Origin of the sequence: Hymenobacter ginkgonis (assembly GCF_009755225.1) — a bacterium.
GTDB lineage: Bacteria > Bacteroidota > Bacteroidia > Cytophagales > Hymenobacteraceae > Hymenobacter > Hymenobacter ginkgonis.
This window is the reverse complement of record NZ_WQKZ01000002.1, coordinates 399,380-455,061: the sequence shown is the minus strand read 5'-3', so window position 1 is coordinate 455,061 and position 55,682 is coordinate 399,380. Positions and strand designations below refer to the sequence as shown.

Annotated in this window: 55 protein-coding genes (2 of these 55 running past the window's edge); 23 read left to right on the top strand and 32 right to left on the bottom strand. The window is 60.6% G+C overall.

The annotated features are described in order from the left end of the window. The 9 genes from GO988_RS07770 to GO988_RS07730 all read right to left on the bottom strand — a co-directional run. A protein-coding gene (locus GO988_RS07770; protein WP_157563893.1) for a DUF6056 family protein crosses the window boundary here: on the bottom strand, positions 1-844 show its 5' portion. 590 nt of this gene lie to the left of the window's left edge; the window shows 844 of its 1,434 coding nt (coding positions 1-844); it begins with the start codon at positions 842-844; its stop codon lies beyond the left edge, outside the window. A 111-nt stretch (positions 845-955) separates the two neighbouring features. Continuing rightward, complete coding sequence (locus GO988_RS07765) at positions 956-1,573, bottom strand: tetratricopeptide repeat protein (RefSeq protein WP_157563890.1); 618 nt, start codon at positions 1,571-1,573, stop codon at positions 956-958. Beyond that, positions 1,561-2,775, bottom strand: coding sequence for a hypothetical protein (locus tag GO988_RS07760; protein ID WP_157563888.1), 1,215 nt, complete (start codon positions 2,773-2,775; stop codon positions 1,561-1,563). The genes GO988_RS07765 and GO988_RS07760 overlap by 13 nt, the downstream gene beginning before the upstream one ends. Continuing rightward, positions 2,772-5,027: an urea transporter gene (locus tag GO988_RS07755; protein ID WP_157563885.1), complete on the bottom strand. Its 2,256-nt coding sequence runs from the start codon at positions 5,025-5,027 to the stop codon at positions 2,772-2,774. Before GO988_RS07755 ends, GO988_RS07760 begins: the two co-directional genes overlap by 4 nt. 158 nt (positions 5,028-5,185) lie before the next feature. Continuing rightward, positions 5,186-6,538, bottom strand: coding sequence for an alanine racemase (locus GO988_RS07750; protein ID WP_157563883.1), 1,353 nt, complete (start codon positions 6,536-6,538; stop codon positions 5,186-5,188). Between the two features lie 58 nt (positions 6,539-6,596). Beyond that, positions 6,597-7,643 (bottom strand): ATP-grasp domain-containing protein, encoded by a 1,047-nt coding sequence (locus GO988_RS07745; RefSeq protein ID WP_157563881.1) that lies wholly within the window; start codon positions 7,641-7,643, stop codon positions 6,597-6,599. 71 nt (positions 7,644-7,714) lie between these two features. After that, positions 7,715-7,957, bottom strand: a complete 243-nt coding sequence (locus tag GO988_RS07740; protein WP_157563878.1) for a PqqD family protein — start codon at positions 7,955-7,957, stop codon at positions 7,715-7,717. A 51-nt stretch (positions 7,958-8,008) separates the two neighbouring features. Beyond that, complete coding sequence (locus tag GO988_RS07735; RefSeq protein WP_157563876.1) at positions 8,009-9,910, bottom strand: T9SS type B sorting domain-containing protein; 1,902 nt, start codon at positions 9,908-9,910, stop codon at positions 8,009-8,011. A gap of 145 nt (positions 9,911-10,055) precedes the next feature. Beyond that, positions 10,056-10,226 carry a hypothetical protein gene (locus GO988_RS07730; protein ID WP_157563874.1) on the bottom strand — a complete coding sequence of 57 codons (171 nt, stop codon included), beginning with the start codon at positions 10,224-10,226 and terminating at the stop codon, positions 10,056-10,058. A gap of 285 nt (positions 10,227-10,511) precedes the next feature. Here GO988_RS07730 and GO988_RS07725 point away from each other — a divergent pair, with 285 nt between their 5' ends. Together GO988_RS07725 and GO988_RS07720 are read left to right on the top strand one after the other, a co-directional pair. Continuing rightward, positions 10,512-11,633 carry a sensor histidine kinase gene (locus tag GO988_RS07725; RefSeq protein WP_317164814.1) on the top strand — a complete coding sequence of 374 codons (1,122 nt, stop codon included), beginning with the start codon at positions 10,512-10,514 and terminating at the stop codon, positions 11,631-11,633. Beyond that, a complete protein-coding gene (locus GO988_RS07720; protein ID WP_157563872.1) occupies positions 11,606-12,382 on the top strand; it encodes a LytR/AlgR family response regulator transcription factor in 777 nt (258 codons plus the stop codon). The genes GO988_RS07725 and GO988_RS07720 overlap by 28 nt, the downstream gene beginning before the upstream one ends. An 83-nt stretch (positions 12,383-12,465) precedes the next feature. On the opposite strand, the gene GO988_RS07715 is transcribed toward GO988_RS07720, so the two are convergent. From GO988_RS07715 to galK, 3 genes are all read right to left on the bottom strand, one after another. Continuing rightward, positions 12,466-13,515, bottom strand: coding sequence for a UDP-glucose--hexose-1-phosphate uridylyltransferase (locus tag GO988_RS07715; RefSeq protein ID WP_157563870.1), 1,050 nt, complete (start codon positions 13,513-13,515; stop codon positions 12,466-12,468). A 20-nt stretch (positions 13,516-13,535) separates the two neighbouring features. Beyond that, the gene (locus GO988_RS24105) at positions 13,536-13,685 is read right to left on the bottom strand and encodes a hypothetical protein (RefSeq protein ID WP_317164846.1); all 150 of its coding nucleotides are present in this window, start codon (positions 13,683-13,685) and stop codon (positions 13,536-13,538) included. A gap of 241 nt (positions 13,686-13,926) precedes the next feature. Continuing rightward, positions 13,927-15,093: a galactokinase gene (gene galK / locus GO988_RS07705; protein ID WP_157563868.1), complete on the bottom strand. Its 1,167-nt coding sequence runs from the start codon at positions 15,091-15,093 to the stop codon at positions 13,927-13,929. A gap of 175 nt (positions 15,094-15,268) precedes the next feature. On the opposite strand from galK, the gene GO988_RS07700 reads away from it, so the two are divergent. Next, the gene (locus tag GO988_RS07700) at positions 15,269-15,466 is read left to right on the top strand and encodes a hypothetical protein (RefSeq protein ID WP_157563866.1); all 198 of its coding nucleotides are present in this window, start codon (positions 15,269-15,271) and stop codon (positions 15,464-15,466) included. A gap of 74 nt (positions 15,467-15,540) precedes the next feature. Here GO988_RS07700 and GO988_RS07695 read toward each other — a convergent pair whose 3' ends face one another. The 3 genes from GO988_RS07695 to GO988_RS07685 form a co-directional block, all read right to left on the bottom strand. Next, positions 15,541-16,188, bottom strand: a complete 648-nt coding sequence (locus tag GO988_RS07695) for a sterol desaturase family protein (RefSeq protein WP_157563864.1) — start codon at positions 16,186-16,188, stop codon at positions 15,541-15,543. A gap of 97 nt (positions 16,189-16,285) precedes the next feature. Further along, positions 16,286-16,840: a shikimate kinase gene (locus GO988_RS07690; RefSeq protein ID WP_157563862.1), complete on the bottom strand. Its 555-nt coding sequence runs from the start codon at positions 16,838-16,840 to the stop codon at positions 16,286-16,288. 100 nt (positions 16,841-16,940) lie between these two features. Continuing rightward, complete coding sequence (locus tag GO988_RS07685; RefSeq protein ID WP_157563860.1) at positions 16,941-18,002, bottom strand: ABC transporter permease; 1,062 nt, start codon at positions 18,000-18,002, stop codon at positions 16,941-16,943. A 293-nt stretch (positions 18,003-18,295) separates the two neighbouring features. On the opposite strand from GO988_RS07685, the gene GO988_RS07680 reads away from it, so the two are divergent. Both GO988_RS07680 and GO988_RS07675 read left to right on the top strand, forming a co-directional pair. Beyond that, on the top strand, positions 18,296-18,910 hold the full coding sequence (locus GO988_RS07680; protein WP_157563858.1) for a hypothetical protein: 615 nt from the start codon (positions 18,296-18,298) through the stop codon (positions 18,908-18,910). A 62-nt stretch (positions 18,911-18,972) separates the two neighbouring features. Beyond that, positions 18,973-21,168, top strand: coding sequence for an ATP-binding protein (locus tag GO988_RS07675; protein WP_157563856.1), 2,196 nt, complete (start codon positions 18,973-18,975; stop codon positions 21,166-21,168). Positions 21,169-21,188: 20 nt separating this feature from the next. Here GO988_RS07675 and GO988_RS07670 read toward each other — a convergent pair whose 3' ends face one another. Together GO988_RS07670 and GO988_RS07665 are read right to left on the bottom strand one after the other, a co-directional pair. Then, positions 21,189-22,352, bottom strand: coding sequence for a BT_3928 family protein (locus GO988_RS07670; protein ID WP_157563854.1), 1,164 nt, complete (start codon positions 22,350-22,352; stop codon positions 21,189-21,191). A 58-nt stretch (positions 22,353-22,410) separates the two neighbouring features. Beyond that, positions 22,411-22,959, bottom strand: a complete 549-nt coding sequence (locus tag GO988_RS07665) for a DUF1599 domain-containing protein (RefSeq protein WP_157563852.1) — start codon at positions 22,957-22,959, stop codon at positions 22,411-22,413. Positions 22,960-23,164: 205 nt separating this feature from the next. Between GO988_RS07665 and folP the strand changes: the two genes are divergently transcribed. Beyond that, positions 23,165-24,082, top strand: a complete 918-nt coding sequence (gene folP / locus GO988_RS07660; RefSeq protein ID WP_157563849.1) for a dihydropteroate synthase — start codon at positions 23,165-23,167, stop codon at positions 24,080-24,082. A gap of 113 nt (positions 24,083-24,195) precedes the next feature. After that, entirely contained in the window at positions 24,196-25,005 is an 810-nt protein-coding gene (gene cdaA, locus GO988_RS07655; RefSeq protein WP_157563847.1) for a diadenylate cyclase CdaA, read from the top strand. On the opposite strand, the gene GO988_RS07650 is transcribed toward cdaA, so the two are convergent. Next, entirely contained in the window at positions 24,994-25,416 is a 423-nt protein-coding gene (locus tag GO988_RS07650) for an STAS domain-containing protein (RefSeq protein WP_198172571.1), read from the bottom strand. The genes cdaA and GO988_RS07650 overlap by 12 nt on opposite strands. A gap of 362 nt (positions 25,417-25,778) precedes the next feature. On the opposite strand from GO988_RS07650, the gene GO988_RS07645 reads away from it, so the two are divergent. Next, entirely contained in the window at positions 25,779-26,093 is a 315-nt protein-coding gene (locus tag GO988_RS07645) for a KGG domain-containing protein (RefSeq protein ID WP_157563842.1), read from the top strand. 77 nt (positions 26,094-26,170) lie between these two features. Here GO988_RS07645 and GO988_RS07640 read toward each other — a convergent pair whose 3' ends face one another. Continuing rightward, positions 26,171-26,836, bottom strand: a complete 666-nt coding sequence (locus GO988_RS07640) for a response regulator (RefSeq protein WP_157563840.1) — start codon at positions 26,834-26,836, stop codon at positions 26,171-26,173. 439 nt (positions 26,837-27,275) lie between these two features. Here GO988_RS07640 and GO988_RS07635 point away from each other — a divergent pair, with 439 nt between their 5' ends. Then, positions 27,276-27,638 carry a hypothetical protein gene (locus GO988_RS07635; RefSeq protein WP_157563837.1) on the top strand — a complete coding sequence of 121 codons (363 nt, stop codon included), beginning with the start codon at positions 27,276-27,278 and terminating at the stop codon, positions 27,636-27,638. A 137-nt stretch (positions 27,639-27,775) separates the two neighbouring features. Here the strand turns inward: GO988_RS07635 and kbl are convergent, their stop codons facing one another. Beyond that, a complete protein-coding gene (gene kbl, locus GO988_RS07630; protein WP_157563835.1) occupies positions 27,776-29,029 on the bottom strand; it encodes a glycine C-acetyltransferase in 1,254 nt (417 codons plus the stop codon). 140 nt (positions 29,030-29,169) lie between these two features. Between kbl and GO988_RS07625 the strand changes: the two genes are divergently transcribed. Further along, entirely contained in the window at positions 29,170-30,162 is a 993-nt protein-coding gene (locus GO988_RS07625) for an NAD-dependent epimerase/dehydratase family protein (protein ID WP_157563832.1), read from the top strand. Positions 30,163-30,533: 371 nt separating this feature from the next. Beyond that, a complete protein-coding gene (locus GO988_RS07620; RefSeq protein ID WP_157563830.1) occupies positions 30,534-31,568 on the top strand; it encodes a hypothetical protein in 1,035 nt (344 codons plus the stop codon). A gap of 64 nt (positions 31,569-31,632) precedes the next feature. On the opposite strand, the gene GO988_RS07615 is transcribed toward GO988_RS07620, so the two are convergent. Together GO988_RS07615 and GO988_RS07610 are read right to left on the bottom strand one after the other, a co-directional pair. Further along, entirely contained in the window at positions 31,633-32,859 is a 1,227-nt protein-coding gene (locus tag GO988_RS07615; protein WP_157563828.1) for an MFS transporter, read from the bottom strand. A 90-nt stretch (positions 32,860-32,949) separates the two neighbouring features. After that, entirely contained in the window at positions 32,950-33,723 is a 774-nt protein-coding gene (locus GO988_RS07610; RefSeq protein ID WP_157563826.1) for a DUF475 domain-containing protein, read from the bottom strand. 140 nt (positions 33,724-33,863) lie between these two features. On the opposite strand from GO988_RS07610, the gene GO988_RS07605 reads away from it, so the two are divergent. The 4 genes from GO988_RS07605 to GO988_RS07590 all read left to right on the top strand — a co-directional run bounded on the left by GO988_RS07605 (position 33,864) and on the right by GO988_RS07590 (position 37,633). After that, complete coding sequence (locus GO988_RS07605) at positions 33,864-34,619, top strand: DUF3891 family protein (protein WP_157563823.1); 756 nt, start codon at positions 33,864-33,866, stop codon at positions 34,617-34,619. Positions 34,620-34,790: 171 nt separating this feature from the next. Next, entirely contained in the window at positions 34,791-35,759 is a 969-nt protein-coding gene (locus GO988_RS07600) for a YihY/virulence factor BrkB family protein (protein WP_157563821.1), read from the top strand. 212 nt (positions 35,760-35,971) lie between these two features. Beyond that, positions 35,972-36,877 (top strand): hypothetical protein, encoded by a 906-nt coding sequence (locus GO988_RS07595; RefSeq protein WP_157563819.1) that lies wholly within the window; start codon positions 35,972-35,974, stop codon positions 36,875-36,877. A 72-nt stretch (positions 36,878-36,949) separates the two neighbouring features. Continuing rightward, a complete protein-coding gene (locus GO988_RS07590; protein ID WP_157563817.1) occupies positions 36,950-37,633 on the top strand; it encodes a hypothetical protein in 684 nt (227 codons plus the stop codon). On the opposite strand, the gene rlmN is transcribed toward GO988_RS07590, so the two are convergent. From rlmN to GO988_RS07575, 3 genes are read right to left on the bottom strand one after another with little or no spacing between them, the layout of a single operon-like run. Further along, entirely contained in the window at positions 37,630-38,706 is a 1,077-nt protein-coding gene (rlmN, locus tag GO988_RS07585) for a 23S rRNA (adenine(2503)-C(2))-methyltransferase RlmN (protein WP_157563815.1), read from the bottom strand. The two genes, GO988_RS07590 and rlmN, sit on opposite strands and share 4 nt — an antisense overlap. 57 nt (positions 38,707-38,763) lie before the next feature. Next, positions 38,764-39,192 (bottom strand): energy transducer TonB, encoded by a 429-nt coding sequence (locus GO988_RS07580; protein ID WP_157563813.1) that lies wholly within the window; start codon positions 39,190-39,192, stop codon positions 38,764-38,766. Between the two features lie 43 nt (positions 39,193-39,235). Then, entirely contained in the window at positions 39,236-39,673 is a 438-nt protein-coding gene (locus GO988_RS07575) for a thioesterase family protein (protein ID WP_157563811.1), read from the bottom strand. A 61-nt stretch (positions 39,674-39,734) separates the two neighbouring features. Between GO988_RS07575 and mnmD the strand changes: the two genes are divergently transcribed. The 4 genes from mnmD to GO988_RS07555 are packed head-to-tail and all read left to right on the top strand — an operon-like array spanning position 39,735 to position 42,540. Next, positions 39,735-40,433, top strand: a complete 699-nt coding sequence (gene mnmD / locus GO988_RS07570; protein ID WP_232341440.1) for a tRNA (5-methylaminomethyl-2-thiouridine)(34)-methyltransferase MnmD — start codon at positions 39,735-39,737, stop codon at positions 40,431-40,433. Between the two features lie 28 nt (positions 40,434-40,461). Continuing rightward, positions 40,462-40,758 (top strand): hypothetical protein, encoded by a 297-nt coding sequence (locus tag GO988_RS07565; protein WP_157563808.1) that lies wholly within the window; start codon positions 40,462-40,464, stop codon positions 40,756-40,758. Continuing rightward, positions 40,748-42,010 (top strand): DUF2157 domain-containing protein, encoded by a 1,263-nt coding sequence (locus GO988_RS07560; RefSeq protein ID WP_157563806.1) that lies wholly within the window; start codon positions 40,748-40,750, stop codon positions 42,008-42,010. The genes GO988_RS07565 and GO988_RS07560 overlap by 11 nt, the downstream gene beginning before the upstream one ends. Continuing rightward, positions 42,010-42,540, top strand: a complete 531-nt coding sequence (locus tag GO988_RS07555) for a GDYXXLXY domain-containing protein (RefSeq protein ID WP_157563804.1) — start codon at positions 42,010-42,012, stop codon at positions 42,538-42,540. The genes GO988_RS07560 and GO988_RS07555 overlap by 1 nt, the downstream gene beginning before the upstream one ends. On the opposite strand, the gene GO988_RS07550 is transcribed toward GO988_RS07555, so the two are convergent. From GO988_RS07550 to bshC, 4 genes are all read right to left on the bottom strand, one after another. Beyond that, positions 42,537-43,085, bottom strand: a complete 549-nt coding sequence (locus GO988_RS07550; protein WP_157563803.1) for an ExbD/TolR family protein — start codon at positions 43,083-43,085, stop codon at positions 42,537-42,539. The genes GO988_RS07555 and GO988_RS07550 overlap by 4 nt on opposite strands. A gap of 90 nt (positions 43,086-43,175) precedes the next feature. Next, positions 43,176-43,772: a 5-formyltetrahydrofolate cyclo-ligase gene (locus GO988_RS07545; RefSeq protein WP_157563800.1), complete on the bottom strand. Its 597-nt coding sequence runs from the start codon at positions 43,770-43,772 to the stop codon at positions 43,176-43,178. 20 nt (positions 43,773-43,792) lie between these two features. After that, positions 43,793-44,659 carry a carboxypeptidase-like regulatory domain-containing protein gene (locus GO988_RS07540; RefSeq protein ID WP_157563798.1) on the bottom strand — a complete coding sequence of 289 codons (867 nt, stop codon included), beginning with the start codon at positions 44,657-44,659 and terminating at the stop codon, positions 43,793-43,795. 100 nt (positions 44,660-44,759) lie between these two features. Next, positions 44,760-46,382, bottom strand: coding sequence for a bacillithiol biosynthesis cysteine-adding enzyme BshC (gene bshC / locus GO988_RS07535; protein WP_157563796.1), 1,623 nt, complete (start codon positions 46,380-46,382; stop codon positions 44,760-44,762). A gap of 296 nt (positions 46,383-46,678) precedes the next feature. On the opposite strand from bshC, the gene GO988_RS07530 reads away from it, so the two are divergent. After that, the gene (locus GO988_RS07530; RefSeq protein WP_157563794.1) at positions 46,679-50,023 is read left to right on the top strand and encodes a S41 family peptidase; all 3,345 of its coding nucleotides are present in this window, start codon (positions 46,679-46,681) and stop codon (positions 50,021-50,023) included. A gap of 160 nt (positions 50,024-50,183) precedes the next feature. Here the strand turns inward: GO988_RS07530 and rimO are convergent, their stop codons facing one another. Together rimO and pheS are read right to left on the bottom strand one after the other, a co-directional pair. After that, the gene (gene rimO / locus GO988_RS07525) at positions 50,184-51,500 is read right to left on the bottom strand and encodes a 30S ribosomal protein S12 methylthiotransferase RimO (protein ID WP_157563792.1); all 1,317 of its coding nucleotides are present in this window, start codon (positions 51,498-51,500) and stop codon (positions 50,184-50,186) included. 204 nt (positions 51,501-51,704) lie between these two features. After that, positions 51,705-52,748: a phenylalanine--tRNA ligase subunit alpha gene (gene pheS / locus GO988_RS07520; protein WP_157563790.1), complete on the bottom strand. Its 1,044-nt coding sequence runs from the start codon at positions 52,746-52,748 to the stop codon at positions 51,705-51,707. Positions 52,749-52,881: 133 nt separating this feature from the next. Here pheS and GO988_RS07515 point away from each other — a divergent pair, with 133 nt between their 5' ends. Both GO988_RS07515 and GO988_RS07510 read left to right on the top strand, forming a co-directional pair. Beyond that, complete coding sequence (locus tag GO988_RS07515) at positions 52,882-53,307, top strand: hypothetical protein (RefSeq protein ID WP_157563788.1); 426 nt, start codon at positions 52,882-52,884, stop codon at positions 53,305-53,307. 136 nt (positions 53,308-53,443) lie between these two features. Then, positions 53,444-53,749: a hypothetical protein gene (locus GO988_RS07510; RefSeq protein WP_157563786.1), complete on the top strand. Its 306-nt coding sequence runs from the start codon at positions 53,444-53,446 to the stop codon at positions 53,747-53,749. Between the two features lie 112 nt (positions 53,750-53,861). Here the strand turns inward: GO988_RS07510 and GO988_RS07505 are convergent, their stop codons facing one another. Continuing rightward, the gene (locus tag GO988_RS07505) at positions 53,862-55,100 is read right to left on the bottom strand and encodes a M16 family metallopeptidase (protein ID WP_157563784.1); all 1,239 of its coding nucleotides are present in this window, start codon (positions 55,098-55,100) and stop codon (positions 53,862-53,864) included. A 384-nt stretch (positions 55,101-55,484) separates the two neighbouring features. On the opposite strand from GO988_RS07505, the gene GO988_RS07500 reads away from it, so the two are divergent. Then, a protein-coding gene (locus GO988_RS07500; RefSeq protein ID WP_157563782.1) for an alpha-ketoacid dehydrogenase subunit alpha/beta crosses the window boundary here: on the top strand, positions 55,485-55,682 show its beginning. The gene runs 1,782 nt beyond the window's last position; 198 of the gene's 1,980 nt are visible here — the first part of the coding sequence; it begins with the start codon at positions 55,485-55,487; its stop codon lies beyond the right edge, outside the window.

Sequence of the window (55,682 nt, the reverse complement as noted above, 5' to 3'; positions counted from 1 at the left end):
GCAGCATCGCGTGCAGCTCAGGCGCCAGCAAAATCAATTTTACTGCTTTAGCCAGCCTCGCCACTACTTGCACTAGGCCCACGCCCACAGTGGGCTTGGCCTCGACGCCCAGGCGCGAAAAATTGCCCGGCGCCCGCAGCGCAAAGCTGGCCCCCAGCAGCAGCACTACCCCCAAAACTAGCCAAATGCGGGCGCTGGACCCCTTTTTTTGGTAGCAGCTCAGGCCGAAACCTGCCAGGAGCAGCCACCCAAGAAGGGCAATCGTTAACTCGTTTGACCCCGCTACTGCTACAGTGCCGGCTCCGGCGGCGGCCAGCGCTAGCCGTTTGCCCCCCGCTGTTGGGGCCCGGTGGGCGCGCGCCACGGCAACGGGCACCAGCACTAACAAGAGCGCGGGCAATTGGTACACCACCAAATCGGTGAAATAGTAAACTGCTGAATACAAGTCGGGTACCAGCACGGTGTGCAGCAACACCAGGCCGCCCGCCAACCAACCAGCAGTGCTCGCCGGCAAAGTTTTAGCAGCCAAGCTGTGAAGCGCCCAGGTTACTATCCCCACTTTTAGCAGCAACCCCACCAGTACCGGCAGCGCCATGCCCGGCAGCCAGCCGTAGTTGAGCGGATTGAGGCCCGTATAGCAGGCATTGGTGAAAAAACGGCCCGACCAGGTGAGGAAAAACTCCCTATTAGCGCCCCAAAAGCCCTGCTTGCGCACTAAACTGGCCAGCACAAAATCATCGGAGTAAGGCTGGTTGTAGTAGCTGAGGCCAATAAAAGGAAAAACGAGAAGGCTAAACACCAGTTTGAGCAGCCGCCAACGGTGTTTCTGAATAAAACCAATCATTGAGAATAAGCCGTTTCGGAATAGGAGCAGGAGGTTTGCCTGCGGTAGTTCAGCCTGCTTTTAAACTGCTAAAGAGCTACTTGCCTCTGAGGGGGGTAGGGCAACAACGCGCTACAAGCGCTTGAGGCCGGCCAGGGCGTTGGTATCGCCGGGGCGAATGAGCAGCACCTTATTGTAGAGGGCGCGCGCCTCGGTTTTTTTGCCCAGGTTGAGGTAAGTCCAGGCTAGCGAGAGGTTGGTGTCGTAGTCGAAGGGGTAGAGATTGACGACGCGCTCGAAGTAGCGGGCGGCTTTGTCAAACGCTTTGCGATTGAGGTAGATAACGCCGGTCCAGTAATTGGCCTGGGTGTTTTGCGGGTCTGTTTGCAAGATGGCCAAGTACAGGCCCAGCATTTTTTCGACCTGCCCCAGCGCGTTCAGCGGCTTCACCAGCCCAAACTTGGGCTCGATGGCGTAGGGCCGCTGGTCGACGGCCTTTTGGTAGTAAACAGCGGACGCCGTGTAGTTTTTGGCCAGAAAGTACAGCCAGCCCAAGCGCAAGTTTTGCTCGTAGAGGTTGGCATAGCTGCCCTTGAGCGCCGCAATAGCGTCGTCGTAATCGGCCTTGGCCTCGGCGGCGTAGCTGGCCCCGAAGCTAGCCGCGAGGCTCTCCGACTGCTGCGCCCAGGCATGGGTAGGACTAAGGATAGCGAGCGCGGCAGCAAGTAGGGCGGGCTTTACCAAGTCCATGCGAGGGCGGCAGAGAAGGAATGAAGGGTGTAGTCGAGCCCGATAGCGGTGATGCGGCGCTGCTCGGCCCCGTACAAGAGGCGCAGGCTAAGCCGCTGCGGGCCCAAGATAAGCAGGCTGACGGCGGCGCGGCGGCACAGCGGGTCGAGCAGATTGTAGAGGTAGGTGCCGTCGGCTTCGGCCAGCACGGGCACGGTGCCCACACTGCCCCAGGCCTCGACCCAGAGCCGGGGCCGCAGCCGCCCGCCCGCGCCAAGCAGGGCGTTGGGGTAGCTGCGGCCACTGCTGCGCACTACGCTACCCCGCCCAAACCCGTAGAGGCGCAGGTTGCCGAGCGGGTACACGGTTAGGCGCAAGTCGGCCTGTACGCGGGCCGTATCCGTGACGGTGCCCGCGTACAGGCCGGCTTGGGCCGTCCACCCGGGGCGGGCGTAAGCTACAGCTAGGTAGCCCAGGTTGTTGGCGCCCAAGTCTTTGGTGATAAAATCGTAGCCGGCCTTCAACTGCCAGCTTGGGGTCAGTTGGGCAGCCAGTAGGGCGTGGTACTGGCCCTGGCTGGTGCGGTGCTGCTCGCCCGAGCCCAGGCCACCATAGCGGGGCAACTCTACCTCCTGGCCGTAGTAACTGAAGTTTTGGGTTAAGCGCAGGCGGGGGCTCAGGCGGCTGCTCACGCCGAGCCGCCCAAAAGTGGCCGCGCCGCGCTGCCGCTCGGCGGTTTGCAGGGTAGTACCTTCCAACTCGAGCTGCGTAATGGCTTGGTGGCTTGCCAGGCGCAAAACTTGCCGGGTAGAATCGGGCAGCGCCCGCGCCAGCAGCGCGGCGGGGCCGGGCTGGTTGAAAGCCAGGTAGGCGGCCGCCAGCCCAGCGCGCGCCGCGGCATCGAGCGGGTTTTGGTGCAAGGCCGCGCCGTAGTAGCGCAGCGCGGCGGCGGGGTGGTCGGTGGCCAAGGCTGCCTCGCCGAGCCGGCGGCGCAGGGCAGGGTAGTCGGCGCCCAGGCGCAAGGCCGCGTGGCCCACCGAGTCGAGGGTCCGCCAGCGATGCTGGTCAAGCAGCGTTTGGGTGAGGCTATCGACGTACTGAAAATCAAGTAGTTGCTGGGCCTGGCTAACGCGGGCCGGGCCCAGCGCCAGCAGCAAGAGTAGCAGCCCGCGCCAGGCGGCTGGCCAGCTTTGGCCAAAGAGGGGGGGTAGGCGCTGGCTCATGAGTTGGCCGCGGCAAAGGTGAGGGCCAGTTGCTGCGCGCCGCGCCGCGCCGTGAGGCTGGTCAAGGCACCGTCGGCGATGGTCAGTTCGGCTTCCTGCACTACTTGTTTCTGGCCAAAGTAACTTACCACCACCCGGCTACCTAGTTGCAACTGCCGGGCCGCCGGGCCAGCATCGGGCCCTAGCCACTTTAGCGTAAAAACCGGCTGCACGAACTGGAAAAACGGCGCCACCACGTCTTGCAGCCAGCCCAGCCAAGGCCGGCGCACCACCGAAAGCGGCAGCGGTACTGCCCTCGGCTGCGGCAGGTAGCAGAGCGGCACGCGGTAGGCAGCCAAGTAAAACCAGTACAGCCACGCCTGCCGCGAGCCATAGTAGGCGGTGCACTGAAATACCGCCTCATCTTGTTCGAAGTAGGCTACGGCGCCCGTATAGTGGCAACGCAGGTAGCGGGCGTTATAAGCATCGGTAAACACCTCCCAAACCTGCGGCGGGGCTTCGGGCGCACTTGCCAGTTGCACGGCCAGGCGCTGCCCCGGCGGTAGGTGCAAGGCTTGGCTTAGCTGCGCTTGCGGCTGCGGCGGGCGCACCAGCTCGCCGGTTCGCGGCACGGTAGCAGTATGTAGTGTAAGCGCCGACTGGCAAAGGCAATCAGGCTTGTTACCTATTGATTCACTACCTTTTAAACTGCCATCGCTAGCCAAGAAATGCGCCAACGGATACGCCAGCGTAGGCGAGCCAATAGCCGGCGTGGCTTGCAGCTGGAAGTGCAGGTGTGGCTCGGGCGAGCGGCCCGAACTACCGCAACTAGCCAGCACTTCGCCGCGCCGCACGGCCTGGCCGGGGCGCACCCGCACCGAATAAGCCCGCAGGTGCGAGAGCTGCGAATACAGGCCCGGCGCGTGGCGCAGCACCACGGTATTGCCCCAGTTTTGGCGGGTATCAACCTCGCCAATGGCGTTGTCGGGCAGGTGCTGCACCACTTCCTCCACGGTGCCGTCGGCGGGGGCCAGCACGGGCTTGTCGTAGCAGTAAAAATCGCTGAGCGTGCGGCCGCTGCCCTCGTAAGTCTGGCCTTCTTTATCGGTGATGGCGAAGTCCAGGGCCTGGCCCCAGGGGCCCTGGTGCGTGGGGCCGCCATCGGCGTAGCCCTGCGTGCAGCGCCACTCGCCCAGGAAGGGCAACGCCAGTGGCACCGGCGCCAGAGCAGCGGCCCGGCGGCCCAGCCCGGCCAAGTGGGCGTAAAGGTTGGCCTCGGGCGAGTAGCGCTGTAGTGGCGTGAGCACGAGCCAGTTGCCTGGTTTTTCGCGCAGCAGCAGCACGTACAGAAACAGCAGCGAGGTGAGGCAGTAGGGCAGCGACAACGCCGGCAGCCCGGCCGGGCCCAGCGGCCGCAGCAGCGCCTCGGCCGCCGCAAGCAGCACCGCCGTAACGGGCAAGCTCAGCAGCGACCAGCCGTAGCTGCCCAGCGAGGGCAGGGCAAATACCCCGCCCACCGCCACGGCCGCCATCAGGTAGTTGGCCCCCAGGTCGTAAGCCCCTACCCCCCCTACCCCCCCTACCCCCGCGCCGGCCAGTAGCGCCAGCCCCCAGGCCCCCCCAAACGCCAGCACCGACAACGAAAACGCGATGCGCGAGTGCCAGAGCAGCCCCAGCGCCACCAGCAAGCCCGCCCACGGGCTGTCTTGCAGCAGCACCGCGCTCAGGGCGCGCAGGTAAGTGGCGGCGGGCGGTGGCCAGTCGGCTTCGGTGGCCCAGCGGGCAGCATTAGCCAGGTGCGGGCCACCCAGCGCGTAGGCATCATTGAGCCAGTACACGCCCCCGGCCTCGGCCGGCACCAGCGGCAGCTGCCGGCTGGCCAGCAGCAACAGCCACATAACTAAGATGAAAGGCAGCGATAAAAACGGCAGCCCGCGCCCGCCCAGCCAGCCGCCCAGGGCCACGCTTAGCAGCAGCGCCAGCCCCGCCCCAAGCCCTACCAGCGCCGCCAGCCCCGCGCTCGGCGCAAAGTAGAGGGGTAGGGCCAGCCCCACAAGCAGGGCATTGAAACTGTACGCGCCCAAGTCGGTGTACTCGCGGCTGAAGCCGCCTAATCGCGCTCCGCCCACCGCCAGCGCCGCCGCCGCCAGCCCCGCCGCCCCCGCCCACGGGTGCGCCCAGGTGGCCAGCAGCAACAACGCCGCCAGCCCCCGGTGCTGCGAAAAAAACAACATGCTGTAGCTATGCAGCACGGCACGAAAAAAAGCAGGCATTTTTAACTGAGGAACGGGAGCTGACGATAAAAAAAGAACGTCATACTGAGGATAGGAAGCACCTCGCTCGCCTCGCTAAACGATTGGCTTACTGCTGCGAATAAGCTGCTTCCTATCCTCGGCATGACGTTCCTTCAGGTTTCATTCTTACTATTTATTCAGCCTTGTAAATGTGCTGGTACGCGCTCGGGCTGCTGCAAGTATTCCAGGGTTTCAGCTTCCCGAATAATGTGCGGATTGCCTTGTAAATCAAGTAGTACTACGTGGGGCCGCAGCGTGATAAATTGCTGCCACTGGCTCATGTTGTAGGCACCCACGCGGTGCACCACTACCTGGTCGCCGGCCGCAAGCAGGGGTAGGACGATGCTCTCGCGCACCACGTCGATGTTCATGCACAGCGGCCCGTAGAGCACAGTGGGTTCGGTTTGCTCCGAAAACGTGCGTACCGGGCTAATGTGGTGGTCATACCAGTAAGCTGTAAACAACAGGTTGACCCCAAAATCGAGCACCGTAGCGCGGCGGCCATCGGCCAAGCGTTTGGTAGCCAGTACGGTGCCCAATAAGTAGCCCGCCTCATCGACCAACGCGCGACCGGCTTCGAGCACCAGCAGCGGCAATTCGCCCACCCGGAAGCCCGCGCCGAGCAGCGCCTCGGCGATGGCCGCAGCGTAGTCATCGAGGTCGGGCACGGCGTCGGGGCCGGGTAGGTAGCTGCCCTTTAGCGTGTTTTGCGAAGGAAAGCCGCCGCCCAAATCGAGGTAGCGCACGGGCAAGCTTAGCTCCTGCTGGCACCGTAAGGCCAACGCCGCCAGCTTGGTAGCCGCCACGCCATAGGCGGCGGGCTGCAAAATGTAGGTGCCCAAGTGGCAGTGCAGGCCCACCAAGTCGAGCTGCTCGGTAGCAGCCGCTACCTGCTGCAATGCCTGCCAGGCCTGGCCATTTTCGAGGTTGAAGCCAAACCGGTCCCATTGCGGAAAAATACCGGCGTCGAGGTTCACGCGCAAGGCCACGCGGGGGCGGTGGGGCCGGCCGGCCGCCACTTCGAGCAGCCGGTGCAGTTCGTCGGCATTGTCGAGGTGAATGACGGCGTCTACCTCAGCCGCGCGGGCCAGGTCGGCCCGGGTTTTGCCGGGGCCGTTGAACAGGATTTGGGCACCTGGCACGCCGTTGCCGAGGGCTTTTTCCAGCTCTAGGCCGCTCACTACTTCGGCCCAGGCACCTTCTTGGTGAAACACCCGGCACACGGCATTCAGGTAGTTCGTTTTGTACGACCACGCCAATTGCACCTGGGGGTAGCGCGTGCCAAATGCCCGCATCACAGCCTGGTAGCTACGCCTGAGCTGCCGCTCGCTCAGCACAAACAGCGGCGAGCCAAACCGCGCCAGCAGCTCAGGTACCGGCACGCCCTCTAGCTCGGCCACGGGCCGCGCCCCGGCCCGCGGGCCAAACTTACTCAGTGGGCCCGCCGTGAGCTTGCGGATAGTGGGGCGTTCGTAGGGAAGCTTGGTCATGGAAATGGTTGTTCTGTGGTTCCTAGAAGGGAGGCCTTACCCCAGAAAAATAGCGTCATCAAAGCTCGCCTATTCCTGCTATCCGTTGAAAATCCGTATAATCAGCAATCATATCCCAGGCGTAGCGAACGAAAAGCTTGCCCACCGCCACCGCCCCGAAAGGCCCTACCCCCTCGCCCAGCGCCAGGCGCAGCAGGGCGGCGGGCTGGTTGTGGCCCGCCGCAACGGCCAAGTAAACCCAGGCTGGAAAGCGAGGGTTTATTTCCAAAATAAACACCTCGCCAGCCGCCGTGCGCAGCAGCTCTAGCTCGAAGCCGCCGCGCCACTGCGTGGCGGCGGCAAAGCGGCGGGCCAGCTCTGTAAGGCCTTCGTCCTCTAGCGTAATGCCGGCCCAGGCCTTGCCTTTGTCGGTGATGGTGAGCTTGCGCATGGGCACGGCGCTTAGCAGTTGGCCGCGGCCATCGGCCAAGCCAGCTACGTTCAGCTCCTGGCCCGCCACAAACTGCTGGGCCAGCAGCGGCAGCCCCCAGCGGGCCGCCAACTGCCCAAAAGCTGCCTCGGCCGCCGCCAGCGTGTGCACTACCTGGGCCTCGTAGTAGCGGCCCTTTAGCACCAGTGGCCAGCCGAGGGCAATGGCTGCCACCGCTAGGTCGGTGGCTTGGCGCAGGGCGTGGGTGGCGGGCACGGGTAGCGCGTGAGCGGTGCCGAAGGCGCTGAGATTCAATTTTTCGCGGCTTTCCAGTTGCGCAAGAGTAGGCACAAACAGCCGAATGCCCACCGCCCGCAACTGCGGCTCTAGCCGGATGAAATGTGGTAGTTCGGCGTCGAAATTGGGGATAATAACGGCGATATTTTCCTGCTGCTGCACGTATTCCAGGCGTTCGAGCAGGGCTTGCGAGCCAGCGGCGGGGTAGGGCAATAAGTAAGTTTTGGCAAACAGCTCGCGCAGGTAAATGCCTGGCTCTAAGGCTTCATAGCTTAGGCCAATAAGGCGCACCTCGTACTCAGGGCTTTCGCGCAGCGCCCGCGCTACGGCCACGCCCGCCCCGGGGCTATCGGTGGCGTTGAGGCCGGTAAGGGCCACGGTAAGCGGGCGGCGCGACAAGGAGGTAATGATTAATGGTTAAAGATGGCTAATTGGGGATGAGCAAGACGGTCCTTTCAGTACCCATAGCCTCAACTTTCCAGCAGTTGAAATTGGTGCAGCTGAGCCATCAGGTCGTCCCAATCGCGTTGCAACTGGCTAGCCGACACCTCGTAGCGTGCTAAAAGGCTGGCCTGGATGGCCGCCGGCGCTTGGCCCGCTTTCAGCAACTCCAGAATTTCGGCAGCCAGCGGGCTCGCCGCAAACGAGTCGCCGGTGGCGGGGTTGAACACGAAACCGGCTTCGCTGGTGGCAATATTTTTCTTGAGCTTCATGCAGGAGATTCAACGCTTGTCAGCGCAAAGAAAAAACGACAGGCGTTGGGGTCAGGGCAGCACTTCGAGCCAGCCCTTGAACCGGCGGCCGTCGGTGTAGGTGACAAGGTAATAATAGATGCCCCCTGCCCCCGCCCCGGCCCAGGCAAAGGTGCGGGCCGGTGACCGATACACAAGCTGGCCCCAGCGCGAAAATATCTGCACGTTCGCAAACTGGCTGCCGCAAAAATCGGGGGGTAGGTCGGGCAGCGCAAAGGTATCGTTGAGGCCATCGCCGTTGGGCGTGATGACGTTGGGTGGCCGAAACGCCAGCGAGTCAACGGGTTGCTCCACCTCAAAGCGCACGGTGCGCGACTGCGGTAGGGGCTCGCACACGCCGCTTTCAGTCAGCAAAAAATGCACCACCAAGCCAGTGGCGTTGGCGGTAGCGGGGCCGCAAGCGGGCGTCCAAGTAAAGGTGCCCGTGGCGCGGCCCGTGCCGTTTTGAGCCGTAAAAGCCATGCCCGCGGCCGCCAGGTCGAAACCCTCGCCGGTAGCCGTGAGTGTCAGCGGGTTTGGGTCGGCATCGAGGCCGAGAAAAGTGGCGGTGTAGGGCTGGCCCAGGGGCAGGCGCACCACTACCGGCGCAGTGCTGGGCACCGGCTCGGGGGGTAGGGTCGAAGTCAAAACCGGCGCCGTATTGGGGGCCACAGTCGCCGTGAAGGCCACCTGCACCGTGTCGTGCTTGGGCAGGCTGCACCCGTTGTCGGCCACAATTACGTTGAGCAAGTACACCTTGCCCTTGGTGTTGGTGCAAGCCGGAAAGCAGAGCGTAGCCGTGAGCGTATCGGGCTGGCCCGCCGCGCGCACCAGGCCGCTGCTGGTAGTGGTAAAGGCCGGGGCGGGGCTCGTAAAATTGACGGGCTGCGTACTGAGCGTGAGCGCCGAACTGGCGTCGGGGTCAGTGTATTTGATGCTGAAACACAAGGAATTGGGCGATAGGCGCACCGTGTCGCGCCCGGCGCGGTAGGTGTGGCCGCCCGCCACCACCGTGGCCACGGGTGGGTTATTCTGCGGGCAGTTGAGGACGTAGAGTTGAAAATCGCGGCGGGTTTCGCCGATTTTTACGCCCTGGCGGTATTCTGAGCAGCGCACCCCAAACACGAATAACCCCAACCGGCTGGGCCGCACCGTAAGCCGCCCGGTGTGCGCATCGATGCCCAGCGCGGGCGCCCCCGGAATCTGGTTGGCGGTGCCCAGTCCGGTGGTCCAGGTCACAGCCGAGTAGGGCGCGGCCAGCGGCGCGGGCGCCGGGTTGGCGGCCGTCGAGTGGCCGTTGAGCGGCGTCACCATGTCGTACACCAGCGAATCGCCGTCGGGGTCTTGGCCACCGAAGTCGTAGTAAAACAACGTATTAAGGCAGGCGTAATCGCCGAGCGCTGGGAAGATGCGCGGCGTCGAATCCACGAACGACGCCCCGCCCCGCACCACGGCCGGAAACTCCAGGTAGAAGGTTTGGGCGGCCCCGCCAGGGTTCACGATGTTGCCAATGGCCAGGTTGCGGCAGCAGCGCTCTACCGCCGCGTAGTAGCCTGTGGTGCTGGTATAAGTGGCCGCATCGAGGGTGATATTTCGGGCGTACACCAGCTTGCGGGTGCTGAGCGTGCCCACGGCGCAGGCCGGGTTGGTGTAGCTCACAAAGGTGTTGCTGGTGAGCGGCAGCGGCACGAAGGCGAGCTGGCGGTTGGTCGCCTTGTCAAAAATGCCGGCTACCAAACTCTGGTCGAGGGCGCCCGCGCTGCCATTGATGGCGTCGAAGTAGAGCGTTAGGGTGAGGGTGTAGGTGCTGCCCGACTGGTGCAGCAAGTCCATTTCGCCGCCCACAATGTGCGTGGCCATCGCCAGCCGCGCCCACAGCAGCAGCCCCGCCAGCAGCAACCCGCGCTGCCCCAAAAGTCTGTACCAAACCGGCATGTTTAGTGGTTTTTGAGAAAGTATAAGTAATTATCTGTCAATAAAATAAGAGAGAATAATGATAAGTTTCCTGGCACTGGGTAACCCCATTCCCTACCCTGCCTTTTTCCGAAAAGGCAGGGTAGGGAATGGGGTTACCCAGTGCCTAGCTGACGCCCGTTTTGGTGATGGTGGTTTTCGTTTTGGTCGAGTCCGATTTGCAATCGGCTTTGCTGCTGGTGGGCTTGGCGCAGTCTTGCTTGCTGCACGCCGTGAAGCCGCTGCCGCTGCTAGCCAGCAGCAGCCCGAAGGCCAGGTAGAGGTAAGGGGTACGCATGGTTGAAATAGTGAAAAATGAAGTGAGGAAAAGCCCCGGTTGCGGCGGGGGCGCTAGCCCAAAGTTGCCGCCACCCAGGGCTGGCTAAGCGTCCCAATCGGCGGTTGGCGGGCCGGCATCGCTAGGCAGGTGGGTGCAATCGGCGAGTAAAGGCGCCGCCGGCGCCTAGCCGGCTCGGCTGCCCCGCCACCCCGCCCGCCGACCCGCGCCCGCGGCCCGCCGATTGGCCCTACCCCCCTGCGGCTGCCCGACGTAGCTTGCAACTGTTTTCAACGCCTTATTCCCGTGCCTATTCGTTTCCTTCGGTCGGCTTCTACGCTGCTGCTGCATGCCCTGGTGTGGGGGCTGGTAGCAGTGTTGCTGTGGGCCCAGCAGCCCGATTACCCCGGCCCCAAGCCCCCCGAGTTCTGGCTGACGCAGGCCGTGGTATTTGGCCTGCTGGTAGGCGTTTTTTACTTGAATGTGGGCTGGGCCGCACCGCACCTGCTGTACCGGCGCCGGCTGCCGGCCTACGTCGCCATCAATGCCGTGGCGGTGCTGGCCGTGCTGTGGGTGCACCAGCAGGTAGAAACGCGCCTGAACGTGCCCGAGCTGGTGGCGCGCGGCCGCGAAGCCGTTATGGACCCGCCCAACCCGTGGTCGGCTCCGCGCCCGCACTTCGTGCCCGGCACCGAGGAGGGGGGTAGCGCCCTCCTCGACCCCGGCGTACTGCTGCTCACGCTCATGGTGCTGGGCATTTCGGCCAGCCTAGCGGCCATGCAAAAAGCCCAGCGCGACGCCGAAAGCCGCCTCGAGCTGGAGCGCCGCCAAGTGGCCACTGAGCTATCCTTGCTCAAAGCCCAAATCAACCCGCATTTTTTCTTCAACACCCTCAACAACATCTACGCTCTCACGCTGATAGACGGCGAGCGGGCCCGCGCCGCCCTGCACCGCCTTTCGCGCATGATGCGCTACGTGCTCTACGAAACGCCCGGTGGCCACACGCGTTTAAGCCAAGAAATCAGTTTCTTACGTGATTACATCGAACTGATGCACCTGCGCTTGACCGACCAAGTAGAAGTGGTTTTTGAAACGCCCACCGACCCCGCCGCGCCCGACCCGTACCTGGCGCCTATGCTGTTTCAGCCCTACGTCGAGAACGCGTTTAAGCACGGCGTGAGCGCCACCGCGCCCAGCCGCATCACCATTGCCCTGCGCCAGCCCAGCGCCCAGCAGGTCGAAATGTGCGTACGCAATACCTTGCTGCCCCAGCGCACTACCCCCGACGACGAGCCCGGTGGCATTGGGCTGGCCAATACCCAGCGCCGACTCGACTTGCTCTACCCCGGCCGCCACCGTTTGCGCGTCACCGCTCCCACCACCCACAACGAGTACGAAGTATGTCTCAGCCTGCACCTGCTGCCGTAGCCGCCCCCATTGCCTGCATCGCCGTCGACGACGAGCCCCTGGCCCTGGGCTTGGTGTGCTCCTTCATCGAGCAAACGCCGTTTTTGCGCTTGGCCGGGCGCTACGCCAGCGCCGTGGCCGCCCTCAAAGCCCTGCACGAGCAGCCCGAAGTGAAGCTGCTTTTTTTGGATATTAAAATGCCTGACCTTAGCGGGCTCGAACTAGCCCGGGTGCTGCAAGGCGGCAGCCAGCGGGTCATCTTCACCACGGCCTTCAACCAGTATGCCCTCGAAGGCTTCCGGGTCGATGCGCTCGACTACTTGCTGAAACCCTTTAACTACGAGGAGTTTTTGCGGGCCGCCCTCAAGGCGCGGGCTTTCTTCGAGCCCAAGCAAGTGGCTGCTGCCCCGGCCACAGCGCCCGCAGCCCCTACCCCCCCACCGCCGCCCGAGGACCACATCTACCTCAAAGTAGAGTACCAGCTTGTGCGCGTTATGCTCAACGATATCCTCTACGTCGAGGGCCTCAAAGACTACGTGAAGGTGCACCTGGCCAGTGCCACCCGGCCGCTGCTCTCGCTCACCAGCCTGCGCAGCATGGAGGAGAAGCTGCCCGCTGGCCGCTTCATGCGCATCCACCGCTCCTACATTGTGGGCCTGGACCACGTGGCCGCCGTGGGCCGCGGCACCCTGCAAGTGCGCACCGAAACACTGCCCGTGAGCGATGGCTACCGCGAAACGGTAGACCAGTTTTTTGCTCGCTGGAAGTAGCATGTGTTAAATAAAGAACGTCACGCTGAACGCAGTGAAGCACTGCGTTCAGCGTGACGTTCTTTTTCTCATTAAAAACGGTTCTACTTAGCTACCTGGGCCGCTTTGTAGTGCACGCTGGGCAGCGCCCGTAGGCGCTCGGCGGCTTGCTCGGGGGTGATGTCGCGCTGGGCATTGGCCAGCAGCTCGTAGCCCACCATAAACTTCTTGACCGTGGCCGAGCGCAGCAAGGGGGGTAGGAAGTGCATGTGCAGGTGCCACTCGGGGTAGTCCTGGCCGTCGGTGGGACGCTGGTGAAAACCGGCCGAGTAAGGGAAGCTGATTTCGAACAGGTTGTCGTAGCGAATCGTGAGCTGGCTCAGGATATCGGCTAGCCCGTCGCGCTCTTGGTCGTTGAGCTGGGTGAGGTCTTGCACGGCGCGGCGCGGCAGCACCAGCGTCTCGAAGGGCCACACCGCCCAGAAGGGCACCAGCACCACCCACGTATCGTTTTCAACCACAAAGCGGGTTTTTGTCTTCTCTTCGATGGCCAGGTAATCGCTAAGCAGGGTGCGGCCGTTTTTCTCGAAGTAGGCTTTTTGGGCGCGGGCTTCCTTGGCGGGGAGGTCGGGCACGGTGCGCTCGCTCCAGATTTGGCCGTGCGGGTGCGGGTTCGAGCAGCCCATTACGAAGCCTTTGTTCTCAAAAATCTGCACGTAGTTGATGTTCGGGTCGGCGCCGAGCGTGCGAAACTCGTCGGTCCACACATCCACCACCCGCCGAATTTCCGACACTGGCATTTCGGGCAGCGTTAGGTCGTGGCGCGGCGAGAAGCAGATGACGCGGCAGTGGCCGGTTTCGGCCTCGGCCCGCAGCAGGCCGCCTTCTTCGTAGCTGCCGGCTTCGCCCTGGGGCAACAGCGCCGCGAAGTCGTTGTCGAATACAAACTGGTGCTCGTACGGCGGGTTGACTTCGCCGCTGGTGCGCTTATTGCCGGGGCAGAGGTAGCACGTGGGGTCGTAGGCGGGGCGTGCCTCGGCCTCGTCTTTTTCCTGCTGGCCCTGCCAAGGGCGTTTGGCACGGTGCGGCGACACCAGGACCCACTCATCGAGCAAGGGGTTGAACCGGCGATGGGGTTGCGAAGTAAGGTCCATCTTTTTTAATGGTTAATTTATTAATGATTGATGGGCGTTTTGGCAGTTTTTAGAGAGCTGGTGAGCAGCTTTAGTAGCTCAGTAGCATCGGGGCAGAGGCTTTGGGCCTCGGGCAAAGTCAGGTAATTGGTTGCTTCGAGTAATTCAAGCCAGTAAAGCGCCTCACTGATTTCCTTCTGGGCGACGGCCAGCTTATGAATAAAATCAGCTTTGATTCGGCAAGCTCAGCTTCGCGTATCATAGCGCCTACGCTGGTGCCGCACCGTAGCAATTATTTGGAGACGAGGTATTCATGCTTCGACGCCAGCAGGCAGCGGTGCAAGCTCACCACCCGCACCGCAAACCGAAAGCTTTTGTCTCGAAGGACGTTTTCTCTAGGCGCCTTATAATTAGCCACTGACTATTGAAAAATCAATTATTGATAAGCTCCCCTACCCCATCGGCTAGGTTCGTTACGTAGGTTTCGAGCTTCAAGCCTAGCTGGTCCTGGTAGCCTTTAGTCATAAATTCGACAAATTCCCCGACCTTATCCGTAGCTACCAGGTTGAGGGTGCAGCCGCCGAAGCCGCCGCCCATCATGCGGGCCCCGTAGGCGCCGGGCGCGTGGTGGGCCATTGCCTCCAGCACGTCTAGCTCCGAGCAGCTGACCTGGTAGAGGTCGCGCAGGCCGGCGTGGCTGGCGTAGAGTAGCTCGCCCACCTGCTCGAGCGGTTTGCCTGCTACGAGGCGGGCGGTGAGGTCTTGCACACGCTGGTTTTCTTCTACCACGTAGCGGCAACGCTTCGCTATTACCTCGCCCAGCTCGGCTTGGGCCGCGTCGATTTCGGGCAGGGTAGCATCACGCAAAGACTTGATGCTGGAGTTGCGCTTTTGCAAAATCGCTACCCCCTTGGCGCACTCCTCGCGGCGAGTGTTGTACTCGCTGTCGGCTAGCGCGTGCTTCACGCCCGAGTTGCAGAGCACAATGCGGCAGGCATCGGTGTTGAAGGGGAAGTAGGCGTATTCGAGCGAGCGGCAATCGAGTTCCACCACGTGCCCGGCCCGGCCAAACATGCTGGCAAATTGGTCCATGAGGCCGCACATCACCTTTGCGTACTCGTGCTCGGCCATCTGCGAAATCTGGGCCAGCGTCATGGTATCCAGGCCAAGTTTTAGGAGGTGGTTGAGGCCCCAGGCAACGCCGCACTCCACGGCCGCCGACGACGACAAGCCTGCCCCGCCCGGAATATCTCCCCCGAAGGCACAGTCGAAGCCCGGCACCGTAGCCCCACGCTGTTGCAAGCCCGCCACCACGCCCAGCTGGTAATTGGCCCAGTGCCCGTCAGGAATGGGCGCAATGTCGGCTACAGCCACCTCGTAGGTCGCGTCGAAGTCGAGGGCCACCAACCGAATGCGGTCAGTGCCATTAAGGCGCAGCCCAAAGCGGATTTCCTTGTCGATGGCAGCCGGAAGCACTAGGCCATCGTTGTAATCGGTGTGCTCCCCGATAAGGTTGATGCGGCCCGGGGCCCGAAGCAGCAGGCTAGGAACTTCGCCGAAGCGGCGTTGAAAGGCGGATGTGAGGTCGGATGCGGTCATAAGAGAACAAAAGTGGCAGATAAACCGCAATAGCAGGCTTTTTCTCTACGCAACCCAGGCGTTGGGGGGTAGGAGCCGACTATTTTCTAACCTTTTTTGGCTTAACAGAGTAAGTTTAGTTACAAAGCCGCCAGTGGGCGGGCTTGCCTATCTTCCTCACCTTCTGACTATTCTCATGTCTACCTCGCGTCTTTTTTCGCTTTTTGTGCTGGCTATGCTAGCTTCTACACTCACGGGCTGCTCGCTGGCCGGCGACTTGCTCAAGGGCGGTATCTGGATTGGCGCCATCGGCGTGTTCTTGGTCGTAGCCCTGGTGTGGTGGCTGGTGAGCAAGATGGGCGGTGGTGGTAATAGCGGCACCGGCACGGTATAAGTACTTGATAATTCGACATAAAAAAGCGCGGCTCCTGTTCAGGAGTCGCGCTTTTTTATGGGTGTCACCAGCCGCTAATCGTTGCGCTTGGTGGGCATAGTGCCAATGATATGGTCCCAGAGGGTGCTGCTTACCCCAAACGCTACCTCATCTTGGCGGTAGTGGTGCTGGGCATGGTGCGTCCACCATACTTTCAAGAAATTCTTCGGGGGCGAATACACGTGAATGGCGTAGTGCACAAATAGATACAGGGCGTAGCCAAACGTGAAGCCGGCTAGAATACCAAAGGCCCAGGTGCCAAATACAAACCGGAAAATAAAAAATAGCAGCGACGCCACAAATACTGTGATGATGGGCGGCATCGCCAGGCGCGTTTCATCCTTTGGGTACTCGTGGTGCACGCCGTGCATGGTGTACTGAAACTTGGCCCGGCCCGGCGAAGTAGCCGGAATGTGGTACACGTAGCGATGCACTAGGTACTCTACAAACGTGAACAAGAACCAACCGCCTACAAACAGCCCCAGCGCCGAAACACCCGACAGAAAACCGTGGGTAAAGCCGTAGTATAGGCTAATCAAGGCCGTGATAATGAAGATGCTAACCGGCAACGCAATGTGCGTGTGCGACAGCCGCTCGAGCATGGGGTTTTTGAATAGCTGGGCCGAGCCCTTGTGCTTGGGCCGCACCGGGGTAGGGGCCGCCGTGTCGGAAACAATAGCCATACGAACGCTTTAAATACTAACTAAACTGCTGAAAGACGCTTACCTAAGGGGCAAATTTACGACCAAGCCGGATTACGGTTGCCGCTCGGCTGGCTGCTCAAAACTGAAAACCAGCTTCGGCCAGCGCCGCCACTACGGCGGCCGGCCTAGTGCTGGTAGCGCCGGGGCAGCGCAGCCGCGCCTGGCTGTAAAACCGCCGCCGCGCCGCGAGAGTTTGCCCCAGCCATCTTTTTAAAGAATTTTCGAGCGTCTCGGGCGAGTTAGGGCCGTGGGCGGCGGTTACCAGTGGCCGGGTATTAGCCTGCGCGCCGGCTGCCAAGCGCCGAGCCAGCGTGGCAAGTGGCACATCGAGCCACACAGGAAAGCCCGTGGCCCGCAGCACCTCCATGTTTTGGTGGAAGCAGGGCGTGCCGCCGCCCGTGGCCACTACCAGCGGCTCGGGCCGGGCCGCTACTTCGCGCAGGGCATCGGCTTCGCGCTGCCGGAAGCCCGCCTCGCCTTCCGCCTCAAAAATGGCCGGAATATCCTGGCCCGCTGCGGTTACTATCACCGCGTCGAGGTCTAGAAACGGGCGGCCGTAGTGGCTGGCTAGGCGGCGGCCCAGCGTAGTCTTGCCCGAGCCCGGTAGGCCGATGAGGTAGAGGTGGTTCATTAACTAGTTAACAGTTAGTAGCTAACAGGGAGCACGCAACAGTTTGTCGCGCCTGGCGAGCCGCTTGCCCTGCCCTCGCGCCCTGTTCTTTACTCCACTATTAACTGATTTTTACCCGCGGGTCGAGCAAGGCGTAAAGCACATCGACGGCAATGTTGACCAGTACAAAGATGGCGGCCACGAACAACGTAGCGCCCATCACGACTGGAAAATCGAGGTTCTCGACGGCGCGCAAGGTGGTCGTACCCAATCCTTTCCAATTGAAAATATATTCGATAAAAAACGCGCCCGCCATCAGCGAAGCCAGCCAGCCCGATACGGCCGTTACCACTGGGTTGAGGGCGTTGCGCAGGGCGTGGTGCCACACGGTGCGGCCAGGGCTGAGGCCCTTGGCGCGGGCCGTGCGGATGTAGTCTTGGCTCAGCACATCGAGCATAGAGGAGCGCGTGAGCTGCATGATAACCGCCAGCGGCCGCACGCCCAGCGCCACGGCTGGCAGCAGCAGATTGCGCAGCACCAAGTGGCTTTGCGCCGTGAAGGGGTCGGTTTCGTAGAGCTGGCCCGTGAGGCTGAGGCCCGTCCAGTGGCTCCAATAAAACCCGAAGCTGACGGCAATGAGAATGGCCGCCACAAACGACGGCACCGAAATACCCAGCACCGAAGTAGTTACCAGCACCCTATCGAGCCACGACTGCGGGCGCAGCGCGGCCCCTACCCCCAGCGCAATGCCGCCCACGGCCGCCAGCAGCATGGCCGCCAGCGCCAGCCACAGCGTGCCCGGAAAGCGGTCGAGCAGCAGCGACAGCACATCTTGGTTGCTCTGGAACGAGCGCCGCAAATACGGCCACTTCAGCACCAGGGCGCGCTGCCCGCCCAGTGGCAGCAGCCCTACCCCCCCGTAGCGGGCCCGGCCGGCCGAGTCGCGCGGGTGCACGCCCAGCGGCGAGGCATCGTTGAGGTAGCCGAGCAGGCGGGCGGGCAGCGGCTGGTCGAGGCCGAGGTCGGCCCGGATGGCGGCCTTGGTGGCCAGGTCCGAGCGCTGGCCGGCCAGCAGTGCGGCCGGGTCGCCGGGCAGCACATTAAACAGGCAAAAGACCACCGTGGCCACGCCTACTAGCACGAGCAGGCCCTGGCCCAGGCGGCGCAAAAGGAAGAGGAGCATAAGCAGCTACGGTAACAAGCAGAACGCAAAGATTCACCCCGCCCGTGTTACTCCTCCAAAAAGACGCCTTACCAAGTTGCTGGGGCCTACGAAAGCTGCCTCGCCGGCCACTAGAGTTCGAAGTTCAGTGCTGGCACTGATGTACTACGCTGGCTGACAGCCTGACCTTTAGCTTTTTGCAAGCTTGCTTGGCCTACCTCCCGCTGTTTCGGAGCCAGCTGGGGGTTCCTTTAGTAATAAGCTTCCCAGGCTTTTATCAGAATACCCAATCTCATTTCAAAAAGCTAAAGCTTATGTCATCTATTAAGCACCCCCGTGTTGTAAGGCCAGCATCCTTAGTCATCCGCTTCACGAATCCTGACCGTTACCAAAATGCGATAAACCTATACACTGCCCTGTTAGGCCAGAAGCCGATTAAGTCTCAGCCAGGGGTATTCGCCTCCTTTCAGGTAGGCTCGGCGGCAAGGCCGCGGAAGCGGGATATTGAACTGCGCCTGGAACTGTACAAAGGCGATACGACCGACTTGCGAGGCCACACGCTTATCTATTGGCAAATCAAGCCTTGGAACAACCAGCCCGCCGCCGAGGCTATCAAGGTCAAGTTGCGGGAATTTGGCTATAAATTCGAAAAGGATGAGGGCCAATCCATTAGTGGGGAAAGTCGCTTCCTGATGACGGATAGTTTCGACAACTTTTTTGGGGGGCATACCACGCCCCCCTTTCCGCCGGGCGGCGGCCGAGATGCTACTTTCAGAAAGTATAAAAATTATCCCCTCACTAATTGCTTCCCACCAGTCGGTAGCCTGCTGCTAGGGATTGTGGGTGGCCTGGTAGTAGCGGCCTTGCTGCCCAGCATACTGCGCCTGGGCCGCGCGGCCGATAAGCAAGTGGCAGGGTTGCCTGGCTGATAACGGCCTAAAATACAAGAAAATGCCTTAGGCAATTCGTTTTCTGCTTCGCGCTATTCGCTATGAACTACCGGCTAGCTTTGGCGATAGTCTTTGGGTTGCTACGGTTTGGCCCGCTGGCAGCCCAGTCGCGCCCAGCGGATAGTTTGCGGGCACTATTGGCGCAGTCTAAGCAGCCTGATACCACGCGGGTGCGCCGGCTCCAGGCGCTGTCGGACCAACTGCTGGCCCGCGACCATGCCCAAGCCAATACGCTGGCCAAGCAGGCCCTCGCCCTGAGCCGTCGGCTGCGCTACCCTGCCGGAGAGGGGAATGCCCTAATCGGGCTGGCTACTATAGCCCGGTTGGAGGATAATTATTCGTTAGCGCGGCGCTACACCCAGCAGGCGCTGGCGCTCTATACCCAGCATCGCAAAGCGGGGGGGCTGGCCAAAGCCTACTTGCAGCTTAGCCTGATTGATGAAGTGCCAGGGGCCAACCTGGTAACTGCACTTCGGGAGGCATTGCAGGGGCTGAAATACGCCGAGCAGGCACATCGGCCCACTACCAAGCTGTACCTGCAGTACACGCTGGGTGATATCTACGTGCAACTGGGCGACTATACGACGGCCCTGGAAACGTTGCAGGTTACGCTGCGAAATGCCCGGCAGCAAGGCAACGAGCCAGTAGTAGCGGCGACCTTCAACCTGCTGGGCAATATCCACAAAACGCTGCGCCACTGGCCGGAAGCGCTGGCGTGCTTTCGGCGCTCTACCCGACTATACCGCAAGCTGGGCGACCTGCAAAGTGCTACCACCGACGAGATAAACCTGGCTGAGCTATACGCGCTGCAAGGGGCTAACGAGCTGGCGCTGCGCTACAGCCGCGCCGCCCGGCGCGAGGCCCTGGCCCACGCTGATACCCATAACTTGCCCGGCGCCGAGCTGGCCCTGGCTCGCGCGCAGCTAAACCTGGGGCGGCTGGATAGCGCCCTCGTGCTGGCGCAGCATGGCTTTGCCCTCAGCCAGCAGGCGCGCGACAATATGGGCTTGGCGAATGCCAGCGACATCTTGGCCCGGACCTACGCCCGGCGCGGCGACTTTGCCCCGGCCTACCACTACCAAAGCTTGTGGGTGAGCTACCAAGACTCGCTGGCGGGCGTAGAAACGCAGCGCAAAACCAGCGCCCTGCGCTACGGCTACGAGCTGAATAAGAAGCAGGACCAGATAGCGCTGCTTACGCAGGCACGCCAGCTGCAGCGCCAGCAGCTGTGGGGCCTACTGGCTGGTTTGCTCGGTACGGTGCTGATAATGGGGCTACTGGGCCGCAACATCTACCTCAAGCAGCGCGCTAACCGGGCACTGGGCGAGAAAAACGCCTACATTGCCCAGCAGCGCGACGACCTGGACCGCACCTTGGTAGAGCTGCAGGCTACGCAAAGCCAACTGGTACAAAGCGAAAAAATGGTGGCGCTGGCCGCCCTCACCGCCGGCGTGGCCCACGAGATTCAAAACCCCCTCAACTTCGTCAATAATTTCTCGGAAATGGGCCTGGAACTGGCCATCGAGCTGGAGGCAGAAACGCAGAAGCCCACCCGCGATAGGGCCCTGGAAAACGGCCTGCTGGACGATATCAAGCAAAACCTGCTCATCATCAACCAGCACGGTACGCGGGCCGGCGACATCGTGCGGGGAATGCTGGAACATGCCCGCACCGACAGAGGCCAGCGCCAGCCCCTGGACCTAAACAAGGCCGCAGAAGAATACCTGCGCCTGGCCTACCACAACCAACAAAGTAAAAACCAGGACTTTACCCTCGTTCGTACCTTGCACCTGGACCCGCAGTTGGGCCTGCTGCAGCTGGTGCCCCAAGAGATAGGGCGGGTGCTGCTCAACCTGTTTGCCAATGCCGTGTATGCCGTGCGGCAAAAAGCGGTGCGGCTGGGCCCGGCCTACGTGCCCGAGGTGCGCGTGAGCACCGCCCGCCAGGGCGAGCGGGTCGTGCTGCGCGTGCACGACAACGGCACGGGCATTCCGGCCAGCATCGTCAAAAAAATATTTGACCCGTTCTTCACCACTAAGCCGCCCGGCGAAGGCACCGGCCTCGGGCTGTGGTTCAGCTACGATATTATTACCAAAAGCTACGGGGGCACTATGACCGTGGCAACGCAAGAAGGCGAATACACCGAATTTACCCTAACGCTACCCGCCGCGCCTACCCCCCCACAAAACGTGGAGGCCTCGGCAGCGGCCGACGGCCGCTTGGCGGGCGTCAGCTAGCCCTAGGCTCAAGCAGGCCTTTATTGCAGCGCCTTCTCGACTTGGTAGAGCGCCGGAATATCGTGGTAGTGGTACTTGGCCATCACGGTGCCATTGTTGAGCAGCAGCAGGCCGGGGTTCGAGCGGATGACAGACTTAAGCACCGTGGCATCGGCGAAATAAAAGGGGGTAGCCAGGTTCACGTCGTGGCGGAAGGAATCGAACTTGCCAGCGCTGGTGCTGGTGATGGTCAGCACCTCGATTTTCTTGCGCGACTGGGCCGCCTCCGCAAATAATTTGTTGAGCTGCTCGAAGCGGTCGCGGTCCGTCTTGTTGGTGTTTTGCACGATGAGAAGCAGCTTCTTACCCGTGAGTACTTGCTTGGTAACGTCGTTGCCTTCCCCATCGGTAATGACGAAATCGGTGATGAGGGGCTTCGACTTTTCGGGGTTGAGCACGGCCATCGACTGGTATTTCCAAGTCGTATCGGTTGGAAACTGCTCGGCCTGCATCGTTTGGCCGTTGCGCACGAAAGTGTATTGGTAGCGCGGCGGCTCGGCGGGCTTCATCAGCTGCGGAATGTTGTTGCCCACTTTATAGGGCAAAAAGTCGAAGTACGGCAGGTGCCCCAGCGCCCGCACGCCAATGCCAATGGCCAGCGCGCCCACAAACGTCATGGCCATGAGGCCCGGCGTGCCACGCACAAAGGAGTGCCGCAAAAACCGCTGCCCCCTAAACACTACCCCCCACAAAACGAGCAGGAACAGGTCTTTCGCAAACGACGTCCAGGGTGTGAGCTTGATGAAATCGCCGAAGCAGCCGCAGTCCGTTACTTTGTTGAACGCCGCCGAGTAAAAGGTTAGAAAGCCAAAAAACACCAGCAGCCCCAGCAGCGTCAGCAGCGTTTGGCGCAGGTACCAGCGCAGCAGCAGCGCCGCGCCCACTATCACTTCCAGCGAGCTAAGGGCCACGCTCAAAAAGCGGCTGGCATTGTGAAGCGGCTCAAACAGCCAGCTCATAAAGGGCACATCGGTGGCAAATACCTCGAAGTATTCTTCTAGCTTATAAGCCGTGCCCACCGGGTCGTTGAGCTTAACGAGGCCCGAAAAAATAAACAACAAGCCCAGCAGCAGCCAGCACACCCGCGTGAGCAAGCGAAGCAGGTGCGGGGCAGCCGGGACCGGGGCGGCGGAAGGAGTGGGCATACAAAAAGACTGACTAGAACGATACGCAAACGGAATACGGAAAGCGGGGCGCCGCCGCCTAAACTACGGCGGCCGCTTCCTCTCGCAAAATGAGGGCGAATACGGCGTAATTCAGCATGTCGCGGTAGCCGCCCTCTACCCCCTCGCTCACGGTGGGGCCGCTGGCCAAGTCTTCGAGCTGCTTGATGCGGTGCAATTTCATGAGGATGAGGTCGGTGATGCTGCTCACACGCATCTGGCGCCAGGCCTCGCCATAGTCGTGGTTTTTGGCCAGCAGCAGCTCGCGGTTGGCTTGCGCCTCGTAGTCATAGGCGGCGGCCACCTCGGCCACGGGCAGGTCGAGGGGCGCACCGGGGGGTAGGCGCAGCTGCATCAGGGCAATAAGGCAGTAGTTGATGATGGCCACAAACTCCTCGTCGATGCCATCGGCTATTTTCTGCACGCCCGTTTCCTGAATAGTGCGAATGCGATTGGCCTTAATAAAAATCTGGTCCGTGACCGACGGCAGGCGCAGGATGCGCCACGCCGTGCCGTAGTCGTGGGTTTTGGCCAGAAATAGCTGGCGGCAGCGGCTCAGGATGAGGTCGTAGTGCGCAGGAGTATCCAAAGGAGGTCAGAGGAGAAGAGCTAGAACGTCGTGCTGAACCCCGCGCGGCAGCTCGCCAGGGCCGTTGAAAGCCTGTGCAAAGAGGCGAGCGAGCTGCTGCGCGAAGCGCAGCATGACGTTCTGGTAAGAAAGCAAAACCCCCGCAAGTTCGCCCGCAACGCCGGATATTTAGCCCACCGCTCTCCCTACCCCACCCGCCCATTTCATGCCCCCTACCCCCCTCACCCTGCTCGAACCTCTGCACCGCCAACACGTTACCCACTCGCTGCTGAGCCCCCACGGCCGGCTGCTCGACCTGCGCCAGCCCCAGGTAATGGGCATCCTCAACATCACGCCCGACTCGTTCTACGCCGGCTCGCGCCTCGGCCCTGCCACCGAGGCCGAAGTGCTGGCCCGCGCCGAAGCCATGCTGGCGGCCGGCGCCACCGCGCTCGATGTGGGCGGCTACAGCTCGCGCCCCGGTGCCGACGACATCAGCCCCGCCGAAGAAAAGCGCCGCTTGCTGCCCGCCCTGGCGGCGCTGCGCCGCGCGTTTCCGCAGGCCTTCCTCAGCGTCGATACCTTCAGGGCCGAGGTGGCCGCCGAGGCCGTGGCCACCGGCGCCGACTTAGTAAACGATATCGGCGGCGGCACCCTCGATGCCGACATGCTGGCCACCGTGGCCCGCCTGCGGGTGCCCTACTGCCTCATGCACACCAAAGGCACGCCCCAAACCATGCGCAGCCTCGCCCACTACGAGGAAGACTTGGTGCTGACCATCTTGCGTTTCTTTCGCGACCAGCTGGCGGCCCTGCGCACGGCCAACGGCGGCCAGCCCCTGCGGGATGTGCTGCTCGACCCTGGCTTCGGCTTTGCCAAAACCCCAACCCACAACCACGAGCTGCTGCGCCGCCTACCCGAGCTAGCCCCACTGGGCCACGGCTTGCTGGTGGGCCTCTCGCGCAAGGCCATGGTGTACAAGCCCTTGGGCCTGGCGCCCGAAGCGGCGCTCAATGGCACTACGGCCCTGCACATGCTGGCCTTGCAAGGTGGGGCGCGGCTGTTGCGCGTGCACGACGTGCCCGAGGCCCGGCAAACGGTACTACTCTTTCAAAATACCTTTGATATACTGATTACTGGTTAATTATCAATGGTTAATAACGAATGCTGGGCTTCTTGCTACCTCCAGCTACTTGGTACTCAAGAAGAATGTAGTAAAGGTTGCCATTAATCATTGAATAAATTAACCATTAGCTGATGAACCTTCCCTACCCCCTTTATTTTCTGCACGTAGGGCTGGCCGATGTAGCCGATGTACTGCTCGTAACCGGGCTGCTCTACCAGCTCTACAAGCTGCTGCGCGGCTCGGTGGCCCTCAACGTGGCGCTGGGCCTGCTGAGCCTCTACCTGGTTTATATCCTGGTGAATGCGCTGGGCTTGGGGCTGCTGTCCAGCATTTTGGGCGAGTTTGCGAGCGTGGGTGTGTTGGCCAGCATCATCTTGTTTCAGCAAGAAATCCGGCGGTTTTTGCTTAATGTGGGCAAGGTGGCCCTCGAAGGCGGCAGCGGCGTAGGCGGCTGGTGGCGCCGCCCCAGCCGGCAGCCCAATGCCCTCGATGTGGCGCCCTACCTGGAAGCCGCCAAAAGCTTGGCCGCCAAAGAAACCGGCGCCCTTATTTGCTTTACCCTGGCCTCCGACCTTAGCAGCTATGCCGAGTCGGGCGACCACCTCGATGCTGCCGCTAGCAAGCGCTTGCTACTGGCTATTTTCAATAAAACCTCGCCCCTGCACGATGGCGCCGTGATAGTGGCGCAGGGCCGGCTGCGCGCCGCCCGCTGCATCTTGCCCGTAAGCCAAAACCCGGAGGTGCCCGCTGCCCTGGGCTTGCGCCACCGCGCAGCGCTGGGTCTCAGCGAGGCCACCGATGCGGTAGTGCTGGTAGTAAGCGAAGAAACCGGGCAAATTAGCCTGGTGCACCACGGCGAAATTTACCGGGGCCTGGCCCCAGCCGAACTCAAAAGCCGCCTACAAGCCTGGCTGCTGGCCGGGCCCCAGCTACCAAGCTAGCTGGGCGGGGGCATCGCTGGCAAGGGTCGGCAGCAAAAAGCGCGGGCCTCGAAAGCCATCGGCGGGCAGCAGGTTCAGCATCGAATTCAGGCCACTGGCAGCCAGCTGCGCGAGCATGGAGGTGGCTAGCCCGCACCAGTGCAGGGTAGTGCCCGCGGCGCGCAAGCGGGTATCGGCCTTAAGCAGGGCGCGCTGGCCCAGCCACGTTAGGGAGTGTAGCTGTTGGCAATCGACCCACACTTGGGTCGGGTGGCTATCGAGGAGTTGGTTGAGGGCTTTGTCGAGGTGGTTGGCGTCGGCCGCGGTGGCGCAGTCGCCGCGCAGGCTTAGGCCCATGTGCCCTTGGTAGCTACCCAAATGAATGGTGAGCGTACGCATGGGCAGAATAAGCAGAAAGAAAGAATCGGCCATCGGATAACTCTGCTAACTGTACTTCGCAAAGGTATACGCTAGAAGGGCAATTATGAAAAAATTAACCGGCTGATTAACAGCGTAGAAATACCTGTTTTTAGTTGCGTATTTTCCGCAGTTAGGTGGGTTGGCGCGGAAGCCGAAAAGAATGCCTTATGGTCGAGCTACGTGTTTTCCGCAAGTGTAGTGGTTTACCCGTAGCACTGGGCTACAAATGCGCAACAGGTGCTCCGTATAAGTCGGTAATTATTCTGAAAATAAGGCATTTATCAAGTGTAGTTGCGGTGCACCCTCTACTTTAGACTGCCAGAAGGCAACCACTGCCAACTACCAGGTCATTTTCTCTTCTCTTACCTCATATTATGGAAACTGCTCGCTCAACTTCTCACTCCCAGGCAAACGCACCGCTCGGAGCTGCCCGCCTTGGCTCGGCCACTAAAGCCACTGCCAAAACCCGCCCCGCCGCTCGCATCGGCGACGGCAGCCGCACCAGCCGCCGGGGCTTTGCCAGCATGGACCCCGCCGAGCAGCGCCGCATTGCCAGCGAAGGTGGCAAGGCATCGCACGCTAGTGGCCAGGGCCACAAATGGACGCCCGAAGAAGCCCGTGCGGCCGGCCGCAAAGGGGGCCTTACTAGCCGCCGCGGCCCCAGCCGCCAGCCCACGGCCAGCAAATAGCCACTCTACCCCCCGTAAAAAAGCCGGCCCCCAGAATCTGGGGGCCGGCTTTTTTACGGGGGGTAGGGCTTAGGTGCCTACGTGAGCAGGCCCTGTATCATGGCCAGCTTGATGAGGGCGGCGGTGTTTTTGGTTTGGGTTTTTTCCAGGATATTCTGGCGGTGGGTTTCGATGGTGCGCTTGCTAGTAAAGAGCTTTTCGGCAATCTCGTTGGTTGTCATGCCCTCAGCCAGCAAGTGCAGTACCTCGGTTTCGCGGCGCGACAGGTGGCCCCCCTTCAGAGGCACTTCGAGGGCACCGGGCAGCAGAGCAGGCTCTTCGGCTTTGGTAAGCACTTTGCGCAGCATACTCAAGCCCAGGTCGCTGCACAAAAAATACTTGCCCGCGGCCACCATCTGAATAGCGCCCAGAATTTCGGGTTTGTCGGCGCTCTTGAGTACGTAGCCCAAGGCTCCCGCTTCGAAAAGCTGCCCGATGTAGCGTTCGTGAGACAGCATGGAAAGGATGAGCACCCGCACGTGCGGAAATTCGGCCTGCAAGCGCAGGGTAGTAGCTAGGCCATCGAGCACGGGCATGTTGATGTCGAGCAGCACCACATCAGCAGGGGTAGTGGGCAGCTGGTCGAGCAGCTCTTGCCCATTGCTGGCCTCGCCTACTACCTCAATGTTCGGTTCGGCCGCTAGCAGCGCCCGAATGCCATCGCGCACGATGGCGTGGTCATCAACTAAGAATATGCGACTCATACAGAGTAAGTTACCAGATATAATAGAAATAACGCGCGCAAAAAAATAATTCTACAGACCGATATATAAGCAGCGCATCAACAAATTACGACACAGGATTAGCCAAACCAAGCGTTGCAAAACTCCACTTCTGGTGGCTATGGGGCCATGCGCTGCGGCTAAGCTGGCTCGGTGGCCCACCCGAGCAGCACAGCCAGCGGGCCTGCTTGGGCGGGTTGGCAGGCCCAAGCACGTAGAAACTACTTGGTTGGTGCTGCGCGCTGCTCAGTAAGGGAGAAAGGCCGGTCCTATCAATACTTCTTGATGGAAGGTTCTGCACAGCGATTAGGGGCTAGCTAGGCAGCTGGCCGGCCCGGCCCTACCCCTCGCCATAACCCTGAGGCGCAACCGCCGTTTAAGCCAATGTAATTAGCTCAAACCTCCCAATAAATTTAGTGTTATGAAAATCGAAGTTGCAAAAGGCGAAGAAAAAGGTTTCCTGCCCGATGGCCGCTACACGGTCGAAATTACCGCCATCGAAGAAGGTGTGAGCGAGCACCAGCAAGTGCCGTTTTTTGCGGCCCGCATGGAAAGCGAAGAAGGCTACGTTACGCAGCGCTTCTACAATTCCGAGGCGGGCCATCCTATTATTTTGCAGTTGTATGCGGCCGTCGGCATCAAGCCCGAAGCCGGCAAAGCCCTCGATACCAAGCAGCTCATCGGCAAGCACTTGTCGGTAGAAGTAAGCGACCACACCTACGCCGATGCCGCTACCGGCAACGAGCGCAGCATTCGGCAAGCCACGGGCTTCCGTGCCGCCTAGGGGGTAGAAGGCTACAGTCCGTCATGCTGAGCGCAGCGAAGCATCTCTACCGAGTCGTTGGGATAGTAATCCGGCAATTCAGTAGAGATGCTGCTGCGCTCAGCATGACGGGCTTTTTAGGGCTTACTTCGGGCTGCTTACGGCGTGTTTTGCACCACCTGTGGGCCGGTGGGGGCGGCTGCGGCGGCTGCCAAATTCTTGATGGTACCAAGCTCGTGGCCAACCTTTTGGAAAGCGCCAATTGCCTTGTCGAGCTGCGCTCGGGTATGCGCCGCGCTCAACTGCACCCGAATGCGGGCCTTGCCCTGTGGCACCACGGGGTAGTAAAAACCAACCACGTAAATGCCCTCGTCGAGCATTTTGGCGGCAAACTCCTGGGCCAACTTGGCCTCGTAGAGCATGACGGGCACAATGGGGTGCTCGCCGGGCGTGATGTCGAAGCCGGCCGCCGTCATCTGCTGGCGGAAGTAGGTGGTGTTCTCCTCCAGCTGGTCGCGCAGGGCGGTGCTCTCGGTCAGCAGTTCCAGCACGCGCAGGCTGGCGCCCACAATGGCCGGCGCTAAGGTATTGGAAAACAAGTAGGGACGCGAGCGCTGGCGCAGCATCTCAATAATTTCTTTGCGCCCCGAGGTGAAGCCGCCCATGGCCCCACCCAGCGCCTTGCCCAGCGTGCCCGTAATGATGTCGACGCGGCCCATCACGTCGCGGTACTCGTGGGTGCCGCGGCCAGTTTTGCCCAAAAAGCCCATCGAGTGGCACTCGTCTACCATCACCAACGCCTGATACTTATCGGCCAGGTCGCAGATTTTGTCGAGCTGCGCGATGGTGCCATCCATCGAAAATGAGCCGTCGGTAACGATGATGCGGTGGCGCGTGCCCTTGGCCACGGCGTCTTGCAACTGCTTTTCGAGGTCGGCCATGTCGTTGTGGGCATAGCGGTAGCGCTGGGCCTTGCACAGGCGCACGCCGTCGATGATGCTGGCGTGGTTGAGAGCATCCGAAATAATGGCGTCCTGCTCGTTAAACAGCGGCTCAAACACCCCGCCGTTAGCATCAAAAGCGGCGGCGTAGAGGATGGTATCCTCGGTGCCCAGAAACTCGGCTAGCTTAGCTTCCAGCTCCTTATGAATATCCTGCGTACCGCAGATGAAGCGCACCGACGACATGCCGTAGCCGTGGGTATCGATGGTTTCTTTGGCCGCCTTAATCACCTCCGGGTGCGAGCTGAGACCCAAGTAGTTGTTGGCGCAAAAGTTAAGCACGTCGCCGGCTTCCTGGGTGTCGATTTTAGCGCCTTGGGGCGAAGTAATTACGCGCTCCTTTTTGTAGAGACCGTTGTCTTTTATCTCTTGCAACTGCTGCTGCAAGTCGGTTTGAAGGGTGCCGTACATGGGGTGGGGTAGGAATAAAATCGGTGAATAAGGCAAAGGTCGGCAAGCCAGTGCATACGCCGTCGCAAAACCCCGGCCTTCACCCTGGCCGTATCTTTGCAGCGCTCTTCCCTACCCCCCTCTCACCCTGTCTGCTTTTTATGAATATTTCGCCCAGCGCCCCTACCCCCTCTCGAACACCCGGCACCGTACTTGTGATTGGCGCTTGCGGCCAGCTGGGCCTGGAGCTGACCGCTGCCCTGCGCCAACGCTATGCGCCCGAGCAGGTTATCGCCGCCGATGTGCGCCCCCCGCGCGACCCCGAGGCCCTGGCTGGTGGCCCCTTCGAACTGCTCGACGTATTGGATAAAGACCGCCTAGAGGTGCTGGTGCAGCAGTACCGCCCCACCCAGGTATACCACCTCGCGGCGCTGCTGTCGGCCACGGCCGAGAAAGACCCCATGTTTGCCTGGAAGCTCAATATGGATGGCCTGCTGAACGTGCTGAACCTAGCTGTGCAGTACCAGGTGCCGCAGGTGTATTGGCCCAGCTCCATTGCCGTATTTGGCCCCGACACGCCCCGCGAGCATACCCCGCAACTGACAGTGATGAACCCCAATACGGTGTACGGCATCAGCAAGCTGGCCGGCGAGCAGTGGTGCGAGTGGTACCATCGCCACCACGGCCTCGATGTGCGCAGCCTACGCTACCCCGGCCTCATCGGCTATAAGAGCCTGCCCGGCGGCGGCACCACCGACTACGCCGTGGATATTTACCACAAGGCCGTGGCGGGCGAGGATTTTGAGTGCTTTCTCAAGCCCGATACCTACCTGCCCATGATGTACATGCCCGATGCCCTCAAGGCTACGCTTGACCTCATGCACGCGCCGGCCGAACATATCAGGGTGCGCACCAGCTATAACCTCGGTGCCATGAGCTTCTCGCCCCGCGAAATCGCGGCCGCCATTCAGCAGGAAATGCCCGATTTCCGCGTCAGCTACGCGCCCGATGGCCGCCAGGCCATTGCCGATTCGTGGCCCGCCAGCATCGACGACAGTGCCGCCCGCGCCGATTGGGGCTGGGTGCCAGAATATAACTTAAAAAAGATGACGCAGGACATGCTGGTGCACTTGCGCGAGCCAGTAGCAGTGTAAGCAGGTGGCCAATGCTGGGTAGCTAGAGGAGTATAGGTATTTACCGGTACTTTCGTCTTTCACCCAGCTTATTCCTTGTGCTATTACGCTTATTTGGTGTTCTGTTTCTAGTTATTATAACTACCTATAATGCTTTAGCTCAGGTGTATGAGCCTGGCTATCTAGTTCGCAGTAACGGCGATACGTTGCGGGGTGAAATCGAGAATGGTTTCTGGAATGAGCCACCGACTTTTATTCGATACCGGCTCAGTGCTAGTAGCCCGAGCATATTGTGGCAGCCCCGCCAACTACGAGTAGTAAGCTTTAGCCAGGGACGGTACTTTCGCTATGAAGCCCTTCCTATCGACCACGCCGCCGAAACGCAACTCTCGATGTTGTCCAGAGGGAATCAGCACGATGTGCAGATAGATTCGGTCTTGGCCGAAGTACTCGTGGAAGGTCCCTTCATGCTATGGCGGGTAGCGCGGCCACGGGTGACGCATTTTCTGTTGCGCCGCCCGGGCCAGCCGGTGCTAGAGTTGAGCGAGCGCCGCTACCTGCGCCAAATGCCCAGCGGAGGTTGGGCTATTACGGAAGGCAACGATTACCATGCGCAGCTAGGGCAGTATGTAGGCGACTGCCCAGCTGCTTACCAGGCAGCAGCTACGGCGGCTTTTACAGCCGCAGGCATGGTAGGGGTAGTGCGCGCTTATGATGAAACGTGTGCGCCGGGTCAGGCTCCCTTTCGTAGCTGGCTCGCGCAGGCTACCCCCCGCCGCAAGCAGGCGTTTCAGGCTGGTATAGTGGCTGGTACTCGCTATAATCGTATCGAAAACTTTGCCTACTCTACCAACGGAGCGTGTGCCGACTGCGGCGTGCATCCATTTGGTGGGCTCTATGCCGAGCTAGTGCAGCCCAGCCGCACCACGGCGATTTATGGCGAATTGAGCCTGAGTCCATTTCACAGCAGCAGTGCCCAATTTTTGGGCATAGACAATAGTGGTAACGTCTTTTATAGCTATTTCGACTACCGAGCGTGGCTGGCTACGGCTCGCCTCGGAGTACGCTACTTCGCACCGTTGGCGCACGACCAAGCACTAGTTTTCAGCATAGGCTATGAGTTCAATCGAGTGCTGAGCCCGACCATAACCTCTACCAATGGCTTACCCGTTATACCAGACACTGAGAGTATGGGCTATGCTACGCCCACGCTGTTACCCAATTTCGGGTTGGGCTGGCGCTGGCAACGCCTGACGTTGTTACTCGACGGACAGCTGTATTCTAATAGCAATAGTAGAGGACGGACTGACGCCAGGTTCGTCGACTTTTTCTTTGGCTCCAACTTCGCTGCCCGGCTGGGGGTAGGGTATCGCCTGGGCCATACTTCTGATAACCACACGGCCAAATCCAAGTCAGGAATAGAATAGGGCCAGCTACTAACTTACAGGTGTTGAAATTTGCTGGCTAAAGCCGAGTAGCGCGCCCGCTAAGTCAAGCAGGAGCAGCAAGGCTTGAGGAGGCGCGCCACTGACTTTTTCGCCAAAAAGCAGCTACGACTAGTAGCCCCGCCGTGGCTTGTAGCAGCACCGTGTGCGGCGCGCCCAGGTGGCGCGCAAGCCAGCCTACCAGCAGGCTGCCCAGTGGCTGTATGCCCTGGAAAGCCATCACGTAATAGCTCAGCACGCGGCCGCGCATACGGTCGTCCACGTTGGTTTGCACGAAGGTGTTGGTGCCCGCAATGAAGAGCATCATGCCTGCCCCGCTGAGCGTAATAAACCCTAGGGCTACCCCCAGCTGCGGGCTGCTCGCAAAGCCTAGCAAGCTGCCGCAAAACCCCAGCGCCGCGTAGCTGATGAGCCGCCGCTGGCTACCCCCCGCCGGCCGCGAAGCCAAGTAAAATGCTCCCACCAACGACCCTAGCCCCGACAGGCTATTGAGCCAGCCAAAGGTGCTTGCCGCCCCGTGAAATACATCTTTGGCAAACACCGGCAGCAGCGTGCCAAAAGGCATCACGCAGAAGCTGATGCCAGCCATCAGCCAAATTTGGCGGCGTATACCGGGCACCCCGCGGAGGTAGGTCCAGCCTTCGCGCAGGCCCTCCCAGGCGCCGGGGCGGTGCGTGCGGGCCGGCCGCGGCACGATGCGCATGAGCACCAGCGACCCAATAACGGCCCCAAAGCTGAGCGCATTCACCACAAAGCACGGCCCTGGCCCGAAGTACGTGAGCAGCAGGCCCGCCACGGCTGGGCCCAGCAACCGGGCTAGGTTCACCATTGTCGAGTTGAGCGCGATGGCGTTGGCGAGGTGGGTAGGGTCGTCCACCAGCTCCACAATGAGCGACTGCCGCGCCGGAATATCGAAGGCATTGATGGTGCCCAGCAACAGGCTTAGGCCTGCCACCGCCCAGGTGTTGTAGGAGCCGTTCAGGACCAATCCGGCCAGTAGGCAAGCCTGTACAAATGAGGCTATTTGAGTGGCGAGCAGCACGCGGTAGCGGCTGTAGCGGTCGGCCACGGTGCCGCCATAAGGTGCCAGCACTAGCGTTGGAATCTGGCCCGCGAACATCACTACTCCCAGCAGCACGCTCGAATGCGTGGCCGAGTACACGAGCCAGCTCACGGCCAGTCGTTGCATCCAGGTGCCAATGAGCGACACCGATTGCCCCGCGTAGTACAAACGAAAATTGCGGTGCGCGAGCGAGCGGAAGGCGGTCAGCAAATAGAGGAGAATCCTGCAGTAGAATTCGAAATAGTGAAGAACATTAAAAAAATAGCAGGCTCATCTTGCGGCCCGCAGGCCGCTGGCAGCCTACCCCCCACCCAAGCGGCGGGGCCAGCCCAGCAGCCGAGACGTAAGCAGCGGCACCCCAAACACGGCCACCGTGAGCACGGTCAGGCCCACGTCGGCGGTCTCGCTGCTGAGGAAGGTAGAAAACGGGTGCGCAGGCAGGAAGTGCTCGACCAGCGAAAGCAGCAACTTGAGCCCCAAAATGCCAATGATGACAAACGCCGCCGTTTCCAGAAACGGGTACTTGCCCATGAGCACCACGAAGGCCTGCGCCACCAGCCGCATAGCCAAGATGCCGATAAACACCCCCACGCAAATGAGAATCAAGTTATTGGTGAAAGCCACCACGGCAAATACGTTGTCGATGGAAAAAGCCAAGTCCATCAGCTCGATGAGCGCCACAGTGGCCCAGAACTTCCCCACTAGGCCCAGGGTGCTCTTGTAGAGCCAGCTTTTTTCCTTCTCAATGGCCTCGCCGTCGGCCTCGTCGGGCGCGGGCCCGGCCCGAAAATGGTCCCACACCAAGTACAGCAAATACAAGCCGCCGAGGGGTTTCAAAAACCAAAATTCGATGAGGTAGGACGCAAACAGAATGCACAGGCCCCGAAACACATACGCCCCAAAAATGCCGTAGCGCAACGCTTTTTTGCGCTGCTCGGGGTCGAGGTCGCCGACCATCGTGGCCAGCACGGCCGCATTATCAACCGACAGCAGGCTTTCGATGATAACCAGGTTGCCCACGAGGGCGAGCGCCGCCAGCGGGTTGTCAATAATTTGCTGGATATCTGGAATCATGCCGAGGGGGTAGGGGCCGCAAAACTACGGGAGCCAGCCGCCCGGTCCGCACGGCAGGCGCGCTAACTCGGGCCGCCGCCGGGGCGTATGCACAACCGAGCTGCCCCCAATAAGTGCGGGCGCGGCGCCGTTTTTTTGCGATGATAGTAAACCCAACCCCCACTGGCTGGCAAATAGTTTACCAGCAGGCGCACGCCCTGCTAGCCGCGCAGCTGGCCTGGGCCTGGCCGCCCTTCCTACCCCCCGACCGCTGGGTGGGCCTACTGGCTGCCACGGCCCAGCACGACGACGAGCAGGCCGCTTGGCACGGGCGCGGCGGCCACCATGGCCTCACGCCCGTCGGCGCCCCCGCCAACTTCACCCAGCAGGAGTTTTCGATTGAGCAGGCTGCCGGGGTGCTACACGCGGCGCGCTTCCAGGGGCGCTGGCGCAGCTTGCTTACTAGCCTGCACCTGAGTACGTTGTACGAGCCGCTGCGGGGTAGCCGCCCGGCCACAACCGCTTTTTTGGACGAGCTGCACGCCAGCCAGGCGCGCTGGACGAAGGAGCTGCGCCTCACCAAAACGCAGGTGCGCCAGGCCTACGACCTGCTGCACTGGTGCGACCGGCTCTCGCTCATTCTGTGCCGCCACGAGATGCCGGAGATGGGCCGCGCGGTCGAAATTTATCCGGCGCCACTGGGCCATGGGCACCGCGCCGCGCACGTGGTGCGGCAGCCTGCCGGGCCGGGTACAAAGGTGGTCGTCAGCCCGTGGCCGTTTGCGGCTAATGAGCTGGCCGTAAGCGTAGAAGCTCAGCAGTTGCAGCAGTTACAATTTCGGGACGATGCCGCGCTGGCCGCCGCGCTGCACCAAAGCCCCATTGAAACGTTAAGCTGGACGCTTCGCGCAGAGTAGGTTATTTTTTTGAACATTTTTCGGGCAAAAAACTGCCGCCGCCGTATTCAAGCTGGGGCCGCCTTTAGGTGCCAGGCCCTACCCGCCTACCCCTCCCCGCACAACGGAGGGGTAGGCGCGCCCAGCCGCCCGCCTGTTGGGCAGGGGTACCGCACTTTTTTTGCTGATGCAATGGCTCAATACAAATTCTCTGATATTCTGGCGATTCTCAAGTCGTCGGCCTCTGAGTTTAGTACCAACAACTCCTTCCGGCACGCCGCGGCGCTGTCGTACTACACCATTTTTTCGCTGCCGCCGCTGCTGCTCATCGTCATCACCACGGCCAGCGCCGTGTATGGCGGCGATGCGCTAACGGGCCAAATTTATGGCCAGCTCAAAGGCTTGGTGGGGGCCGATTCGGCGGCGTTTCTGCAAGAAAGTATTGCCAAATTCACCTTGCAGCAAAAGAGTGGGCTCGCCACTGTTATTGGCCTTGGTACGCTGATTTTTGCGGCTACTACCTTCTTCGTAACGCTGCAAGAAAGCATCAACGATATCTGGAACCTGAAGGTGAAAACCGAGGGTATTGGCATTGGGCAGTATTTGCAGCAGCGGCTGCTCTCGTTTGGCCTCATTCTGAGCGTGGCGCTACTCTTACTTATCTCCTTTGTAGTCAGCGCTGTACTGAGCGTATTTACGGGTTGGTTGCAGCGGCACATCCCGGAGGCAGGCGTAATCGCCATTCGCATCGTCGATTTTAGCCTCTCGCTAATTGTTACTACCCTGCTTTTTGCGCTCATCTACCGGTTCTTGCCCGATGCTATTATTCGCTGGCGCGATGTAGGCATTGGGGCCTTTATCACGGCAGTACTGTTTATTATCGGCAAGTACTTGATTTCCTTTTACATATCGAAGGCTAACCCCGGTTCGGCGTTCGGGGCGGCGGGCTCGGCCATTGTGCTACTGGTCTGGGTCAACTATTCTTCGCTCATTATCTTCTTCGGCGCCGAGTTTACCCAAGAGTTCGCCGATGCCTTTGGCCAGCGGGTACAGCCCAAGATTCACGCCGTGCGCATTGAGGTGCGCGAGGTGCCCAAAGGCGAGTCGGAAGGCGAAAAAGCTACCGGTCGCCCCCCAAGTGAGGGTCGCTGGCAGGGGTAGGGATAGCGGATTGAAAGTCAGGTAGAAAACTGATAATTTTCAGGATAACGTATTGATTTACAATAGTGTAAACCCTTGTTTTGTTGTTTAGGCGTTGGCTAAAACGTGTTTAGCTAAAGTCTGTATTTCAGGTAATTATAGTTGCAACTACCTCGTTGCCTCTTCGCATCTTTACAACAGTAGTGACCCACATTGCCACTGCTGCTGATTAGATGCGTCTATTTTTACTATCGGTGGGGTGTTGGATGGTAATAGCAGGGTCGGCGTGGGCGCAGCAGCCGGCTTTGCCGGGCGCACCACAACCCACTACTCTCCCTACCTCAGCGCTCATTGGTCCGGGCACGGAAGTTATTGGGCAGACGTACAGCGTGGAGCTGCGCTCGGGAACCAGCTTTTTAGGCACGCTGCGAGCGGCTACCAGCCTCGACCTCACCTTCGATACCAAGGACCTGGGAGTGGTGACGGTACAGCGCGCCAACCTGCGTCAGCTAGTGCCAATTAGTGCCGAGCAGGCCCGGCGCGGCTATGATGACGTAGGCAATGGCACCCGCTTATTTTTTGCCCCTACCGCCCGCAACCTACGCCGGGGCGAAGGCTACGTGCAAGACATCGACGTGTACCTAGTAGGTGCCAACTACGGCATTACCAACAATATATCGGTTGGGGTACTCGTGCCTATTATACCGGGCCTAGGGCTGAATGTCTTTGCCGTTACCCCCAAAGTGAGCGTGCCCGTCACCGAGAAGTTTAGTGTGGGCGCCGGCCTGCTCTACGCCAATGCCTTCGGCTACGGGGCAGGCATTGGCTACGGCGTAGCGACCTACGGCACCGCCGATACCAACCTTACGGCCGGGCTGGGCTATGCCTTCGCCCGGGGCGAAACCAGCAGCACGCCGGTGGTAGTACTGGGCGGGGCCGTGCGCGTGTCGCGCCGGTTTTTTCTCATCGACGAAACGTATATCGTTGGGCAAGGAATTGGCGGCTTGCTGGGCGCGCGCGTTGCCGCGGCCCGTGCTAGTGGCAGCCTAGGGCTGCTCTATGCTACTGACCTCGGCGGCATCTACCCGGCTTACCTGGAGTTTGCTTATCGCTTTGGAAAAGTGGTGCCCAAGCGCTAGCCCCGAAGGTCGCGTACCGTAACAGTATAATAGCTGTTAGGCCTGGTGCTACTTATAGTGCTACACTTATATTTGACCGATATTTTTCTTTTTTATTTCTTTAAACGCATGCTTCGTAAATATACATTTCTGATTTTTAGTTTATTAACTATAGAAGCGCAGTGGGCCTTAGCCCAAACCAAAGAGGTTGTCAAGGAGCAATTATCGGCCGATATGTGCACATGCCTTACTAAGAAAACGGCCGTCACGAAACCCGAAACAATGGCGAAAAGCCAAATTCAGCAGGTTTTTGTGGCGTGCTTCGGGGGTGTGGCGGGTAAAAATATGAACATAATTAAACAAGCTTATGGCCAAGAGGCCCTTAGCAATAAGGTGACCATGCGCACGATGGGCGAGGAAGTAGGAGCCTTATTGGTGCAAGACTGCCCTGCGTCGATGGGCTATTTTATGGCAATGGCCGATAAGGAAGACGCTACCAAATCGACGGCCGCAACCACGGGTCAAACAGTCGGCAAAATCGGTACCCTGAGCAAACCAGGTACAGGGATAGCGTTGCTGGAAATTCAAGCTAATAAAGCCGAAAAATCGTACTTTACTTGGATACGGCAGTTCGACAAAGCAGATGAGCTGCTACGCAAGCTACCACAGCTACAAGGTCAGCAGGCGCGGGTATCCTGGGAAGAAGTAGAAATACTGCAACCCGACACGCAGCAATACCAGAAAGTGCGCGAAATAACGAGTATCGAACTGCTCTAAAGTGCCGCTTCAGCCTTTTCCTTATTCGCGAGCTGGCCGCAAGCAGCGTCAATGTCCTTGCCCCGCGAGCGGCGGATGTTGGTTTGCACGCCGCGGTCGGCCAGGTACTTATGGAAGGCCGTGATTTTGTCGGCCTCGGCATTCTGGTAAGCAGCGTTCTCGATGGGGTTGTACTCGATGAGGTTAATCTTGCAAGGTAGCCATTTCGAGATGGTATACAACTCGGCAGCATCCTCCAGGCCATCGTTAAAGTTCTCGAATACAATGTATTCGTAAGTAACCTTGCGACCCGTTTTCTGGTGATAGTACTGCAAAGCGTCTTTGAGCGCTGCCAGCGAATTAGCCTCGTTGATGGGCATAATCTCGTTGCGCTTCACGTCGTTGGGCGCATGCAGGCTCAGGGCGAGGTTAGCTTTAATGTCGTCATCGGCCAGCTTCTTTATCATCTTGGCAATGCCGGCGGTGCTGATGGTGATGCGGCGCGGGGCCATGTTCAGGCCGTCGGGCGCGGTGATGCGGCGCACACTTTCCACCACGTTGGCGTAGTTGAGCAGCGGCTCGCCCATGCCCATGTACACGATGTTGGTGAGCGGCGTGCCGTACTGCGCCTCGCACTGCTCTCGAATGCGCACCACTTGGTCATAAATCTCGGCCGCGTCGAGGTTGCGCTTGCGGTCCATGTAGCCGGTAGCGCAAAACTTGCAGGTGAGCGAGCAGCCTACCTGCGACGAAATGCAGGCCGTCATGCGCGTGTCGTGCGGAATGAGCACGCCCTCCACGATGTTGCCGTCGTGCAGTCGGAACGCCGACTTGATGGTGCCATCGTTCGAGAGCTGCTGGTTTTGCACCGCCACCCCGTTGATGACAAAGTGCCGAGCGAGCAACTCGCGGGTGCTCAGCGAGATATTGTTCATTTCCTCGAACGAGCCGGCTGTGTTTTTCCACAGCCACTCCGTCACCTGCTTGGCGCGAAACGGCTTTTCGCCGTGCTCCACCATGAACGCCTTGAGGTCGTCGGGTGAGGTTTTGCGGATGTCGCGTTTAGCGGGGGCGAGTTCGAGTTCGAGCAGCATAAGTACAAAGATACAAACAGCCAATGCGTTGGGTTCCCATTGAGAAGGACGACATCGCTACTTTATCGGTTGATGCTTGGCCCGCCAGTTAAATCTTACTGGAACAGTCATGTAGGTAGCAACAGGTTTGCCCGCTTGTGCAAGCGGCTCAAATGGGGGTAATTTCCGCACCGCCAGCAGGGCCGCAACATCACAATCATATTGCAGGCTTTCGGCAATACGTGCATCTTTCACCACGCCGTCGGGCATGACTGTGAAACTGACGAACACCCAGCCGTCTATATGCTGGTCATAAATAACTTGCCACGGACGGACGATTCGTTGCTGGATTGCTTCCGAAAGGGTCACTTGCTTACCGTTGCTCAGTAGGTACGGCCATCCTGGGGGTGGAGGCACATTATTTTGGGCGGCACTGGGCAAGGCCGTCACGAAGCCTAGGCTACCTAAAAGCGTTATCCTGGTAACTGCTTGTAAGATAGAAGCCATATTGAGGAATAAATCAGTAAATTTTCTAATTATTAGAACGTGGCTAGTAGGTAGTTGGTGGGCTAAGATACCCTGCAAGCTCCGCCGGTAGCCCTCGCAGCTTGCGCGTGTTATAATCAAACGCCAGCATCCCGGTTTTGGCGCGGGCTACTTCCTTGCCTGCCTGGTTTTTGACTTGATAGACCATATCAAAGCCGTACTTGCCCACATCCGCGGCGCCCAGGTCGAGGTGCAGCACGTCGCCGTAGAAGGCTTCGGCCTTGTACTCGATGGCCACGTCGGCCATGATGAACCCCAACTTGGTAGCCGGGTCAAACTCGCTCACGCCCAAGTGCGCCAGCCCTTGCACCCGCGCCTCGTGCAGGATGCTCAGCAGCGCATCGTTGCCGAGGTGCGCGCCGTAATTGAGGTCCGTGATGCGCACAGGCACCGCGGTGCGGAAGAAAAACGCGGGGGGTAGGGCTATTTTTACGCGGGCCATGGTTTCAAGAAACAGTTAATTAACCGCCGAAAAGCGTAAGCGAATGAGCAGTGAGCAATTTTTGGAAAGCCCAAAAGTAGAGGTGCGCGCCACGGCCGATGGCTCGCCCACGCTCTACGTGCCGGCCCTCGACGAGCATTACCACTCGCGCCACGGCGCGGCGCAGGAGTCGCGCCACGTGTTTCTGGCGGCGGGCTTGGCGGCGGTGATGGCGGCGGGCTTGGGCCAGCCGGGCCAGCTACCCCTGCGGCTGCTGGAGGTGGGGCTGGGCACGGGGCTTAACGCTTTGCTAACCTTAGCTGCTGCCCAGCAAGCCGGGGTGGCCGTAGCCTACGACGGCTACGAAACCGTGCCCCTACCCCCCGCCACGGTCGCCGCCCTGGCGCCACAGTGGGCCGCCGACCCGGCGCTTAGCCGCGCGTTTGCGCAGTTGCACGCCGCACCCTGGGGCGAGGCCGACGACTTAGCGCCCGGTTTTAGCCTGACCAAAATACAGGCGCCGGTGCAGGCGGCTAGTTTGCCGGCCGGCTATTACAACCTATTTTATTTCGACGCCTTCGCCCCCGAAAAGCAGCCCGAGCTGTGGACGGCAGAAGTATTTGCCACGCTCTACGCGGCCGCCGCACCCGGCGCGGTGCTGGTGAGCTACTGCGCCCAGGGCCAGTTTCGGCGCAACCTGCGGGCGGCGGGCTGGCTCACCGAAAAGCTGCCCGGCCCCCCCGGCAAGCGTGAGATGACCCGCGCCCGCAAGCCTGCGTAAAGCGATAATAATCACTAATTTATCCCTTATGCCCACCGACTCAACCATCGAGATATATTGCCCCCACTGCCACTGGGAACCCGATGGCGGAGCACATTGGCAGTGCCGCTGCGGGCACGTGTGGGATACCTTTGAAACGGCCGGCACGTGCCCGCAGTGCCACTACCGCTGGCGTGTGACGACGTGCCCGCCCAAGCCGGGCGGCTGCGGTGTTACCTCGCCCCACATCGACTGGTACCACGGCCTCGATGCGTTGGTAGAAGAACTGGTGGAAGCCGCACTGCACGCACCGGCGGCCGTATGTTGCCCTCAGCATGAGTCGTAAATTTCTCGAAACCGAAAGCCCCGCTTGGGTCACCGAAGGCCTCATCACCGAAGCCCAGCGCGCGCGCCTGCTAGCTCGCTACCCCCCCGAAGCGGTGCAAGCTGTGGGCCTGCTGCCGCTGCTGGGTAGCATCTTAGTGGGCCTGAGTGCGCTGAGCGTGGTAGCTGCCAATTGGCAGTCGCTACCCACCACTATGCGGCTGGGGCTGCTGCTGGGCAGCTTACTGGCTGCCTACACGGGCGGCGAATATTTTTTGCGGCGCGGCAACCGGCGCCTGGGCCATGGCTTGCTAGGGCTGGGGCTAGTCGCGTTTGGCACCAGCATTATCCTCACCAGCCAGCTGTACCAGCTAGTGGGCTACGATGTGAGTGGCCTGCTGGCCTGGGTGGTAGCGGGGGTACTGCTAAGTTATTTATATGACAGCCAGCCGTTGACGTTGCTGCCAATACTCATCGGGGCTGCTGTGCAAACCTATTGTACCCAGGCCTTGGGCACGTTTAGCTACGCCACCATGGGGCTAGTGGCGCTGGGCAGCGGCTACCGCTGGTGGCGGCGCCCCGATACGCTAGTGGCTTCGCTGCTGGCCATTGGGCTGCTGTGGCAGGCGGCGCTGTGGGTCGCGCTTTCGCACGCCAAAATCACTTGGTTTTTCATTCCGGCCATGCTCATTTACGCGGCCGGCGACTGGCACCGCGACCGCCCAGGGGCCCGCGCGCTGCAAAGCCCCCCGCTGGTAGCGGCCTACCTGTTTGCGCTGGGCCTGGCACTGTTTGGCGAAACCGACCAGTACGCCGGGTTGCTGCGCCCGCCAGTGCTAGCCTACCTGGGTGCATTGGCGGCGGTATTGGCCATCTCGGTGGGGGGGAAGCGGATGCAGGGCCGGCTATCGTCTTTGCCCGACTGGCTGCTGTTGCTGCCCGGGTTTTACCTGCCGGGTGGGCTGCCGCTGGCTATTGCTACGCTGGTGGTGCTTTACGCCCACGCCGGCTCGATGCTGGCCCGCGCCCACCGCTCGGGCAATGCCGAGCAACTGACGCTGGGCGCCGTGCTGTTCATTGTGGCCACCATGGTGGCGTATTTCAAGCTCACGTGGGCATTCTTGGATAAGTCGCTGTTTTTCCTAATTGGGGGCGTCTTATTGCTCAGCTTGAGCTGGTACCTGCGCCGCCGCAACGCCCAGCGCCTAGCCGCCAGCGTGGCTGCCGTGGCGGTGGCCCCGCTGCCTACTCCTGAAAACGGCCTCGACAACTAATGCAGACGCGCTCGAACCCCTCGCACCGGCTGTTGCTGCGGCTGCTGGTAGCCGCCCAAGTGCTTTATGTGCTAGGCGTGGCCGGCGCCGGCTACGCCACCACGGCTTATGGCCAGCATATTACACTGGCAACTAGCCCCGTAGACCTGCACAGTTTGCAGTACGAAAGCTTCGTGCGCCTGCACTACACCGCCGCCGAGGTGCCCCTCACGGCCTGGCGCAGCCCTACCCCCCCCCGGCGGCGCCAGGCCGTGTACGTGCTGCTCGCCACTGGCCCCGACAGCCTTGCCACCGTGGCCGGCGTGTACGAGGCTACCCCCCACCCCGCTGCCGGCCAAGCCGTGTTGCGCGGTTGGGTTACCGAGGTGTATGCCCGTAGCCTGGGCCTGCGCTACAACCTAGAGCGCTACTACGTGCCCGGCAGTAGCCCCTTGCGGCTGGGCAAAACCAGCCCGCCGCTGCGCGTGCAGGTCAGCATTGCGCCCTGGGGCCAAGCCCGCATCGAGTCGGTGCGGCTGCTAAAACCCTAGCGCTGCTCGGCGGCAGGTAGCAACTGGCGGTCAGCGGCGCTTAGCTCGGTGAGGACGTATTTTTTCTGGTCCGTAAGGTTCATTTCGTCCAAAATATCCACCATATCCTGGTATTTGGCGTGCGGGCCGGCTTTGATAAGCACCACTGGCTCGGGCCGCTGGCTGCGCCGCGCCAGCAACACCCGCCGGATGCCGCGGGCGCTAAAATCGGTGGTGTGCAGCATGGGCACGGGCACGCTGGCATCGGCTGGGGCGTGCAGCCCAAAGTAATAGTACACCCGGTGGGCCGTGCCTAGCACAATAGTCAGGGCCTGCGAGTGCCCTATTTCTGTGAGGTGGTTCGGGTCACGCACCGGCATTGTGAGCTGCATCACGCGGGGTTTGGCGAAGGTGGTGGTGAGCATAAAAAACGTCAGCAGCAGGAAAGCCAAGTCTACCATTGGCGTCATGTCGAGCCGAAAAGTATGCTTACGGGCACGCGGTTTTTTGCCAGCTTTGGCTTGCGCTGACCTTTGGTTGGGGACAGATTGTTCAATGGCAGCCATACGAAACAAGGGGGGTAGGGAGGGCCCGCTGCCCGCGCCGTGCCTCTGCCCGGCGCTACCAAAGGCAACAGCTACCCTCTTGATGCGCCTTCACCCAAAATTCCACACTCGGCTCGGCGTAAGGCAGGCGTGCAGCGCTACATCCGTCGGCAGCACGTCGGCAATGGCTGCTACCGGGGCCTCATCCAGGATATTCAGCCCAATAAAAACTGCCTTGGGCTGGCACTGCGCCAAAAACCGGTCGTAGAACCCGCCGCCGTAGCCTACGCGCTGGCCCTGCTGGTCGCAGGCCAGCAGCGGCACCAGCACTGCCTCTAGCTGCGCGGGCGCTACCTCCGTAGTTGGGTCAGCCACTGGTTCTGGAATACCCCAGCGGTTGGCACGAAGCGGAGTGGTAGGAGTTAATTCGTAGTGTCTCAGCGAGATGACATCGGGCTGCACCACGGGTGCCGCCAAGCGCAGCGGCAACGCCTCAGCCCATACGCGGTGGATGAGCGGCCAGGTATCGGGCTCGTTTTTTAAAGCCAGGGGTAGGAAAACGTGCAGCCAGCGCCACTGCCCCACCAAAAAATGCCGAAACAGCTGGTCACACAGCTGCTGGCTGCGCTGGGTTACCTCGGCGCGGCTCAGGGCTTGACGGCGGGGTAGGGCGGCGCGGCGCAAAGCAGCCTTCGTGTAGTGGGTCATCAGCTTGGTAGCGTGCAGGGTTAGTCTTGCACCGTTACAAAAAAGCCTAGCTTGGGCTGCATGCCCGCCAGCACGGCCCCCGCCGAAAGGCGCTCCCAGGCCGCCTGGCTCACGGTGCGGAAGTAAATGTCGTTGTTGGCGTAGCCCAAGCCCGCCGAAAAAGCCAATCCTTGCTGAATTTTGGCGGCATCGGCTCCGCCAATCCACTCGATGGCCAACAGAAAATCCTCCTCCAGAATTATTTTGTCGGCCGCCAAATCAATGGAAATGGGGCCTTTCGTGACGTCGGTATTGAGCACTACTTCGCGGCGCAGCAGCTTTTCATCGGTTGGCTTGCCCTGGGCATCGAGCCGGTACAGATTCAGGCGAAATGTAACCTTGCCCGCCCGGTTAAATGCCACATTAAAATTGGCCGTGAGTACCTTGGAGGGCTTATGCTTGAGGTAGATAACGGTACCCACTTGGGCTCCCAAGTCAGTAGACTTGATGGACATAGTCGCGCTTTCCGAGTTGCCAGTAAAACCCAGCGTCCGCGTCCGCTTAAACAGGTTTTTAGCCTGCACCTGCACTTCGGCCAGGGCTACGGGCGCGCGACTAAGCGCCAGGTTAGGCTGCGTAGCGAGCTGGCGCAGAAGTACGTTCAGCGTGCGGTAGCCGAGGCTGGAAATACGCACCGTATCAGCGGCCAGCTTATCGGGGCAAGCCAGTTGGTACGTGCCCTGCGCGCTCGAAACAGTGCCCAGTGCCTTGGCTACCACGCCAATATTCACAAATGGTAGGGGCTGCCCGGTAATGGCGTCCGTGACGCGGCCGCTGATGGATTGGGCTAGGGTAGTGGCAGGCGCCAGCAAAATCAACAAAAAAGCAACTAGCAGCGAGCGGAGCATGACAGCAAAGAAAAGGCCCAGCGCCGGGGTGGTGCTAGGCCTTAGTAGATGTGGGTAGGTAGCAGGAGGTTGCCCGTAACTAATCTTTTCAAAGGCCAGCCTACCCCTCCTGCACTACGGCAAACTCCAGTTTCAGCGGTTCGAGGCAAGCCAAGAGCTGTTCTATAAAGCTAGGATTATTAATCAAGATGCTGAGCACGTTGTCGGTGCGCTCCTGCAAGCCGCCTTCAGGAAAGAGCTTGTCTTTGAGAGCAGTAAGCTGCGCGTAGGCCGTGTCGTGCTTGGCTTCGGCGGCTTTGCTGAGGCGCTTTTCGAGGCCAGCAAGGCTGCCAGCGGCTTTTTGAGCTTCGGCCGCCACAGTTTTTACCAGCGTGGGGTCGAGGCGCTGGGCCAACTCCTGCACCTGCTGGAAGGTAGCGGCCAGCGCCTGCTGCTGGGCCGCCAGGCTGATTTCCTCTTGCCCCAGTGCAGCACCTACTTGCTTTTTCAACTCGGCCAGCGGCTTAAAAATATCGAACGTGCTCAGGCCCAGTTTCGCTAGCTTGTTGGCATTGGCGCGGCTCAGGTACATGGCCGAGTTGCGGGGCAGCACAAGGGGGTAGGGCACGCCGAGCGCCGCAAACACGTCTTTCAGCTGAAACCAATAGGCCACCTCGGCCCCGCCGCCGATGTAAGCGAGGTTGGGCAATAGAATTTCCTGATACACTGGGCGCAGCACCACGTTGGGGCTAAAGCGCTCGGGCTCAGCGGCGGCCATTGCCATTAGCTCGGCCTGCGAGTGGCAGCGGGCGGTGCCGCGCACCGTTACTTGGGTGCAATCAGCGCCGGGCGTGGCATCGGGTTCCAGGCGTTCGCGCTTGCCTTCGTCGGTAATGAAAAACAGGTTGAGCGGGCGCGAATACACCTGCGGCTTGTAGCCAGCGGCCGTAAGCTGGGCATTGGTAGCCTGCACAGCTTGGTTGGAGAACTGCTCACGCAACTCTTTTTCTAACAAGGGCTTGAGCGCCTGCTTCAAGGCCGGGCGGTCGGCATCAATACACACCAAGCCGTGCTCGCTAAAAAGGCTGGCGGCTAGTCGGCGGGTAGCCTCGCTTAGGGTAGCACTCTGGGTGTAGGCGTCGCGGAAGGCGGCGGGTACTTCGGGCGGCAGCTGGCTCAGCAGCTCGCTGGGCAGGTCAGCGAGGGGTAGGCGGCCCACCGGGCCGCCGAGGCTGGCGCCGCCGGCCGGCCCGGCCCAGCTATACGTTTTACCAAACAGCTGGAAGTGGTTGATTTCGGCAAAATCGTGGTCCTCCGTGGCGAGCCAGTACACCGGTACAAAATCGTAGGTGGGGTAGGCCGCTTTCAGCTCCTGGCTCAGCTTGATAGCCGTAATTATCTTATAGACAAAGTATAGCGGCCCGGTAAATAGATTGAGCTGGTGCCCCGTAGTGACGGTAAACGTGGTGTCGCGGGCCAGCAACTCAAGGTTGGCGGCCACGGCGGGCGGCACCTCGCCGCCTAATTCGGCGTATTGGGCGCGCAGGTCAGCTACCAGCCTTTGCCGCGCCTCGGGGAGGTAGGCAGCTTTTTTCTCCTCTATCTGGGCCTGAAAAGCAGCGAGTTCGGGGAAGCGGTGGTAGAAGGGCGCCAGGGCTGGCTTTTGGGCCAGGTAGTCGGTGAGGAGGCCCGAGAACGCGCCAGTGGCCGCGTAGGGCAGGGTAATACAGTCGGCAGTAGCCATGAGCGCGAAGTGAAAAAGGGAGCGCGAAATTCAGCCCAAAACCCGGCGCGGGCCGAAAGGTTAAAACTCACTTGCCGTTTATGGGGTGTTAGGCGGCCTCACGGGTGCTGAAAGAAGCGCCTTATTGGGTTCGTAATCAATGGAGTTGCTGGCCTGGCGGCCATGCGGGCGAAGGAAGCATGACGGCCAGTTTTTACGGGTGGCCCAGGGGCAGTGCAGTATAAACCGAAGCCCGGGTTGTCTTTACTTTAGATGCGATAATTGCCGTCCCTTTTCTTCTTTTCTTTTTCCTCGCTATGTCCAAACGCTACCTGTTGCCAGTTCTTGGGTTGCTTGCCAGCCAAGCCCTGCACGCCCAAGCGCCGCCCACTTCCGAAACGCTGCTGCTGCGCGAGCCCGCGCTGAGCCGCGACAAGCTGGCCTTCAGCTACGCCGGCGATATTTGGCTGGCCAACCGCGACGGCTCCAACCCGCAGCGCCTCACGGTGGGGCCGGGCGTCGAAACTAATCCCCACTTCTCGCCCGATGGCCAGTGGCTGGCCTACTCCGGTGATTATGACCGCAATACCGACGTGTACGTGGTGGCGGTGAGCGGTGGGCAACCCCGGCGCCTCACCTGGCACCCCTCGGCCGATGTGGTGCGCGACTGGTCGCCCGATGGCAAAGGCATTCTGTTCAGCAGCTCGCAGGAGGCATATGCACGCTCGTTGCAGCTCTTTACGGTGCCGCTGGCGGGCGGCCTGCCCGTGCGCCTACCCCTGCTGATGGGCGAGAAGGGCAGCTACTCGCCCGACGGCAAACGTTTGGCGCACACGCACATCACCAACGCTACCGACACTTGGAAGCACTACCGCGGCGGCCGGACCGGCCCCATCTGGCTGACGGATATGCAAACGCTGGCCACCGAGGAAGTGCCGCACGAAAATGCCACCGACACTAGCCCGCTGTGGCTGGGCGGTAAGGTGTATTTTTTGAGCGACCGCCAGCGCACCAACAACGTGTTTGCCTACGATGTGGCCACCCGCCAAGTCGAGCAGCTGACCCGCCACACCGACTACGACGTGAAGGCGCTGAGCGGTTTCGGCGACGAACTGGTGTATGAGCAAGCCGGGCGGCTGCACCTCTTTCATACGGCCACGGGTAAGACCAGTGACTTGAAAATTACTATTTCGCCCGAGCTGCTGGCTTTGCGTCCGCAGTACCGCAACGTGGCCTCGATGGTGCGCAACACCGCTATTTCGCCCACCGGCATGCGGGCCGTGGTAGAAGCGCGGGGTGATATTTTTACGGTGCCCGCCAAGAAAGGCGAGAGCCGCAACCTGACGCACTCCGACGGGGCGCACGAGCGCTACCCCGCCTGGTCGCCCGATGGTACGCGCATCGCCTATGTGTCGGATGCCAGCGGCGAGTACCAGCTTATGGTGCAAGACCAACGCGGCACCAAGCCCGCCCAGGCGTATTCGCTGGGGCCGCCGTCGTTTTACTTCCACCCCCAGTGGTCGCCCGATAGCAAAAAAATCGCCTACACCGATAAGAAGCTCAACCTCTGGTACCTCGACCTGGCCAGCAAAAAGCCCGTGCGCGTGGCCAGCGAAACCTACGGCCCCAACGAAGCCCTAGCCCCCACGTGGGCGCCCGATGGGCAATGGCTAGCCTATTCGCAATTGATGCCCAATCACTTGCGCACGCTCTTTGTGTACCACCTGCCCAGCGGCAAGCGCTTCGCCGTGAGCGACGGCCGCAGCGACGCCGACGCGCCGGCTTTCAGTCGCAATGGGAAGTACCTGTTTTTCACGGCCAGTACCGATGTGGGCCTGCGCACCACCTGGCTCGACATGACGGCCTACGACCGCGTGAGCAAGCGCACGCTCTACGTGGCCGTGCTCAACAAGCAGGATGCTTCGCCTTTCGCTCCGCAGAGCGATGAGGAAAAGGGCGCTGCCACTCGGCCCGACTCGGTGGTAGTGGGCAAGCCCGTTGGCAACCGCACCCCCAAAGTGGCCGTGAAAGACCTGAAAGTGGCCGTAAAGGACACCAAGGCCAAGCCAGCTCCCGCGATAAAAGTGGTCATTGACACGGCCGGGCTAAGCCAGCGCATCCTGGTAGTGCCGGGCTCGGTGGTGGGCAGCCTCAGCGCAGTGCAGGCTGCCGATGGCGATAAGCTGTTTTACCTCGAGCAGATGCCGGCTAGCACCGCCGCCGGCCCTACCCCCCCCACCGTGGCCGGCCCGGCCCAGCGCCTGCATCGCTTCGACATGCAGGCCCGCAAAGACGAGGTATTTCTCTCGGAGATTGACGATTATTCGCTGAGTGCCGATGGCAAGAAGCTGCTCTACACGGCCCCGCACGACAGCTACGGCATCGTCGAAACGGCTGGCAAGCCCGCCGCCGGTGACGGCAAGCTCACCATGACTGCCCTCGATGCCTACGTTGACCCGCGCCACGAGTGGGAGCAGATGTTTAACGAGGTGTGGCGCTTGGAGCGCGACTACTTCTACGACGCCAACATGCACGGCCTCGACTGGGCCGCTACCAAGAAGAAGTACGCCGTTTTTCTGCCCCACGTGGCCAACCGCGCCGACCTCAACTACCTTTTTTCGGAAATGATGGGCGAAATGGTGGTGGGCCACAACTACGTGAGCGGCGGTGATATGCCGGCCCTCACGGCTAGCCCCGTGGGCCTGCTAGGGGCTGATTATGAAGTAGTGAACGACCACTACCGCTTCAAGCGGGTATTCAATGGCGAGAATTTTAACCCCAGCCTGCGTGCCCCACTCACCGGACCCGGCGTGAACGTGCAGGCCGGCGACTACCTGCTGGCCGTGAACAACCGCCCCCTTACCGGTACCGACAATGTGTACAGCTTTTTCGAGAATACGGTGGGCAAGCAGCTTACGCTCACCGTCAACGACAAGCCTACCCTGCAAGGCGCCCGCGAGGTAACGGTGGTGCCGGTAGCCAGCGAGGCCACCCTGCGCCGCATTGCCTGGGTAGAGGGCAACCGCCGCAAGGTGGACGAGCTGACCCACGGCCGCGTAGCCTACGTGTACCTGCCCAACACCAGTGCCGAAGGCTACGAGTTCTTCAACCGCTACTATTTCAGCCAGTTAGATAAAGAAGCCGTTATCGTGGATGAGCGCTTCAACGGCGGCGGCTTCGTGGCCGACTACATCCTCGACCTGCTCAACCGGCCGCTACTCAGCTACTGGGCCCCGCGCGAGGGTAGGGCCTTTACCTCGCCCGGCGCGTCCATCTACGGCCCTAAGGTGATGCTGGTCAACGAGTTTGCCGGATCGGGCGGCGACGCGCTGCCGGCGTTTTTCCGGCGCCGGGGACTGGGTACCATCGTGGGCAAGCGCACCTGGGGCGGCCTAGTCGGCATTTCTGGCTACCCCGTGCTCCTAGACGGCGGAGCCGTCACCTCGCCCAGCTTCGGCATCTACAGCCCCGATGGCAAGTGGGAAATTGAAAATCAGGGCGTGCCGCCCGACATCGAAGTAGATGTGCTGCCCGCCGCCACCCAAAACGGCGCCGACCCGCAACTAGCCAAAGCTGTGGAGGTTATCCTAAGCGACTTGCAAAAGAAATCTTTCCAGCCGCTAGCTATTCCGGCCCAACACCCCACGCGGGCAGCGGAGTAAGGCTAGTTTTAAGATAACAAGTCAAAAAAGCCTTCATGCTGAGCTTGTCGAAGCATCTCTACCGCACTATTGGGTGAAGCGGTAGAAATGCTTCGATAAGCTCAGCATGAAGGCTTTTTTAATTATTTGACGCTACTTGCCCACGTCTGGCTAGCCCTCGCTATCGCACTACCTCGCCGTACAAGTCGAAGTCGGAGGCGCCGGTGATGTGCACGTTGGCAAAGCTGCCCTGCGGAATATGCAAGTCGTTGGTAGCCAGCACCAGCACTTCATTGTCCACCTCAGGCGAGTCGAATTCGGTGCGGCCCACGTAGTAGCCGCCTTCGAGCCGGTCGAAGAGCACTTTATAGGTTTGGCCTACGCGCGACTCGTTGTAATCCAGCGATATCTGCTGCTGAATTTCCATAATACGGTCGGCGCGCTCCTGCTTTACTTCGGCGGGCACGTCGTCCACCAAGGTGTGCGAGTGGGTATTTTCTTCGTGCGAATAAGTGAAGATGCCCAGCCGCTCAAACTTCGATTCCTGTACAAATTCGCACAGTTCTGCAAAGTCTTCCTCCGTCTCGCTGGGGTGGCCGGCAATAAGCGTAGTGCGCAATGCAATGCCCGGCACACGGTCGCGAATCTCACGTACCAGCTCCTTCGTGCGGCGCCCTGTGATGCCCCGACGCATAGTTTTCAGCATGTTATCCGAAATATGCTGCAACGGCATATCGAGGTAGCGGCAGATGTTGTCGCGCTCGCGCATCACATCCAACGCAGCCAACGGAAATTGGGAGGGGTAGGCGTATTGTAACCGAATCCAGTCGACCCCGCTCACGTCGGAAAGGCGCTCCAGCAGCTCGGGTAGCTTGCGCTCGCCATAGGCTTGCAAGCCGTAATAAGTTAAGTCTTGCGCAATGAGAATCAGCTCCTTAGTGCCCATACTCACGAGGCGCTTGGCCTCGGTCACGAGGTCTTCCATCGACCGGTCTACGTGCTTGCCGCGCATCAGCGGGATGGCACAAAACGAACACGGGCGGTTGCAACCCTCCGCAATTTTGAAGTAAGCGTAGTGTTTGGGGGTCGTGAGCAGGCGCTCGCCCACCAATTCTTTTTTGTAGTCTGCCTCCAGCACCTTCAGCATTTGCGGCAGCTCAAGAGTGCCAAAATAGGCATCTACCTGCGGAATTTCCTGCTCTAACTCGTCTTTATAGCGCTGTGACAGGCAGCCCGTTACGTAGAGTTTTTCGAGCTTGCCGGCTTCTTTCTCATCTGCGTAGCGCAGAATGGTATCAATGCTTTCCTGCTTGGCGTTGTCGATAAAGCCGCAGGTGTTGATAATCACAATATTAGCATCCGACTTCTTCGCCTCGTGCGTCACCTGGAAGTCGTTGGCACGTAGCTGGCCCATGAGCACCTCCGAATCGACGAGGTTCTTGGAGCAGCCCAGCGTTATAACGTTGACTTTGTTTTGTTTAAGGGTTCTAACTTTCATTCGGATATAGGTTGAACGTCATGCTGAAAGCCGGGAAGCAACTCGCTCACCTCGTTGAATAGCGTAAGGTTGCTAATCCCAGCGAGATGCTTCCCGGCGTTCAGCATGACGTTCTATTAAGTATTTCTCAGCGTAATAGGCTCAAAGCGAAGTGGAAGCCGAGCAACACAGCTGCGCCTCTTCAGGTTCAGTGGCCGCTACCCCCTACTGCGCCTCGAACTGGCGCAGGAACCGCACGTCGTTTTCAGTGAACAGGCGCAAGTCCTTCACCTGGTACTTGAGCATGGTGATGCGCTCGATGCCCATGCCCCAGGCGTAGCCCGAGTATTTTTCGGAATCGATGCCGCAGTTCTCCAGCACGTTAGGGTCTACCATGCCGCTGCCGCCAATCTCGACCCAGCCCGAGCCTTTGCAGATATTGCAGCCCGCGCCCTTGCAAATGAGGCAGGTGATGTCAATCTCGGCGCTGGGCTCGGTGAAGGGGAAGTAGCTAGGCCGGAAACGGATGTTGATATCCTCGCCAAACATCTCGCGCACAAAGTAATAGATGGTCTGCTTGAGGTCGGCAAAACTCACGTTTTCATCCACGTACAGCCCCTCAATCTGATGGAACATCATGTGGGCGCGCGCCGAAATAGCTTCGTTGCGGTACACCCGGCCGGGCATGACGCGGCGAATGGGCAGCGGCTCGGTTTCCATCACGCGCACCTGCACGTTGCTGGTGTGGGTGCGCAGCAAAAAGGGCTGGGTCACGTCAGCGCCGGGGGCAGGCTCCACAAAAAACGTGTCCTGCATGTCGCGAGCTGGGTGATTTTCGGGGAAATTGAGGGCCGTGAAGTTGTGCCAATCGTCCTCAATCTCCGGCCCTTCGGCCACCGCAAACCCGATGCGGGCAAAAATGCGCAGCATCTGCTCGCGCACCAGGTTGAGGGGGTGCCGCGTGCCCAGCGCATTCGGGACGGGGGGCAGGGTATAGTCAAAATTAGCGTCGGCGGGCTGGTTGGCCGACGCGGCCTCTACGGCGGCCTGGGCCTCGTCGAAACGGGCCTGAGCCTGCTGCTTTAAGCCATTTAGCTGCTGGCCAATGGCCCGGCGGTCCTCGGCGGGCACAGTTTTGAGCTGGTCGAACAAGTCGGCCAGGCGGCCTTTGCGGCCCAGGTAAAGAAGGCGAAACTGGTCGAGGGCGGCGGCGGTGCTCACGTCGGCGGCGGCCACCTCGGCGGCCAAGCCCAAAATAGATTCCTGCATGGTACCCACAAAGGTACGGCTCCGCTTGCCGGGCCCCGAAGGGGGTAGGGTTCAAAAAACTGGCATTGCCTTTGCAAAAGGCTTTTCAACCGTTCACCGTTCTCCCTCCCCAATCTCCAACCTCTACTTCGCTATGGTACGCCGACTCCTCCTCCCGCTGCTTGGTTTTGCTTTGTTGGCTACTGAAGCCGCCACCGCCCAAAAACTACCCGTGAAGCCCAAAACTACGGCCGCGCCCCTGCGCGATGCCCGTACCGGCCGCTTGCTAACGGCCCGCGAGCGCCGCGCCGCCGAAGCTGCTGCTAAAGTGGCCGCTGCCAACGCTGCCGCTGCCAATACTATGGCAATGGCTACCCCCGCACAGTCACAGTACGCGGGCTGGAGCGACGAGCCCATGCCCCAAGTAGAGCCTTCTATGAAGCGCCCCACCACCAACCTGTCGGTGGCGCCCGGTATGCCCATCAACCAAGTAGGCCACGGTGTTACGACCGACTACAACGGCCGGCCGCTCAACCACAACACGCCTAACACCAATACCACGCTGCCCTCGCAGCGCTAAGTTGCAGCCAACCACACCTTTCTCACTCATTCTTTCTGCCTCAACGGCCGCCGGGTTAGCTCCTGGCGGTCGTTTTGCGTAAAGGGGGTAGGGCCCGGCGCTGCGGGGCTACTTTCCGCTGCTTTAAATTTTTGTTATGTTTCGCCCGTTCGTTTTTTCGCTGCTGAGCTTGACGCTGCTGGTTGGCGCAGCTACCGCCCAAACTGCTCCCAAGTCTAAAGCCGCTCGCAAGCCCGCCCCGCGCATGGTGCCTAATACCTCGCCCGCTGCCCGCGCCGCCGACCCGCTCCGCGGCACCAACGACAACGGCCGCGGCAACAATGGCTACGCTGCCCCCGGCCAGCCCATCAACATCACCGACAACGGCAAAAACACGCCATCCTACGATGGCCCCGCCGCCCAGCCCGCCCGCACCAATACCACGCTCGCCACGCCTAAGTAGAGTAGGCGCAATCAGTTAGCGCAGCAGCATAAATAAAAGAACGTCAGGCGGAGCGCAGAGATACTTCTCGGCACTCCGCTTGACGTTCTTTTTCTAAATTTTAAGAAGACGGCTACTCGGCGGCATGGTAATACAGAGTACTGCAATTTTCGGGGCGCAGCACAAGCTCGGCGGCCTGGCGCACATCGGCGGGCGTCACGGCTTGCAGCATGGCGGGCTCTTCATTCACAAGGTTGGCATTGCCGAGCAGCTTGCCGATGGCGATGGCCAGCGCCCGGTTGAGTAACTCAATTTCGCCGAAAACCAGGCCTGCTTCGGCTTGGTTTTTTACTTTATCTAGCTCAGCGGTCGGAATTTCTTCGCGTAAGAATTCTGCCACCACTTCTTCCACGGCGCGGTCGGCGTCGGCCAGGGCCACGCCCGCGTTGAGCTTGCCACTCACCACAAACAAGCCGGGGTCGAGCGAACTGGTGAGCGACGACGAAATATTGTTAAACAATTGCAAATCTTTCACTAAGCGCTGGTGCAGGCGCGAGCTTTTGCCGCGCCCCAGCACATCGCTCAGCAAGTCTACGGCGTGGTAGCGCGGGTCGAGGCGAGCGGGCATGTGCCAGGCTTTATAGAGCGCGCTCAGCGGCACGGCGGCCGTGACTTCGGCGCGGCGCGCTTCGGTTTGGGCGGGCTCCTGCGGTAGCTGGCGCTCGTAGCGCGGTCCGCCTTCGATGGGGCCAAACCACTTCTCGGTTAGGCGCTTTACTTCATCAAAAGCCACCGCGCCGGCCACGACTAAAATCGCATTTTGGGGCGCGTAGTGCTTGCGGAAGAAGGCCCGCACATCGGTCATTTCGGCTTCTTCAATGTGGCTGATTTCCTTGCCGATGGTATTCCACTGGTAGGGGTGCGTTTGGTAAGCGAGCGGCTTCAGCTTGAGCCACACGTCGCCGTAGGGCTGGTTGAGGTAGTTCTGCTTAAACTCTTCGACTACCACTTTGCGCTGCACGTCGAGGCCGTTTTCCGAAAAAGCCAGGTCGAGCATCCGGTCGCTTTCGAGCCAAAAACCGGTTTCAATATTGGCAGCGGGCAGCGAGAGGTAATAATTGGTGATGTCCTGCGAGGTGAAGGCGTTGTTTTCGCCGCCCACTTTCTGCAAGGGCTCGTCGTAATTGGGCACGTTCACCGAACCGCTAAACATCAGGTGTTCAAACAAGTGGGCAAAGCCTGTGCGGCGGGCGTCCTCGTCGCGCGAGCCCACATCGTAGAGGATGTTGAGCACGGCAAGGGGGGTAGTGAAATCTTCGTGCACCAAGCAGCGCAAGCCGTTGGGCAGGGTAAACTCCTGAAATTGAATCATGAACGAAAGAGGGAGGCGGCGCCAGCTAATCGGGCCGCCGCAAGTAAGGTCAAAATTTAAAATCTTCAACACCAGCGGCGGCCTTCTGGTTGCGGGGCGCCCCAGATGCTGGCGCGCGTGCCCAGCCACCCGGTACGGGGTAGGAATACGAGCGGGCGCTACTTGACCTATGCTGGGCAGGCAAGCAGCAGGCAGCCAATGGCATAGATTGCTCACATAAGGAGCAGCCGACCGGTGGCTTGCGGCTACCAAACCAAGCCGCGCACGCAGCCAAAACTACGGTAGCGCCGGTAGTAGCGCCACAAAGAGGCGGGTGCCAAGCCTGCCGAGTAGTGAAAATGCCGCCGCTACCTTTGCCCCTCGCAACTCCGCCCTACCCCCCTCATGACGTTTAACCGCCACGACTACCCCAACGACCTGCTGCTGCGCCTCTACCGCGAGCTGCTGAAGCCACGCCTTATTGAGGAGAAAATGCTGATTTTGCTGCGCCAGGGCAAGGTAAGTAAGTGGTTTTCGGGTATTGGGCAGGAGGCTATTTCGGTGGGCAGTACGCTGGCCCTCAAGCCCGATGAGTACATCTTG

Coding starts and splice junctions, on each gene's coding strand:
- GO988_RS07765 (WP_157563890.1), bottom strand. CDS start 1,573: ATGGACTTGGTAAAGCCCGCCCTACTTGCTGCCGCGCTCGCTATCCTT.
- GO988_RS07760 (WP_157563888.1), bottom strand. CDS start 2,775: ATGAGCCAGCGCCTACCCCCCCTCTTTGGCCAAAGCTGGCCAGCCGCC.
- GO988_RS07755 (WP_157563885.1), bottom strand. CDS start 5,027: ATGCCTGCTTTTTTTCGTGCCGTGCTGCATAGCTACAGCATGTTGTTT.
- GO988_RS07750 (WP_157563883.1), bottom strand. CDS start 6,538: ATGACCAAGCTTCCCTACGAACGCCCCACTATCCGCAAGCTCACGGCG.
- GO988_RS07740 (WP_157563878.1), bottom strand. CDS start 7,957: ATGAAGCTCAAGAAAAATATTGCCACCAGCGAAGCCGGTTTCGTGTTC.
- GO988_RS07735 (WP_157563876.1), bottom strand. CDS start 9,910: ATGCCGGTTTGGTACAGACTTTTGGGGCAGCGCGGGTTGCTGCTGGCG.
- GO988_RS07730 (WP_157563874.1), bottom strand. CDS start 10,226: ATGCGTACCCCTTACCTCTACCTGGCCTTCGGGCTGCTGCTGGCTAGC.
- GO988_RS07720 (WP_157563872.1), top strand. CDS start 11,606: ATGTCTCAGCCTGCACCTGCTGCCGTAGCCGCCCCCATTGCCTGCATC.
- GO988_RS07715 (WP_157563870.1), bottom strand. CDS start 13,515: ATGGACCTTACTTCGCAACCCCATCGCCGGTTCAACCCCTTGCTCGAT.
- galK (WP_157563868.1), bottom strand. CDS start 15,093: ATGACCGCATCCGACCTCACATCCGCCTTTCAACGCCGCTTCGGCGAA.
- GO988_RS07700 (WP_157563866.1), top strand. CDS start 15,269: ATGTCTACCTCGCGTCTTTTTTCGCTTTTTGTGCTGGCTATGCTAGCT.
- GO988_RS07695 (WP_157563864.1), bottom strand. CDS start 16,188: ATGGCTATTGTTTCCGACACGGCGGCCCCTACCCCGGTGCGGCCCAAG.
- GO988_RS07690 (WP_157563862.1), bottom strand. CDS start 16,840: ATGAACCACCTCTACCTCATCGGCCTACCGGGCTCGGGCAAGACTACG.
- GO988_RS07685 (WP_157563860.1), bottom strand. CDS start 18,002: ATGCTCCTCTTCCTTTTGCGCCGCCTGGGCCAGGGCCTGCTCGTGCTA.
- GO988_RS07680 (WP_157563858.1), top strand. CDS start 18,296: ATGTCATCTATTAAGCACCCCCGTGTTGTAAGGCCAGCATCCTTAGTC.
- GO988_RS07675 (WP_157563856.1), top strand. CDS start 18,973: ATGAACTACCGGCTAGCTTTGGCGATAGTCTTTGGGTTGCTACGGTTT.
- GO988_RS07670 (WP_157563854.1), bottom strand. CDS start 22,352: ATGCCCACTCCTTCCGCCGCCCCGGTCCCGGCTGCCCCGCACCTGCTT.
- folP (WP_157563849.1), top strand. CDS start 23,165: ATGCCCCCTACCCCCCTCACCCTGCTCGAACCTCTGCACCGCCAACAC.
- cdaA (WP_157563847.1), top strand. CDS start 24,196: ATGAACCTTCCCTACCCCCTTTATTTTCTGCACGTAGGGCTGGCCGAT.
- GO988_RS07650 (WP_198172571.1), bottom strand. CDS start 25,416: ATGGCCGATTCTTTCTTTCTGCTTATTCTGCCCATGCGTACGCTCACC.
- GO988_RS07645 (WP_157563842.1), top strand. CDS start 25,779: ATGGAAACTGCTCGCTCAACTTCTCACTCCCAGGCAAACGCACCGCTC.
- GO988_RS07640 (WP_157563840.1), bottom strand. CDS start 26,836: ATGAGTCGCATATTCTTAGTTGATGACCACGCCATCGTGCGCGATGGC.
- GO988_RS07635 (WP_157563837.1), top strand. CDS start 27,276: ATGAAAATCGAAGTTGCAAAAGGCGAAGAAAAAGGTTTCCTGCCCGAT.
- kbl (WP_157563835.1), bottom strand. CDS start 29,029: ATGTACGGCACCCTTCAAACCGACTTGCAGCAGCAGTTGCAAGAGATA.
- GO988_RS07625 (WP_157563832.1), top strand. CDS start 29,170: ATGAATATTTCGCCCAGCGCCCCTACCCCCTCTCGAACACCCGGCACC.
- GO988_RS07620 (WP_157563830.1), top strand. CDS start 30,534: ATGTTGTCCAGAGGGAATCAGCACGATGTGCAGATAGATTCGGTCTTG.
- GO988_RS07610 (WP_157563826.1), bottom strand. CDS start 33,723: ATGATTCCAGATATCCAGCAAATTATTGACAACCCGCTGGCGGCGCTC.
- GO988_RS07605 (WP_157563823.1), top strand. CDS start 33,864: ATGATAGTAAACCCAACCCCCACTGGCTGGCAAATAGTTTACCAGCAG.
- GO988_RS07600 (WP_157563821.1), top strand. CDS start 34,791: ATGGCTCAATACAAATTCTCTGATATTCTGGCGATTCTCAAGTCGTCG.
- GO988_RS07595 (WP_157563819.1), top strand. CDS start 35,972: ATGCGTCTATTTTTACTATCGGTGGGGTGTTGGATGGTAATAGCAGGG.
- rlmN (WP_157563815.1), bottom strand. CDS start 38,706: ATGCTGCTCGAACTCGAACTCGCCCCCGCTAAACGCGACATCCGCAAA.
- GO988_RS07580 (WP_157563813.1), bottom strand. CDS start 39,192: ATGGCTTCTATCTTACAAGCAGTTACCAGGATAACGCTTTTAGGTAGC.
- GO988_RS07575 (WP_157563811.1), bottom strand. CDS start 39,673: ATGGCCCGCGTAAAAATAGCCCTACCCCCCGCGTTTTTCTTCCGCACC.
- GO988_RS07565 (WP_157563808.1), top strand. CDS start 40,462: ATGCCCACCGACTCAACCATCGAGATATATTGCCCCCACTGCCACTGG.
- GO988_RS07560 (WP_157563806.1), top strand. CDS start 40,748: ATGAGTCGTAAATTTCTCGAAACCGAAAGCCCCGCTTGGGTCACCGAA.
- GO988_RS07555 (WP_157563804.1), top strand. CDS start 42,010: ATGCAGACGCGCTCGAACCCCTCGCACCGGCTGTTGCTGCGGCTGCTG.
- GO988_RS07550 (WP_157563803.1), bottom strand. CDS start 43,085: ATGGCTGCCATTGAACAATCTGTCCCCAACCAAAGGTCAGCGCAAGCC.
- GO988_RS07545 (WP_157563800.1), bottom strand. CDS start 43,772: ATGACCCACTACACGAAGGCTGCTTTGCGCCGCGCCGCCCTACCCCGC.
- GO988_RS07540 (WP_157563798.1), bottom strand. CDS start 44,659: ATGCTCCGCTCGCTGCTAGTTGCTTTTTTGTTGATTTTGCTGGCGCCT.
- bshC (WP_157563796.1), bottom strand. CDS start 46,382: ATGGCTACTGCCGACTGTATTACCCTGCCCTACGCGGCCACTGGCGCG.
- GO988_RS07530 (WP_157563794.1), top strand. CDS start 46,679: ATGTCCAAACGCTACCTGTTGCCAGTTCTTGGGTTGCTTGCCAGCCAA.
- rimO (WP_157563792.1), bottom strand. CDS start 51,500: ATGAAAGTTAGAACCCTTAAACAAAACAAAGTCAACGTTATAACGCTG.
- pheS (WP_157563790.1), bottom strand. CDS start 52,748: ATGCAGGAATCTATTTTGGGCTTGGCCGCCGAGGTGGCCGCCGCCGAC.
- GO988_RS07515 (WP_157563788.1), top strand. CDS start 52,882: ATGGTACGCCGACTCCTCCTCCCGCTGCTTGGTTTTGCTTTGTTGGCT.
- GO988_RS07510 (WP_157563786.1), top strand. CDS start 53,444: ATGTTTCGCCCGTTCGTTTTTTCGCTGCTGAGCTTGACGCTGCTGGTT.
- GO988_RS07505 (WP_157563784.1), bottom strand. CDS start 55,100: ATGATTCAATTTCAGGAGTTTACCCTGCCCAACGGCTTGCGCTGCTTG.